The 57,671-nt window shown below is 38.6% G+C and carries 54 protein-coding genes (2 of these 54 cut by a window edge); 20 read left to right on the forward strand and 34 right to left on the reverse strand.

What is annotated here, in order from left to right; all coding sequences use genetic code 11:
* The 4 genes in view from aroB to acpP are tightly spaced (at most 53 nt apart) and all read right to left on the reverse strand, a layout consistent with a single transcriptional unit that may run on beyond the window.
* Positions 1–169: the beginning of a 3-dehydroquinate synthase gene (gene aroB / locus EHQ49_RS10310; RefSeq protein ID WP_135579085.1), read on the reverse strand. The gene continues 923 nt to the left of window position 1, outside the view; the window shows 169 of its 1,092 coding nt (coding positions 1–169); the start codon lies at positions 167–169; its stop codon lies beyond the left edge, outside the window.
* Positions 166–630 carry an NUDIX domain-containing protein gene (locus EHQ49_RS10315; protein ID WP_135579087.1) on the reverse strand — a complete coding sequence of 155 codons (465 nt, stop codon included), beginning with the start codon at positions 628–630 and terminating at the stop codon, positions 166–168. The genes aroB and EHQ49_RS10315 overlap by 4 nt, the downstream gene beginning before the upstream one ends.
* Positions 627–1,355: a ribonuclease III gene (rnc, locus tag EHQ49_RS10320; RefSeq protein WP_135579089.1), complete on the reverse strand. Its 729-nt coding sequence runs from the start codon at positions 1,353–1,355 to the stop codon at positions 627–629. Before rnc ends, EHQ49_RS10315 begins: the two co-directional genes overlap by 4 nt.
* A gap of 53 nt (positions 1,356–1,408) precedes the next feature.
* On the reverse strand, positions 1,409–1,642 hold the full coding sequence (gene acpP, locus EHQ49_RS10325; RefSeq protein ID WP_100744393.1) for an acyl carrier protein: 234 nt from the start codon (positions 1,640–1,642) through the stop codon (positions 1,409–1,411).
* Between the two features lie 375 nt (positions 1,643–2,017).
* Between acpP and EHQ49_RS10330 the strand changes: the two genes are divergently transcribed.
* From EHQ49_RS10330 to EHQ49_RS10340, 3 genes are all read left to right on the forward strand, one after another.
* Positions 2,018–3,604 carry a sulfurtransferase gene (locus EHQ49_RS10330; protein WP_135579091.1) on the forward strand — a complete coding sequence of 529 codons (1,587 nt, stop codon included), beginning with the start codon at positions 2,018–2,020 and terminating at the stop codon, positions 3,602–3,604.
* A 100-nt stretch (positions 3,605–3,704) separates the two neighbouring features.
* Positions 3,705–5,615 carry a DUF1538 domain-containing protein gene (locus tag EHQ49_RS10335; RefSeq protein WP_135579093.1) on the forward strand — a complete coding sequence of 637 codons (1,911 nt, stop codon included), beginning with the start codon at positions 3,705–3,707 and terminating at the stop codon, positions 5,613–5,615.
* The gene (locus tag EHQ49_RS10340; protein ID WP_135579095.1) at positions 5,612–6,733 is read left to right on the forward strand and encodes a P-II family nitrogen regulator; all 1,122 of its coding nucleotides are present in this window, start codon (positions 5,612–5,614) and stop codon (positions 6,731–6,733) included. The genes EHQ49_RS10335 and EHQ49_RS10340 overlap by 4 nt, the downstream gene beginning before the upstream one ends.
* Before the next feature lie 124 nt (positions 6,734–6,857).
* Here EHQ49_RS10340 and fabG read toward each other — a convergent pair whose 3' ends face one another.
* The 7 genes from fabG to cmk all read right to left on the reverse strand — a co-directional run bounded on the left by fabG (position 6,858) and on the right by cmk (position 12,834).
* Complete coding sequence (gene fabG, locus EHQ49_RS10345) at positions 6,858–7,619, reverse strand: 3-oxoacyl-ACP reductase FabG (protein WP_004787563.1); 762 nt, start codon at positions 7,617–7,619, stop codon at positions 6,858–6,860.
* Positions 7,620–7,695: 76 nt separating this feature from the next.
* On the reverse strand, positions 7,696–8,718 hold the full coding sequence (gene plsX, locus EHQ49_RS10350; protein WP_135579097.1) for a phosphate acyltransferase PlsX: 1,023 nt from the start codon (positions 8,716–8,718) through the stop codon (positions 7,696–7,698).
* A gap of 5 nt (positions 8,719–8,723) precedes the next feature.
* On the reverse strand, positions 8,724–8,924 hold the full coding sequence (gene rpmF / locus EHQ49_RS10355; protein WP_015679024.1) for a 50S ribosomal protein L32: 201 nt from the start codon (positions 8,922–8,924) through the stop codon (positions 8,724–8,726).
* A gap of 67 nt (positions 8,925–8,991) precedes the next feature.
* Positions 8,992–9,606 carry an ATP phosphoribosyltransferase gene (hisG, locus tag EHQ49_RS10360; protein ID WP_135579099.1) on the reverse strand — a complete coding sequence of 205 codons (615 nt, stop codon included), beginning with the start codon at positions 9,604–9,606 and terminating at the stop codon, positions 8,992–8,994.
* 3 nt (positions 9,607–9,609) lie between these two features.
* Entirely contained in the window at positions 9,610–10,356 is a 747-nt protein-coding gene (locus EHQ49_RS10365; RefSeq protein ID WP_135579101.1) for a tetratricopeptide repeat protein, read from the reverse strand.
* A gap of 4 nt (positions 10,357–10,360) precedes the next feature.
* Positions 10,361–12,061, reverse strand: a complete 1,701-nt coding sequence (locus tag EHQ49_RS10370; protein WP_135579103.1) for a 30S ribosomal protein S1 — start codon at positions 12,059–12,061, stop codon at positions 10,361–10,363.
* Positions 12,062–12,081: 20 nt separating this feature from the next.
* Positions 12,082–12,834 (reverse strand): (d)CMP kinase, encoded by a 753-nt coding sequence (cmk, locus tag EHQ49_RS10375; RefSeq protein WP_135579105.1) that lies wholly within the window; start codon positions 12,832–12,834, stop codon positions 12,082–12,084.
* A 145-nt stretch (positions 12,835–12,979) separates the two neighbouring features.
* On the opposite strand from cmk, the gene EHQ49_RS10380 reads away from it, so the two are divergent.
* On the forward strand, positions 12,980–14,512 hold the full coding sequence (locus EHQ49_RS10380) for a histidine kinase dimerization/phosphoacceptor domain -containing protein (RefSeq protein ID WP_135579108.1): 1,533 nt from the start codon (positions 12,980–12,982) through the stop codon (positions 14,510–14,512).
* On the opposite strand, the gene EHQ49_RS10385 is transcribed toward EHQ49_RS10380, so the two are convergent.
* From EHQ49_RS10385 to aroA, 4 genes are all read right to left on the reverse strand, one after another.
* Positions 14,493–16,091 carry a hypothetical protein gene (locus EHQ49_RS10385; protein WP_135579110.1) on the reverse strand — a complete coding sequence of 533 codons (1,599 nt, stop codon included), beginning with the start codon at positions 16,089–16,091 and terminating at the stop codon, positions 14,493–14,495. The genes EHQ49_RS10380 and EHQ49_RS10385 overlap by 20 nt on opposite strands.
* 109 nt (positions 16,092–16,200) lie before the next feature.
* Entirely contained in the window at positions 16,201–16,626 is a 426-nt protein-coding gene (locus tag EHQ49_RS10390; protein WP_135579112.1) for a hypothetical protein, read from the reverse strand.
* Between the two features lie 119 nt (positions 16,627–16,745).
* Positions 16,746–17,846: an AraC family transcriptional regulator gene (locus tag EHQ49_RS10395; protein ID WP_244241438.1), complete on the reverse strand. Its 1,101-nt coding sequence runs from the start codon at positions 17,844–17,846 to the stop codon at positions 16,746–16,748.
* A gap of 316 nt (positions 17,847–18,162) precedes the next feature.
* Positions 18,163–19,449: a 3-phosphoshikimate 1-carboxyvinyltransferase gene (gene aroA, locus EHQ49_RS10400; RefSeq protein WP_135579114.1), complete on the reverse strand. Its 1,287-nt coding sequence runs from the start codon at positions 19,447–19,449 to the stop codon at positions 18,163–18,165.
* Positions 19,450–19,536: 87 nt separating this feature from the next.
* On the opposite strand from aroA, the gene EHQ49_RS10405 reads away from it, so the two are divergent.
* Both EHQ49_RS10405 and EHQ49_RS10410 read left to right on the forward strand, forming a co-directional pair.
* Positions 19,537–22,074, forward strand: a complete 2,538-nt coding sequence (locus EHQ49_RS10405) for a cyclic nucleotide-binding domain-containing protein (protein ID WP_135579115.1) — start codon at positions 19,537–19,539, stop codon at positions 22,072–22,074.
* A 38-nt stretch (positions 22,075–22,112) separates the two neighbouring features.
* The gene (locus EHQ49_RS10410) at positions 22,113–23,015 is read left to right on the forward strand and encodes an NAD(P)/FAD-dependent oxidoreductase (RefSeq protein ID WP_135579116.1); all 903 of its coding nucleotides are present in this window, start codon (positions 22,113–22,115) and stop codon (positions 23,013–23,015) included.
* Here the strand turns inward: EHQ49_RS10410 and EHQ49_RS10415 are convergent, their stop codons facing one another.
* The gene (locus EHQ49_RS10415; protein ID WP_135579117.1) at positions 23,016–23,702 is read right to left on the reverse strand and encodes a hypothetical protein; all 687 of its coding nucleotides are present in this window, start codon (positions 23,700–23,702) and stop codon (positions 23,016–23,018) included.
* Between the two features lie 83 nt (positions 23,703–23,785).
* Between EHQ49_RS10415 and EHQ49_RS10420 the strand changes: the two genes are divergently transcribed.
* Positions 23,786–24,190, forward strand: a complete 405-nt coding sequence (locus tag EHQ49_RS10420) for a hypothetical protein (protein WP_135579118.1) — start codon at positions 23,786–23,788, stop codon at positions 24,188–24,190.
* Positions 24,191–24,196: 6 nt separating this feature from the next.
* A complete protein-coding gene (locus EHQ49_RS10425; protein ID WP_135579119.1) occupies positions 24,197–24,688 on the forward strand; it encodes a hypothetical protein in 492 nt (163 codons plus the stop codon).
* On the opposite strand, the gene EHQ49_RS10430 is transcribed toward EHQ49_RS10425, so the two are convergent.
* From EHQ49_RS10430 to EHQ49_RS10500, 15 genes are all read right to left on the reverse strand, one after another.
* On the reverse strand, positions 24,685–25,170 hold the full coding sequence (locus EHQ49_RS10430) for a tetratricopeptide repeat protein (protein WP_135579120.1): 486 nt from the start codon (positions 25,168–25,170) through the stop codon (positions 24,685–24,687). The genes EHQ49_RS10425 and EHQ49_RS10430 overlap by 4 nt on opposite strands.
* Before the next feature lie 61 nt (positions 25,171–25,231).
* Positions 25,232–27,121 carry a 1-deoxy-D-xylulose-5-phosphate synthase gene (dxs, locus tag EHQ49_RS10435; protein WP_135579121.1) on the reverse strand — a complete coding sequence of 630 codons (1,890 nt, stop codon included), beginning with the start codon at positions 27,119–27,121 and terminating at the stop codon, positions 25,232–25,234.
* Between the two features lie 7 nt (positions 27,122–27,128).
* The gene (locus tag EHQ49_RS10440; protein ID WP_135579122.1) at positions 27,129–29,456 is read right to left on the reverse strand and encodes an adenylate/guanylate cyclase domain-containing protein; all 2,328 of its coding nucleotides are present in this window, start codon (positions 29,454–29,456) and stop codon (positions 27,129–27,131) included.
* 90 nt (positions 29,457–29,546) lie between these two features.
* Positions 29,547–30,347, reverse strand: coding sequence for a tryptophan synthase subunit alpha (gene trpA / locus EHQ49_RS10445; RefSeq protein ID WP_135579123.1), 801 nt, complete (start codon positions 30,345–30,347; stop codon positions 29,547–29,549).
* Positions 30,348–31,535 (reverse strand): tryptophan synthase subunit beta, encoded by a 1,188-nt coding sequence (gene trpB / locus EHQ49_RS10450; RefSeq protein ID WP_135579124.1) that lies wholly within the window; start codon positions 31,533–31,535, stop codon positions 30,348–30,350.
* Positions 31,536–31,728: 193 nt separating this feature from the next.
* A complete protein-coding gene (locus EHQ49_RS10455; RefSeq protein ID WP_135579125.1) occupies positions 31,729–33,489 on the reverse strand; it encodes a proline--tRNA ligase in 1,761 nt (586 codons plus the stop codon).
* A gap of 44 nt (positions 33,490–33,533) precedes the next feature.
* Positions 33,534–35,240 (reverse strand): site-2 protease family protein, encoded by a 1,707-nt coding sequence (locus EHQ49_RS10460; RefSeq protein WP_135579126.1) that lies wholly within the window; start codon positions 35,238–35,240, stop codon positions 33,534–33,536.
* Positions 35,237–36,397: a 1-deoxy-D-xylulose-5-phosphate reductoisomerase gene (gene dxr / locus EHQ49_RS10465; protein ID WP_135579127.1), complete on the reverse strand. Its 1,161-nt coding sequence runs from the start codon at positions 36,395–36,397 to the stop codon at positions 35,237–35,239. Before dxr ends, EHQ49_RS10460 begins: the two co-directional genes overlap by 4 nt.
* A gap of 30 nt (positions 36,398–36,427) precedes the next feature.
* On the reverse strand, positions 36,428–37,339 hold the full coding sequence (locus tag EHQ49_RS10470; RefSeq protein ID WP_135579128.1) for a phosphatidate cytidylyltransferase: 912 nt from the start codon (positions 37,337–37,339) through the stop codon (positions 36,428–36,430).
* The gene (locus EHQ49_RS10475; RefSeq protein WP_135579129.1) at positions 37,336–38,049 is read right to left on the reverse strand and encodes an isoprenyl transferase; all 714 of its coding nucleotides are present in this window, start codon (positions 38,047–38,049) and stop codon (positions 37,336–37,338) included. Before EHQ49_RS10475 ends, EHQ49_RS10470 begins: the two co-directional genes overlap by 4 nt.
* Before the next feature lie 6 nt (positions 38,050–38,055).
* Positions 38,056–38,607 (reverse strand): ribosome recycling factor, encoded by a 552-nt coding sequence (gene frr, locus EHQ49_RS10480; RefSeq protein WP_135579131.1) that lies wholly within the window; start codon positions 38,605–38,607, stop codon positions 38,056–38,058.
* On the reverse strand, positions 38,597–39,343 hold the full coding sequence (gene pyrH, locus EHQ49_RS10485) for a UMP kinase (RefSeq protein ID WP_135579133.1): 747 nt from the start codon (positions 39,341–39,343) through the stop codon (positions 38,597–38,599). The genes frr and pyrH overlap by 11 nt, the downstream gene beginning before the upstream one ends.
* Positions 39,333–39,929 carry a translation elongation factor Ts gene (tsf, locus tag EHQ49_RS10490; RefSeq protein ID WP_135579135.1) on the reverse strand — a complete coding sequence of 199 codons (597 nt, stop codon included), beginning with the start codon at positions 39,927–39,929 and terminating at the stop codon, positions 39,333–39,335. The genes pyrH and tsf overlap by 11 nt, the downstream gene beginning before the upstream one ends.
* Positions 39,930–39,934: 5 nt before the next feature.
* Positions 39,935–40,810 carry a 30S ribosomal protein S2 gene (gene rpsB, locus EHQ49_RS10495; RefSeq protein ID WP_135579137.1) on the reverse strand — a complete coding sequence of 292 codons (876 nt, stop codon included), beginning with the start codon at positions 40,808–40,810 and terminating at the stop codon, positions 39,935–39,937.
* A gap of 2 nt (positions 40,811–40,812) precedes the next feature.
* Positions 40,813–41,046 carry a hypothetical protein gene (locus EHQ49_RS10500; RefSeq protein ID WP_020776532.1) on the reverse strand — a complete coding sequence of 78 codons (234 nt, stop codon included), beginning with the start codon at positions 41,044–41,046 and terminating at the stop codon, positions 40,813–40,815.
* A 450-nt stretch (positions 41,047–41,496) separates the two neighbouring features.
* Between EHQ49_RS10500 and EHQ49_RS10505 the strand changes: the two genes are divergently transcribed.
* From EHQ49_RS10505 to EHQ49_RS10520, 4 genes are all read left to right on the forward strand, one after another.
* Positions 41,497–42,042 carry a dihydrofolate reductase family protein gene (locus EHQ49_RS10505; protein WP_135579139.1) on the forward strand — a complete coding sequence of 182 codons (546 nt, stop codon included), beginning with the start codon at positions 41,497–41,499 and terminating at the stop codon, positions 42,040–42,042.
* A gap of 88 nt (positions 42,043–42,130) precedes the next feature.
* On the forward strand, positions 42,131–42,859 hold the full coding sequence (locus EHQ49_RS10510) for a class I SAM-dependent methyltransferase (protein WP_135579141.1): 729 nt from the start codon (positions 42,131–42,133) through the stop codon (positions 42,857–42,859).
* Positions 42,860–43,198: 339 nt separating this feature from the next.
* Positions 43,199–46,258 carry a PAS domain-containing protein gene (locus EHQ49_RS10515; RefSeq protein ID WP_135579144.1) on the forward strand — a complete coding sequence of 1,020 codons (3,060 nt, stop codon included), beginning with the start codon at positions 43,199–43,201 and terminating at the stop codon, positions 46,256–46,258.
* A 247-nt stretch (positions 46,259–46,505) separates the two neighbouring features.
* The gene (locus EHQ49_RS10520; RefSeq protein WP_425269851.1) at positions 46,506–48,014 is read left to right on the forward strand and encodes an LA_3751/LA_3752 family putative glycosyltransferase; all 1,509 of its coding nucleotides are present in this window, start codon (positions 46,506–46,508) and stop codon (positions 48,012–48,014) included.
* Between the two features lie 20 nt (positions 48,015–48,034).
* Here EHQ49_RS10520 and EHQ49_RS10525 read toward each other — a convergent pair whose 3' ends face one another.
* Positions 48,035–48,898 (reverse strand): DUF6544 family protein, encoded by an 864-nt coding sequence (locus tag EHQ49_RS10525; protein WP_135579148.1) that lies wholly within the window; start codon positions 48,896–48,898, stop codon positions 48,035–48,037.
* Positions 48,899–48,989: 91 nt separating this feature from the next.
* Here EHQ49_RS10525 and EHQ49_RS10530 point away from each other — a divergent pair, with 91 nt between their 5' ends.
* From EHQ49_RS10530 to EHQ49_RS10540, 3 genes are all read left to right on the forward strand, one after another.
* The gene (locus EHQ49_RS10530; protein WP_135579151.1) at positions 48,990–49,862 is read left to right on the forward strand and encodes a hypothetical protein; all 873 of its coding nucleotides are present in this window, start codon (positions 48,990–48,992) and stop codon (positions 49,860–49,862) included.
* 128 nt (positions 49,863–49,990) lie between these two features.
* Positions 49,991–50,383, forward strand: coding sequence for a VOC family protein (locus EHQ49_RS10535; RefSeq protein ID WP_135579153.1), 393 nt, complete (start codon positions 49,991–49,993; stop codon positions 50,381–50,383).
* Between the two features lie 106 nt (positions 50,384–50,489).
* Complete coding sequence (locus EHQ49_RS10540; RefSeq protein ID WP_135579155.1) at positions 50,490–51,311, forward strand: AraC family transcriptional regulator; 822 nt, start codon at positions 50,490–50,492, stop codon at positions 51,309–51,311.
* A gap of 67 nt (positions 51,312–51,378) precedes the next feature.
* Here EHQ49_RS10540 and EHQ49_RS10545 read toward each other — a convergent pair whose 3' ends face one another.
* Complete coding sequence (locus EHQ49_RS10545; RefSeq protein WP_135579157.1) at positions 51,379–51,849, reverse strand: nuclear transport factor 2 family protein; 471 nt, start codon at positions 51,847–51,849, stop codon at positions 51,379–51,381.
* A 100-nt stretch (positions 51,850–51,949) separates the two neighbouring features.
* Here EHQ49_RS10545 and EHQ49_RS10550 point away from each other — a divergent pair, with 100 nt between their 5' ends.
* Positions 51,950–52,552, forward strand: coding sequence for a TetR/AcrR family transcriptional regulator (locus EHQ49_RS10550; RefSeq protein WP_135579159.1), 603 nt, complete (start codon positions 51,950–51,952; stop codon positions 52,550–52,552).
* A gap of 47 nt (positions 52,553–52,599) precedes the next feature.
* On the forward strand, positions 52,600–53,439 hold the full coding sequence (locus EHQ49_RS10555) for an SGNH/GDSL hydrolase family protein (RefSeq protein ID WP_135579161.1): 840 nt from the start codon (positions 52,600–52,602) through the stop codon (positions 53,437–53,439).
* Between the two features lie 41 nt (positions 53,440–53,480).
* On the opposite strand, the gene EHQ49_RS10560 is transcribed toward EHQ49_RS10555, so the two are convergent.
* Positions 53,481–54,308 carry a metallophosphoesterase gene (locus EHQ49_RS10560; protein WP_135579164.1) on the reverse strand — a complete coding sequence of 276 codons (828 nt, stop codon included), beginning with the start codon at positions 54,306–54,308 and terminating at the stop codon, positions 53,481–53,483.
* 146 nt (positions 54,309–54,454) lie between these two features.
* On the opposite strand from EHQ49_RS10560, the gene EHQ49_RS10565 reads away from it, so the two are divergent.
* The 3 genes from EHQ49_RS10565 to EHQ49_RS10575 form a co-directional block, all read left to right on the forward strand.
* The gene (locus EHQ49_RS10565) at positions 54,455–56,035 is read left to right on the forward strand and encodes a methyl-accepting chemotaxis protein (RefSeq protein ID WP_135579166.1); all 1,581 of its coding nucleotides are present in this window, start codon (positions 54,455–54,457) and stop codon (positions 56,033–56,035) included.
* A gap of 114 nt (positions 56,036–56,149) precedes the next feature.
* Positions 56,150–57,340, forward strand: coding sequence for a diguanylate cyclase (locus EHQ49_RS10570; RefSeq protein ID WP_135579168.1), 1,191 nt, complete (start codon positions 56,150–56,152; stop codon positions 57,338–57,340).
* 252 nt (positions 57,341–57,592) lie between these two features.
* Positions 57,593–57,671, forward strand: the beginning of a protein-coding gene (locus tag EHQ49_RS10575; RefSeq protein ID WP_244241442.1) for a hypothetical protein. Its footprint extends 281 nt past the window's final position; 79 of the gene's 360 nt are visible here — the first part of the coding sequence; the start codon lies at positions 57,593–57,595; the stop codon falls past the right edge of the window.

Raw genomic sequence — 57,671 nt, forward strand, 5'->3', positions numbered from 1 at the left:
TGGTTATGTATTTTTCGTAGATCCCAGCAATTTCACGGCTCGTAAGGACATAGACTTTAGAGACTTTTGGAAGTGCATTTAGTTTTTCAGCCAGGCCTTGGAAGTCTTCGTGTAATTCAATCGGGTAACGAAAACCCTGTCCTATAATTTCACGTTCCGACAACTTCATGGTTCATTCACCCATGGGCTGGAAATATATCTAGGTTTATTTGTACTTTTAGCCCGGAAGTAATGTTTTATATCCGGACGAATGTCCATAGATAAAATTTCTTTAGTTGTAAAATATCCAAATCCAGAAATGGCCTTTTCTTTGGGATTGAGAACTGGTAACAAAGCTTTTACCTTAGTTAAAAAAACAATTTGGATGAGATGGCGTTTTTTATGTGGATCAATGGATTCATTTAAAAATAAAAATTCTACTTGGCTTACTTCCAGAGACAACTCTTCTTTTAGTTCTCGTTTGAGGGCCTCTTCTCCCGACTCCCCAAATTCAATTCCACCGCCAGGAAGTAACCAATACCCCGATTGTTTTTTTTGCTGTTGTACAAGCAAAATTTTACCTTTAGGATCTTGGATGAGGGCTGCCACACGAACCCGCATCGATTTGGATTTTAATAAAAATTCAATCATAGTATTTTTAGAAAACGGAGAGCGGCCTTTGCTGCCATCTGTTCTGCCCGACGTTTGTTTTTTCCTTCCCCATTGGTTTGGAAATGACTTTCGCAAAGAACAGAAACTAGAAACTCTTTGTCGTGGTCAGGACCCTCTTCTTTCATCACAGAATATTCAGGTAATTTTTTCCATTTCTTTTGGCAAAATTCCTGCAAAATGGTTTTGTAATCTTTTGTCTCTTCTGCATCATCAACTCCCTTTTCCATCACCTGAAAATGAGGTGTGAGGAATTTACGGCAAATCTCAAGGCCTTGGTCCAGGTAAAGAGCACCAAGGAAGGCTTCAAAGCTATCTGCTTGGAGATTGGTATTAGATTCCCCTTTTTCTCTCTCCCCTCGACCTAGAAGTAAAAATTCAGGAAATCGATACGCTCTTGCTAACTTCGCAATGGCAGGAGCAGAAACCATTTTACTTTTTAATTTGGCTAATTTTCCTTCTTTTCCTTTGGGAAGGGACTGGTATAAAAACTCGGCAGCAAGGATACCAAGAACCGAGTCTCCTAAAAACTCCAAACGTTCATTATCAGATAGATAACGATCCGAGTCTTCATTTGCAAATGACCTATGAACAAACGCTAGGTGGAGAAGCGAAATATCCTTAAACTGGGTTTTTGTAAGAGATTGAAGTTCTTTGAGAGAGGAAATTCTTTCGGGGGGAAGTTTGATACGAATCGAGTTCGGCAAGGTACAAAGATCCGGGTTCCTCTATGAAAGGAACCCGGTTTTTGGATTGGGAATTACCCCTTAAGTTTATCGATGAATTTAATTACATCGCCTACGGTTTGGATTTTTTCTGCGTCTTCGTCAGAAATTTCCACACCAAACTCTTCTTCAAGAGCCATAACTAACTCAACTGTATCAAGAGAGTCAGCACCAAGATCATTGATGAAGTGAGCCTCAGGTGTTACTTCTGACTCATCAACGCCAAGTTGTTCTACGATGATTGACTTAATTTTATCGAAATCTGCCATTTTATATCCTCCAGGCCACTGTGAACAGTGGGGCAAGTGTTAAATCGTTTTCCACTAGGTATATATGTACGCCTAGCGTTTTTTTAAAATGAAATTGTCGGAATTTTTGGCAAGTCTAAATAGATTATTTTCCTCTTGAAACCTTTGACATCGTTCTAACATCACCTAACATAAATTAAATCTTACGATTTAGAATCATTTTGCTCGGAAAATGACGAGAAATGAACGATCCCACATCCAATTCCAAAATCCTGGACGGTTTTCCAGTCGATTGCTCCATTTTAACAGATTTACTTTCCGCTATAGCGGATTACTCTTCCCCTTAAGAGCCCTTCTTACGAAATCGAGCTTAAGAATAAAACTAAGGAGAACTCCATGATTCAAAAATGGATCCGATCTATCACAACTTTCCTCCTACTTTCCTTCTCGGTATCTTGTGCAGAAAAGAAAGAAGACAGCAACACACTACTAGCAGGCCTACTTCTTTTTGCCGCGAACCAAATTAAGGTAAATACTGTTTCAGAGCTTACGAATGAATCCGCTGCAGATTACAATGAAAACAAGTGGGGTCTGATTACAGGTACTACACTGAACTCTTGGGTCAGCAATTGGCAGGCAAACAAACCACCTGGAATTACAGGGAACTTGATTATCTTACAAACAGATGCGGCAAACCGCGTCGCCGGAGATGGTCATAACGCTTATGTAAAATCAGAACCAAATTCGGGAGTGTATGTTTATCTTTTGAATGATTATACAACTCCAGACCTTCCCTCAGGTGGATTTCGATTCAACCAAACTCGAGATGCAGGTCTTTTCACAAATTCAATTCGTTATCAAGCCAATGGCACTTTCATCGACGATTGGTTGAATACCTATAATATTGATCCAACAAAAGATTTGATTGTTTTTGCTGCCGGAACAGGAAACGGAACAACCGTTGCCTCTGATCCTGCGGCAGCAACTGCCACTGCTGCTGGTGCCATTCAAGATATCACAAGAGGATTTTATTGGTTACGTTATTGGGGTGTTGATATCAAACATTTGGCCATTTTAAATGGAAACCTTCGATATAATATCACGAATAATTTGATACAATCTGCTCAAACAAGTACGACAAAATCCACTCTACCAACAACCAAAACTTCCTTTAGCATTCGCCAAATCCGTGTGGATAATACAGCAATTACACTTGGGTTAGAAGATATTTACGAAATTGCTAAGAACAATTTGGCAACAACTAGTGTTTTTGGAATTACTAGTTCTCAATTTTTAATTGATGCAAGACCAACTGCACAATTTGGAGCATCAGGTTCAAGGACTGCCGGAGTGAATGGAAATGTAACTCAGTACATCACAACTGGTTGGGATTCAGCTGGTGCTCCTGTAGTATGGGCTGCATCTGGTGATGCCAACTCAGCAAATACAGCAGGGAAAACATATGTTCCTTTTGAAGGAAATATTAAAGGTGCTATTTCTTTCCCTTGGCTTGCATTGTTCGAAGGAATTCCTGATTCAGGGAGTACGGCGGGAGTTACGGCAACTGCATTTGCCAATGGATACCGATACAAATCCAAAGCTGCACTCGCTGCAATCTTTACGAACAAAGGTTATTCTGCAGGGAAAACAGTCATTAGTCAATGTAGAACAAATTTCGAAGCACAGGTCAACGGATTTGCTGCTCTCAATGTTTTAGGTTACCCAACTGCATTTTATGACGGTTCTCTAGTAGAGTGGACCGCTCTCATAGCAGCACATACAGACTCAAGTATCAATCAAATACCTGCAGACTACAAATGGAGAACTGATTTAGCAACAGTGAGTGTGTTTGATTACAATCCACAAATTAATAATACGGGAAATGTTGGTAGTGCTCTCAACCGAGTGAAACCAGCACCAGTCAATCTTACGGCAACAACAACAAAAAAATTCATCCAAGAAGATAAGGCTTATAAGTACTAATCTCTTTCCCAGTTTACACTTCGTCTCCTGGCATCTGCCGGGAGACATTCTTTTTGAAATTCCCTTTGCAAAAATGTTTTTGCTTTAGTTCTATGTCTATATGGCAAGGAATGAAAAAGAAGAGACCATCCACATTGGATTCAAAGAAGCATTTGCACTAATCTTACCCTACTTTCGCAAAAAAATTTGGGAACAAACGAAATCAGTTGTTTGGGTTGTTTCCTATTTAATATTATTTCAACTCATTGTACTCAGAATCCCAATCAAAGAAGCAGGAATCATTTCTTTAGGAATTTTTGCAGTCATTCTCGGATTAACTTTTTTTATGGAAGGTTTGTATTTAGGCATCATGCCACTGGGTGAAACCATTGGTTTAAGACTTCCACAAAAAGTAAATTTGTTAACCATTATGGTTTTCTGTTTGTTCGTAGGAATTGTAGCAACACTGGCAGAACCTGCAATCTCCGTATTAAAACAAAGTGGATCGGCAGTGAATCCTTGGGATGCACCCTTATTATTTCATTTACTCAACGAAGGTGCTGATGTTCTTTTTCTTAGCATAGCAATTGGTGTTGGATTTTCGATTGTTTTTGGGATCATTCGCATCATCTACGGGATTTCTCTTTCAAAGTTTTTGATACCAAGTTTGATTGTTTTAATTTTAATCACCTTGTATTCCTTTGGTGATGAAAATCTAAAACTAATTTCCGGGCTTGCTTGGGATTCAGGAGTGGTTGCTACAGGTTCCCTCACAGTCCCTCTCATCGTTGCTTTGGGACTCGGGGTATCAAAAGCATCACGCACTAGCGATACAACGACAGGTTTCGGTGTAGTGACACTAGCTTCTCTTTTTCCTATCTTAAGTGTATTTGTTGTTGGCCTTTACTTTGCACCCCAATTACCCCAACCGATGCCTAAAGAAAAATTTTTTGGAAATGGAATCACTATAGAACAATCCAAACTTTTATTTGGAGAAAAAAATCCGGAAACTCTATTTGGAACCTTTGAAAAGGAACAAAACTCTCAGTTATCAATTCACAACAAACTCGTAAAAATCATCGAAGGTATTTTGGAAAGTTTTTCAGACTCCCTTCAAGCCATCATTCCTCTTGCGGGCTGTTTGGTTCTTTTTTTATATATTATTTTGAGGGAAAGTTTACCATTCACCGATGAATTGTATCTCGGAATTTTATTTGTTTTTTTAGGACTGGCTATTTTTAATTTTGGAATCTTTTTTGGACTTAGCAAACTCGGAAGCCAGGTAGGAAACAAACTCCCTTCATCCTTTCGCTCCATTGAACTGACTGATTCAACAAAAGAGATCAGAAACTTTGATCCTAAAATTGTGATCACAGCAACCGATGAACAAGGAAAAACAGAAAATTTCTTTTACTTGAAAGACAAAAAGTCTTTTTCTCAAATTCCCTTCCGGGACAAAAACTACGATTCCCATTCAGAAATTTATAGTTATATTCCCATTCATGGCCCACTTTTCGGCAAAGAAGACAATCTATTGGGATATTTTGTTGCCCTACTTTTTGCATTTGTATTAGGATATAGTGCCACACTCGCCGAACCCGCATTAAGTGCTCTTGCGACCAGCGTAGAAGAGGTAACTGTAGGAACTGTCAAAAAGATGGTTCTCATCCAAGCAGTGGGAATTGGAGTTGGACTTGGTACTTTACTTGGAATCTTAAAGATCTTTGTGGGGATTCCTCTTTTGTACATCCTTCTCCCATCTTATGTTTTTCTTGTTTTTTTAACCTTACTCAGTAAACCCGAGTTCATTGATATTGCGTGGGACAGTGCAGGTGTAACAACAGGACCCATTACAGTTCCCCTAATCATTGTTCTGGGACTTGGAATTGGAAACCAATTGAATATCGTAGATGGATTTGGAATCCTCTCCTCCGCCGCCATTTTTCCAGTGCTCACAGTACTCATCATGGGATTATGGATGGAAAGATCCCGAAGACAATCCTTATCAAACATTGAGGCAGAAGAAAAATGAACCATTCCTCAGCTATTAGAATTACAGTCGTTGTTCATAAAGATCTCTCAGATGAAGTACAGAAAGTTCTAAATCATTTAGGAGTCCCCTATTTTTCTCACGAACTAGGAAGATATCCCATTCTCAAAAGAAACCATATTTTTCTTTTGAACCTTTATTCCAGTACGCAGTTGTACAATTTACCAGTTGTAATCTTCCAAATACTTACGGATAAAAAAACAGAAGATTTTCTGTTCAACCAGATTATAGAAGCGGCAGACCTAACCGTTCCTGGCCACGGATCCATTTATACAGAAGATATATCCGTATTTTGCCCGATGGCAGAAAATTTAATCTACCGAAATCCGATCAAAACAAAACCTCTAGGTTTTACAGGACTTACTGGTATCTTTTGTATCATCCAAAGAGGTGCTGCGGACACCATGTCCCATTACATTCTAGAAAATGGAGTGGCTGTTCCTACCATCACTTACGGAGTGGGGAGAGGCCTTAGAGATCGCCTTGGACTTTTACGAATTACCATTCCCAAAGAAAAGGAAATAGTTAAATTAATTGTCCACTCTTCTGACGCAGAACATGCATTAGACTTTATCATTGAAGCCGGTAAACTCGATTTACCAGGTAAGGGTTTTATCTTCGAGTATCCAATCAAAAGAGGACTTATCAATACAAAGATCAGTTTGGATGGACCGAAACAAGCTGCGAGTATGGAACAAGTCATTTCAGCATTGGATCATTTGTATGGAAATATTGATTGGAGAAGGCAATTTACAAACTTCCGAAAGGGTGCAAGAAAACGAAGTTACTTCGAAGGGGTAAACATCCATTTGAATGCCAAAGAAGGTTTTGTGGAAAAAGTGCTCATGAAACTTTCGAAACTTGGAATTTCAGGGGCCACAATCTCCCAAGACCGTCTCGTCAACCTGGGTGCGGAAAATAGTATCTTTAACCCCGCACGCGATTCAGCAAATTTGTTAATTCCTAAAAAGATGTTGAATGAAGTGATTTTGGAATTAGAAAATCTGGAATTTTTTAAAGAGGAAACGGAAGGAATTGCCTACACAATGGAAATTCCAAGAGCCTTCTCTTATCAATCGAAACTGAATCAGAAAAAATAAAAAATCCCCTCGTCATCCGAAGGCATTCGGCGATGAGGGGATACACATAACGATTCGATTTTATCCTAACCGCTTGTAGTAACCGTCATTAGAGTTTAAATGACGGTTACTTCGTTTCTAAATCTTAATGACCGCCACCTGGTAGAAAACCACCACCATTGATATCAAGGATATGTCCTGTGATAAAAGAAGAAGCATCAGACGCAAGGAATGCGATTCCGTTTGCGATGTCTTCTGGAAGACCAGCACGTTTTAATGGAATTGCTTGCACCATACCGTGTCTGATGTTTTCAGGGATTGCTTCTGTCATTTCAGTTGCGATAAAACCTGGAGCGATTGCGTTACAACGAACCTTTCTAGAAGCCATCTCAAGAGCTACAGCTTTTGTAAAACCAATCACACCTGCTTTAGAAGCAGAGTAGTTTGTTTGTCCAATGTTTCCGTTTTCACCAGAGATTGAAGAAAGGTTGATGATAGATCCACCATTTTCTTGTTTCATCATCACTTTGATGGCTGCTTGTGTACAAAGATAAGTTCCAGTAAGGTTTACTGCGATGACAGAATCCCACTGCTCTTTTTTCATTCTCATAAGAAGGGTGTCGCGAGTGATCCCTGCGTTATTCACTAGGATGTCTACAGTTCCAAATTCTTTTTTTGCTGAATCAATTAGTTTTTGAGCATCTTCTTCTACAGAAACGTTTGCTACTACTGCGATTGCTTTGTAACCTTTGGATTTTAATTCTTCAGCTGTTGCATTCGTTGCTTCTGGGTTCATATCCGCTACAACGATGTTAGCTCCAAGAGAAGCTAGTTTCAAACAAGTTGCTTTTCCAATTCCTCTTGCTCCACCTGTTACGATGGCTGTTTTTCCTGATAAACTAATCATTTGGTTTTTTCCTCTTTTTTCTAATTCCTAAAAACATTTTCTAAACTAAATCAATTTAAATGAATCCTTATCTGATCTATGTAGAATCACCCAGTATTGTTTTGTATTCACCGAGCCTCGTTCGAATCCGATCGTTGATTCCATGTTTGGCGCACTCAGCAATGACCCGTACAGCATTTTTTACTGCCAATGCATTGGAAGACCCATGCCCAATCATACAAATCCCTTCTACACCGAGTAGAAGAGCGCCACCGTATTCCGCATAGTCTAAACGTTTTTTCACGGCGTTAAATGTTGATTTTAAAAGTAAGGCTCCCGTTTGCGCAAGGCTAGATTGTCTGATGGAATTTTTTAAAACATTGAATATAGATTTTGCAAGACCTTCTGTTGCTTTAAGAACGATGTTCCCAATGAATCCATCACAAACAACAACATCCACTTCACGACCACCACCATAAAGATCGCGACCTTCTACGTTTCCGACAAAATTAAAAGGGATTTTTTTTAATAGATCAAAGGTTTTGACAGAAACAGTATTTCCCTTTTTGTCTTCTTCTCCATTAGAAAGGATTCCCACCTTGGGATTTTGAATTCCAAAAAGTTCACGAGAATAAATTTCACCCATCACTGCGAACTGTGCTAAATACTCTGGTTTACAATCTACATTGGCACCAGCATCTAACAAAAGCACAGGTGGTCCTTCTTCTCTAGGAATATGTGCGGCAATAGGTGGCCGCAGAACGCCAGGTAGGCGACCTAGGTGTAACAATGCGGCAGCCATAGTTGCACCAGTGTTTCCCGGAGAAAACACACCGATACATTCTTTATCTGCCACTAAACGAACTGCTTTGACTACGGAAGAATCCTCCATAGCGCGGACTGCTATCGAAGGAGAATCATTCATACCGATGATTTCAGTAGAATGAATGACACGGACTTTCTCTGTGTCATAATCAAATTTTAACAGGATATCAAGTAACTCTTGTTCGTCGCCAACAAGATACACAGACAGTCCGAATTCTCGAACTGCCAGTACCGCGCCCTCGACGATACCTTCAGGGCCGTAATCTCCGCTCATCGCGTCCACGGCGACCCACATAATGGTTAGTTATCTTCGGTCGTTTTTTTAACTTTTTGAGCGACTACGAGTTTTCCCTTATAAAAACCGCAATAAGGGCAAACACGGTGGGACAGAACAAATGATCCACAATTGGAACACGGGTTTAAGTTAGGTTTGCCAATCGCGTGATGGGCTCTTTTTGTTCTAACTTTCGATTTTGATTTACGTCTCTTTGGGACTGCCATGGCTATCCTCTATGGAATTATAACTGGTTTTTACTATGTTTTGGAAAACGAATGTGAAAACAATATTTTAATTTTCTAGGCTCTCGATAAGAGACCGTAATTCGGTGTGTTTGTGATAAAAAGAGGAGCGATTGCATACCAAACGGGCTGTACTGTATAAAATCGACTCAAATTCCTTCAGACCATTGGCTTTTAAGGTCCCACCAGTAGAAACTAAGTCCACAATACAGTCGGAAAGACCAACGATGGGGGCGAGTTCAATGGAACCGTAAAGTTTGATGATTTCACAAGAGATCCCTTTGGAAAAAAAATATTCGCGAGTTAGATTCGGATATTTGGTCGCTACTCGCACTTTGGAACGTTTGGCAAACAAATCAAAGTCAGGAAAGGAGGCAAGAGAGAGCCTGCAAGCTCCTAGTTTCAAATCGACAGGGGCAATCAGATCGAATCCCCCTTCTCTTAGGATATCCCAACCCACTATGCCGGCGTCGGCTGCAGCTTCTTCCACATAAGTGCAAACATCTTGGGATCTGACAAATAAAAGGCGGAGGCGTTTGTCTTCAGAGACAAAGGTGAGTTCCTTCGAACCCTCGGATGGCAAAGTTTTTAGCCATCCTTTGGATTGCAAAAGAATTGCAGTTTCTTCGGCAAGCCTACCTTTCGGAAGAGCCAAAGTTAACATAGGTTAGTTTTTCCCGAGTTTGAGGAGTAAATAACTAGAGAGGAGTTTCACATCTTCTTGTGATTCAGCCCCATCTAATTTGACTGCTTTTTCAAGATACTGTTTTGCTGACGGTTTGTCACCGGTAAGGTAAGACAATCGACCTGCTTGGTAATAAGACCAAGCCTTAAAACCATTTAGTTCTCTTGCAGGTTCGATGACCGTAGCAGCAATTTTATAATTTTCTAAAGACTTTGTATTGTTTTTTTCACGTTCACGGTAGTTACCAGCAACGTAAAAATAAAGAGCTTTGATTTCTTTAGGAGTATCAATTTTTTTAGCAGCATCTTCTAGAAAGCCGGCAGCTTTTCCAAACTCACCTTTTTCTGCATAAAGTTTAGATAGATCTTTCCAAACTCGAAGTTCCATTTTACCGGTGCTTTGGTTTTGTAAAAAAACTTCTAAACTTTGGATCTGAGCCTCAAGTCCCACTTTTGATTTTTGGTGTGTGAGTTTTAAATCCTCAAGTGTTACCGTCTCTTTTTCAAAGAGGTAAGCTCGGTATTCGAAAAATCCAATGATGACAGCTAACACAACAATGGCGGAAGCAAGACCAATAAATACTGCCTTACGATTGCGTGATAAAAAATGTGTGAACTTTAAAAAAGCGAGTTCTGCTTTGGAACCTTCAAAATCAGCGAACTCATCCTTTTGGATGAGTTCAGCTTGTTTTTTCTGTTCGATTTGGTTTTTTTTATGAAACTTATCCATGGACCTATCGGTTTTGGTTTAAATTCATAAAAGAACCGATGGATTCACGAGAAGGTTGGTTATCTTCCTTCATGTATTTCGCCATCTCTTCACGTTCTACTGCTTTATCAAAGTCCTTGATAGAGAGAGAAATTTTCTTATTGTTAGGTTCGATTTTGACAACTACTGTGCGAACGGAATCGCCCACTTTGTAAAGATCTTCTAACTTAATGTTGCGACCATCTGGAATTTCAGAGATGTGAACTAGACCTTCGTAACCTGGTTCTACTTCTACGAAAACACCAAAACTAACAATCGACTTCACACGACCTTCAACAAGAGTACCCGGTGGGTATTTTTTGCGAAGAGCTTCGTATGGATGTTCTGAAAGTTGTTTCAGTCCACAGCTGATTCGTTGTGCATCTAAGTTCACATCAAGGATTTTGTATTGAACCGATTGGCCTTTTTTGAGGAGGTTCAGTGGGTTCTTTTCTTTTTCATCCCAAGTGATGTCAGAGATATGAATGAGTCCTTCGATTCCACTTTCTACTTCAACGAAAGCACCGTATTTTGTGATTCCAGTGATTTTACCTTCGAGTACGTTTCCGGCACGAACATTAGCAGAAAGAGCTTCCCATGGGTTAGGAAGTAATTGTTTGAGTCCAAGAGACAAACGTCTTGCTTCGAAATCAATATCCAAAATTTCAGAATCTACTTCTTGGCCTTTTTTCAAAACATCTTTTGGATGTGGTGGTTTTTTTGCCCAAGAAAGTTCGGTTGTATGAATGAGTCCTTCCAATCCTTCTTTGAGTTCTACGAAAGAACCGAAGTTAGTAAGAGAGGTTACGATTCCGCGAACCACCATTCCTTTTTCGAGTTCTTTTTTCGCCCAAATCCAAGGATCTTCATAGAGTTGTTTGATTCCAAGAGAAAGTTTGTTGTTCTCTTTATCAACTTCCAAAACAACCACTTCTACTTCGGCACCGATATTGAAATATTGTTTGAAAGGAGCAAATTTTTTGTAAGAAATATCGTTTTGACGAAGAAGTCCCACTACATCGTAAACAGAAAGGAAAACACCAAAGTTTGCAATTTTTACAACTTTACCGTTTACCTTGTCTCCGACTTTTACTTTGCCGAGGAGTTCTTCCCACTTCTCGCCGTTGATTTCGTCGAGGAGGGTTTTACGAGAGACCACACCAGTTCTCGTTTTTTCGTTAAGTTCGATGATTTTGAATGAAAATTCTTTTCCACCTTCAGTGGATTCTTTAAAACGAACTCCTACATGAGAAGCAGGTAGGAACAATTGAATTCCTTCGCTTTCTACTAGGTATCCCTTGTTTTTAACTTCACCGGCAATTTTACCAGAGAGTGGATATCCGTTTTGGCTTGCGTCTTTAATGGTTTCCCAACCAACTCTTTGGTCCGCTTCTTTTTTGGAGAGGACACAATATCCGTCGACCCGCTTCTTAATGATCGCACTGACTTTTTCACCGCGTTTTGGCGTTTCAGAAAAGTCTTCACGTGAGACACGAGCTTCCAATTTTTCTCCAATATCAAGGAAAACAGTGTCACCAATGACATCGACTACAGTCCCTTCAATGAGGGTACCTTTTCCTGCGGAGTTTTCTTGTTCTTGTGCTTGTGACTGCGATTCCCACTTCTCTAATAGTTCGCCGAAGGAAGTGGTCTCATTTTTGGGGGAGGATGGGTTGGTTGAATTCAATGGTTACCGGGATACAAAACCTAGATTTGCCCAGAGGATGAAACCTTGGACAGGATAGTATTTAGGACAGTTTCCGTGTCGAGGGTGCTCGTGTCAATCAGGATTGCGTCGGAAGCCTGTTTCAGGGGAGCCACAGTACGACTGGTGTCACTTTCGTCCCTAGCCACAATCTCGTCTTGGATGTGTTTTAGGTCGGCTTTAAAGCCTTTTGCAACTAATTCATCGTATCGGCGTTTGGCCCTCACTTCCACAGAGGCAGTCAGAAAAAATTTAAATTTGGATTTAGGAAAGACTTCTGTCCCAATATCGCGACCATCCATTACCAGTTTATGGGTTTTCGCAAATTCACGGATGTGGTGGTTGAGAATTTCGCGAAAAGCACGTCTTGGAGCAATGTAACGGATTTTTTTGGTGATCTCTGGATCGCGGATTTCATGACTTATGTCTCGTTCTCCCAGGAAGATTAAATTTTCACCGGTAGCCGAGAGTTCACAGTGTACGGGAATTTTTGCGACAGAAAATCCGAACTCCGCTTCGTCTTTTTCTAGAAGGGTGGCATCAGCCAATTTTTCAGTATAAAATGGAAACTTGGATTCATCTTCTTTAGTTTCCAAAAACCTCTCCCATATAGCAAGAGTTAGTCCCCGATAGAATGCCCCTGAATCTAAATAAAGATACCCGATTTTATGGGCAATCATTCGTGCAAGCGTACTTTTCCCAGAGCCAGCAGGCCCGTCTATGGCAATGACATTTTCGATATTCAGAGTACTCATAAGATTATAATCTAAAGCTAAAACCTGTTTTGATTTCGTCCAGACGAATTCTTATACAGGATAGAAGACTAACTGATGGTAAACGATTTTACCTTGACATGAATTTTTTCCCATTATACGAATGATGGAATTCGGCGGGGTGCTAGTGAAACTTAGAAATCGCAATCTGGATCCAGAACGAATTGCCGACTTCGAATGTTTCCGGAGTGGGATCTTAGAACGCATCGTAGAAAATTCACCTTTAAACGAAGTCTTAACCGAAATTGTCCAAGGGATTGAAACTCTCAACCCCACGATGGTTTGCACCATCGTTCTTGTAGAAAATTCAAAAATCAAAATAGGGGCCGCCCCCTCCCTTCCCCAAACTTTTACTAAGGCCATTGAAGGTGTACCCATCGGTCCTGAAGTTGGTTCTTGTGGAACGGCCGCTTATACTGGCAAACGAGTTATTGTTGAAGATATTGCATCAAGTCCATTGTGGAAAAAATACAAAGACATAGCGATCAGTGTTGGTTTATTCTCTTGTTGGTCTGAACCAATTTTTTCCCATAAAAAAGATACCATCGGCGCTTTCGCAATCTATCATCGCGAGATTATTAGTCCCAATGAATTTGATATCTTTATCATTACGGAAACAGCTGACCTTGTTAGTATTGCTATTGAAAAATCAATTGTTTCGGAAAGGCTTACTGAAAGTGAAAGAAGGTTTCGAGATTTTTTCGAAAAGAACTCCTCTGTGATGCTCATCATCGAACCAAACTCCGGTGACATTATCAACGCTAACCAAACAGCCGTTCAGTTCTATGGATACCCACATGATGTTTTAACAAAAATGAAAATTGACGAGATCAATATACTTCCGAGCGAAGAAGTAAAAATGGAAAGAATGCGTGCTCTATCAGAAGAAAGAAGTTACTTTTGTTTTCCCCACAAATTAGCAAGCGGGGTCGTCAAACAGGTAGAAGTTTATTCCACTCCCATTGAAACTAGCAACCGCCACCTACTATTCTCCATCGTTCACGATGTTACAGAAAGAAAAATTGCAGAAGAAAAAGTAAAATCCCTACTTTCCGAAAAGGAGATGATACTAAGAGAAGTTCACCATAGAATCAAAAACAATATGACGATCCTTTATAATTTATTAGATTTACAAGCAGGATCACAGGAAAACTTAGAAATTCGGAACTCACTCAAAGATGCCACAAGTCGCATCAAAACCATGTCCCTTCTGTATGATAAATTGTATTCCGGGAAAGCTTTCCATAAACTACAATTAGATGAATATTTATTACCTCTATCACAAGAAATCATTTCTCTATTTCCCTACCCGGTAAAACTAAATACAGAACTCACAAGCGACCAACTTTCCGCGGAACAACTCCAGGCGATCGGTATCATTACCAATGAACTTCTCACAAATAGTTTAAAGTATGCCCGTGACCCCAAAAAAGAACTAGAAATCCAAATCAAATTTTGGGCAGAAGGAAATGATTTTCACTTAGTGATAGGAGACAATGGAAAAGGTTTTGATTCACAAGTTACTAACCCAGAAACATTAGGATTTGGTCTTACCTTAGTTTCTATGCTTGTAAAACAAATTTCCGGCCAACTCACATTTCACGGAGATGCCGGAGCCGAATTCCATATAGTATTCCCAACTAAAAACGTATCTCGTTAGAAACGGGAAATCCGTATCTAAATCTTTTTTTGGAATTGCCAAGGTAAGCAAATTCCAAACGAATATTTTGAATTTGGTTTGTCTCCACCTTCTTATCTAAATACAAACGCACTTCTTTCTCCATAGTCCGGCGGTAAAAGTAATTTTCCTTAATGTAACTATACATTTTAAGATACAAAACTTGTTCTTCTGTAGATAGTTTTGGGTTTGGTTTTTCTGCGTTTTGGCTTGCAAACTTTAGTTTTCCACTGAGGAAACGAAGGTTGGGTTGTAATAAATAATTAATGGGATTTGACTCATCAATTTGAATTACAAGTGGGAGTTTGACTTGGTTACAATTCCAGTAGAATCGGAGTATTGGTTCTTCCTCACTCACCTCTTTCCAGAAAAACTCCAATTCATTTTTGATACCACAGAATTCAGCGGATTTCTCATCAGAGTTCGAAACACTAACAAATGTTTTTGGGAAAATAGAAAATACAGTTTGATTGTGACTGAACTTAGAATACACCCCATGTGGAACCCAAACTCCGTCTTCGACTTTCTTAACCATCTCTTGTGCTTTTTGTTCTCCATTTCGTTTTTTTAGTTCTGCATAAAGAGATGCAGAAAGAGTATTAATGAACTCTGGAAAAAAACGATCCCCCGCATTGGTCTTTGCCACTGCTTGGAAAATGGTTACATCGGCAATTTCAGTTCCTACAAGTTGCCTATATTGCCAAAGTAAGGAAGGAATGAAAACAAAGTCTTTTTTAAAGTCAGCTTCAATGGAAGCATCATAAGAACCTATCTGTTTGTCCAAACGAAACGAAGAAACGATTAGCTGGCGTTTGACTGCTTCGCAAGTTCTATGTGTGTATAAGTCTGGGTGGTTTAACAAGGAAGCCGCGTAATAATCAGAAATCCCTTCTGCAAGGGAGCGACCTATGGCATTATTTCCCAGATACCTTCCAGTAATCAAATGGGTATATTCATGATAAATTGCATCAGGGCAAGAAGCAGTATCGATAATTCTTTCAAAAGCAAACGTATTTAGGATTGGGAAATCCCATTTTGGAGCAAACCATAATTCACTGTCCCAACTTCCTTTGACTTCTGAAGGAGGAATGGTTAGAGCTGTGTTTTTAAGAGGAACTTTGGAATCAAAATAATTTGTCGGTGAATATGCGTAAGGTGCATCTACTCGAACCACTACCTTGGGATGAAATTCTGTGATTTTTTCTTTGGATCCAGAAGAAAGGGCAATGGTTCTCCATTTGGATTCAATTTTTTTCAATTGGTATCCCAAAGTCAGATACTTTAGATTCCCTTCTACTTGATTGAGCGGGATAGGTAATTCTTCTAATCCAGAATAAATCAAAAAATTTTCTAAAACATAGTGAGTTTCGGACTGAAGTCCCATTTCCTCTAGAGTAATGTTTTTGTGGAGGAAGTGTTTTTGGGTCTCATCCCAATCTAAAACTTGATTTGTTTTTTTTGATTCCGCACTGAGGCCGAAACCTGAAATCAAAGTAAAAACAAAAACCATACTAAAGATTTTTTGTATGTAATTACCTTTGTTGTCTTGTTGATTCTTCATTGATTCAATACTCTATTAATTTTATTTTTAAAAAGAGGTCTTGTTTTTCATCAACTTGATTTATGACAAAAGAACAAGACCGTAAAATTTTTCTGATAAACAGATAGGATTAGAAACCAACCCCTACTGAATCATACATTCCACCACTAACTACGTTACCAAGTCCACCTGTGTGAATGAGGATTCCCACAACGGCAACAACAGTTACAGAAGCTAATACGTTTTCGAAAACTAGGAAGTTTGTTCCATGTAAGTAGTTTCCTGTGGATTGTTTTAGTTGAATGGAAGAAACAATTTTATCCATGTCTTGGTCTAGAGTGCCAGCAAATTCGGCGTTTTTGATCTCTCTGCTGATTCTTGTAAATTCTGCAGGAGTGATATGAGCTTTTAAATACTCATTTGCTTCTTTAGTTGTCAGACCATTTTTTACTAAAACTTTGGCTGCCTCTCTTACAGTCATGGAAGAAGTGGGAGCTGCAAATACACTTTGTGTAACAAACGCTAATACTAATAGAATTGTGATTTTCTTTTTCATCGGATAGTCCTTGGAATCAAATTTGTTCGAAGTGGATTTGTTTTTCCCTCTCAAACTTGAATCCATCCTACTACGAAAAAGAATCCGAATCGTCTGCTTCGATCGGATTGGATTGAAAACTACGACCGGATGGATCGAACTGGATGTTTTTTAAGAATTTTTTCTCTAAATTCCCTGGGAGTAGCTCCTGTTTCCTTTTTAAAGGCCTCGTTGAATGTAGATTTCGACCCAAAACCAACATCATAGGCAATGGCAAGTAGAGACCTTTCCGGTTCTTTTTCGATTTTTTCCTTAGCTTCCTTCACCCGATGAAAATTTGTATATTGATAGAAACTCAGTTTGATCTCAGAATTCAAAAATTCAGAAAGTTGGTGGGAACTAAGATCCATTCTTTCGGCCAATTCACGAAGGCTTAATTTTTCCTCACGATAGATTTTTTCTTTTTCAAATAAATCCTGGAGTTTGTTCCGAACTTCCTTGTGATCTAGTTTGGATATCTGAGAGATTTTGGCTTTCTTTTCATCTTCTACAATTTTTCGAACTTCTAAAAAGAAATCGGGATAACTTTGCCTAATCACATATAAAAAACATAGAAAAAATCCAATGGCAATGCCTGACAATTGGTGTGCTGTTTGGCCACCTGTCACCAGAGTTTTTAACCCATTTAAAGATAAAGCCAAACAAAACCCAACAATAGTAATCCCTATCTTTAGTGTATAATTTTTACGGAAAGTACTCCAGCGGATCTGTTTAGATATCCTCCTAAAAATACGCAACATACACCAAATATAAATCAAAATGGTTGGCAAAACCAAAAACAAAGGTCGCTCTACAAAGGGATTCAATCCCTTGTTTTCACTTTCCCAATAATATGTTTGATTCCAAAAATTCCAGACCATAATCAAAACAAACAAGGTAACTAGTGGAACGATGCGGTAAGACAACCTACGGAAAGAACGAAATTTTCCCTCTAAAACGGTGAGAAAGTATTCATCTAACAATACCCCAAGACAGGCTACAATTGGTAAATCAGTTAGGTATAAAAGATAAAGCCATTTGATTTTTCCTGAAGAAATTAAATAAAAATTAAATAAATGATAACTAGTCCCTAAAAAGATGATCCCTAGTAAAATTTGTTTTCTGTTTTTATGATAACTGAAAAATTCTCCGACTGCATAGAGACAAGCGAGTAACGAGGAAAACAAAAGAAAAAAATTCAAAGATTCATTGTGAATTTGGAAAAAAGAAGACATCATCATACCAGCTGGTTTAGGGATTCAATTTAAAATAGCACTGTTTAGACTAATATTGATTTCTATCCATAAAATGTTACCATTCATTTTCAACTCAAAGTAAATATTTATTTCTAAACGATTTAATATAGTTTAGGGAATTTCGGATAGAATTTATGTCGAAAATTGTTTAGAGGTGACTATGCGAGTGCATATCCCTGTAGAACCTTGCGACCAGGATCCATTTAAAAACCCTAGTGCAAAATAATAACCGATACCAATGATAAATCGTTTGGTATTTTGTTTAAAACGATTTTAGAATCTCAAAAAAACCAGGGAAACTTGTATCCACCCAGCTTGTATCGTCGAACGTAAGTTCTACGTTCGATAGTTTCGATAAAATGGCAAAACTCATAGCGATCCGATGGTCCATATAAGTTTCAATAAAAGAAGATTGAATTTCCCCTACTTCCCCGAACTCATAACCATCTTTCGATTCGTTCACTTTAACACCAAGTTTTTCCAAATTGGAAACCATGGATTGGATTCGATCCGATTCTTTGGCACGTAATTCTTCTGCGTGAGAAATTTGAAAACCACCTTCAGAAAAGAGCCCTGCAATCGTCAGAATAGGAATTTCATCAATGATAGAAGGAATCAAATCTTCGGTAATGACAGACCTTTTTAATTTAGATGGATAAACCAACAGATCACCGATCTCTTCACCACATTCTTGACGTTTGGCGACAACTTCAATCCGACCACCCATATTTTTTAAAACAGTGATGATCCCCACTCGAGAAGGATTGAGGCCAATGTTACGAATCAGGAGAGGTTCTGTTCCACCGGCACAAAGTCCAAAAACAATATAGAAAGCTGCACTGGAAATATCTCCAGGAATGACAAATTTTGCACCTTCAAAATGATACGGTGGTTTTACGGTAAAATGTATGGGGGAATGGTGCTCGATATTCCCACCTAAAAACCGAATCATATTTTCTGTATGGTCACGAGAAACTTCCGATTCTTTATATTCTATCGAAATCTCAGAAGCGAGGGCCGCTAGCACGAGCGCACTTTTGATTTGAGCGGAAGCAATGGGACTTGTATAAGAATAACTCTTTAGTTGTTTTCCACTGACACGAAGAGGAGCCCGGTCATTTCCTTCTGCGGAAACAATGTCTGCACCCATTTCCCTTAGTGGGTTCATAATCCTTGCCATCGGCCGTTTGCAAAGGGAAACATCGCCCGTTAGGGTCGCTGTGAGTCCAGGAAGCCCAGCAAGTAGTCCTGCAGAAAGTCTGATTCCCGTCCCTGCATTTCCAAAATCCAAAACACCCGCAGGAGATTTTAAGTTATTTTTTCCAGGACTGAAAACAGAATAACTACCTTTGCCTATTGGTTCTACCGAAAGCCCTAAACTAACAAAACAATTTAAGGTATGAAGGGGATCTTCGCCTTCTAAAAAACCATGAATTTCCGATTTTCCTTGGGAGAGTGCACTAAAGAGTACCGACCTATGGGAGATGGACTTATCTCCGGGGACATAAATTTCTTTTTTGGCACTTAATTTGATTTGGGGCTTCAACATGTTGTATTTTTCTAAAAAGTATTTTGCAATTTGGTGCTTCTTTAGTAGGTTTTGACGGAAACCAAGGTTTCACAAACGAACAACCAAATGCCTCTAGATACCAGTAAAAATAACCAAAAGATCCCAGTCAATCCAGGTGAAGTCCTTTTCATCGGAGGCAAAGCCTCGACCTCTATGAACATCCTACACGAAGGATCGGTGCGAGTGGAGACCACATTGGGAGATACAAGCATTGTTCTCTATAGTTTAGAAGGGGCAAACCTCACACCGGGTATCTTTGCTCTTTTGGAAGGCACACCTTACCCATATACCATTCGTGCCAAAACTTCTTGTGTCATCTCTACTTATGTGATGAACCAACCCAATGCCAAAAAAACTCTTACTTCAAAAGTTTCTGTGGGTGTGATGGCGGTGCGAACTCTACTCAAAGAAATCGGAGAACTCTACAAACGAGTTCTTTCCATCAAAGGTCTCTCCGCAAAATTCGAACAGACCATGGACAACTTGGGTGCTGTTTATTATATCTTAAACCCATCCATCTTTTCTGATGTAAGTCCAGGTGGGTTGATTACTCGTGATGAAAATATCATTGATCCCGTAATGAAACTCATCCGAAACAATTTGGCCGGGTTCCAAGAACACGGAGGGATGCTTCCCGACAAACCTACTGTGAATTTTTTAGAAGAAGATCATGGTGAGTTTTTTGAACGTAATTATAGTGAGGCGGTTGAATGGAATGATGCCGAATTCCACTTCATTAGAAAAATCCTTTCTGTGAATCCAAAAATTTCGCAGGCTCTATTCGAAGCAGATCCTACTCTTCTACAAAGTGCCGCAGAAAGTTACGTAAAAACCTATCGAGAGTTATTTGAATTATTAAGTAAAGAAACCTACGAATTATCTGAAATGATGAACAGTATGTTTGCTGGCGAAAATGCTCTCATTGAAAAATTCAACCTAACTTTGGATTTATTCAATACTGGATATTCGACAATTCCCTCCACTGTATTATTACCCGTAACAGAATGGGCTTTAAAAAAATCCAAATCACTGCTCGATGAATACAAACAAATTTTTGGTTCTCCTTTTGCTGCGGTTGGGAATAGTTTAGACAAATTAGAAACCAAACAAACAGAACTTACATCTAAATACGGACACGAACTCTCTGCACAAAAAAATAAAGATGAAATGGCTGCACAAGGCAGTGAAACCATCCGCGCAGGTATCGATACCAAAGCTCTGAAAACAGAACTTTTAAATTCAGCAAGTCAAATTCTAAACTACTCACAAGCAGATCCGGAATCGGTAAAAGAATTTTCCACACTGATGGTAAAACTAAAATCCTTCAAAAACCCGTTGGATCCAGAACCAGACAATCGTAAAATCAGAAGGACAATTTCAAAAACCTATTGGGAAGTATATAAAAAATCCTTCACTAAGTGGTTACAGTCCGGCAAACAAGCTCCTAAAGCCGTGGAACTTATGTTACGTTACGGATACTTTGATGAAAGTCTCCTGGATGAAGGTCATATTGTGGAACTTGTGAGTCGGTTGTACCAAGGTGGCGGAAATCCAAGTGCTCCCATTCATTATGGTACTGATTGGCTTGAAAAGATTTACTCACGCGAAGCTCCCACATCCGTGGACGAACTAGGGCAAACATTCTTTGAAAAATTAAAAATGGATCTTAAAGATTCAGCGATTAAATCAGAAAAAGATATCCCACCAGACTATGATACTGGAGAAGCGAGGCTCGGTTCAGAAATCTCCTCTATGTATGAACCGAACGTACGTTTGACGTCAGGAAATATAGCGAGTCATTTCCCAATCTTAACGAAATACCATATCACAATCCCTCTGGAAAAATGTTTTGTTTCCAAAGATGATGTAGAAAAGGCCTTACAATACATTTTGGGTGTAGACTATACTGCTTTCAATAGAGAAGTCATTTATCGTAATGAAGAAATCGGAATCAAAAACGAATTTGTGCAAAGATCAATCATTCCAGACTTCATTTTAGTTCCGTCTATCGGACCAAAAATTATGATGTGGCAAGACCTTTCTATCTTTCGCGGGGCCGGATCTAAGGAGTCCAGAGGAAGAATTAGTATCCCTCATTTTGTCACAGGGGATCTAAAAACCTTTATGTTGGAAGCAATTGCGGCATTCCGCTGGGAACTTTGTAAAAATATCCTTGGTCCTGATTGGAACAACGTAGGAATTCCATCCATTACGGCAGATTACACGGATTATGTGCAGTTCTACAAAAAGAGTAAAGACCTTTCCCCTGAACTCAAAGAAAAAATTTCTTCTGAATTCAAACGATTCCGCACAGACCGCGATAAGTTTGCTTATGATTATTCTATGTGGATTCGGTATGAAGCTGAGGGTGTACAAAGGGTCAACCGTGTGGTGCGTTCGATATTTTATCGTCACATCCCATTCCATAAAAACATCCGAGAAAAGGTAAGTTCGCAACCCGCTTATTCCGAACTCCATAACCGATTCAAAAACGTTCGCACACGCCAACACAAAGAATTCGAAAACAAATACAAAAAGTATATGGATGCTAGCGGAAACTTGCCCAAAGAACTCTATGAGAATTTAACTTTTTACGAAGTTTAATTCTTGCCAACTTCCATAGATGCAATTATGTTGCATCTATGGAATCCATTCAAAAATTCGATATCACTATCATTGGTGGGAGTTATGCAGGACTCTCGGCGGCCTTATCACTTGTTCGTTCTCTGCGAAATGTTGTTGTGATTGATTCGGAAAGGCCTTGTAACCAAAATACACCTTTCTCACATAACTTCGTTACTCACGACGGAAAAACTCCCAACCAAATCCGCTCCATGGCATTAGCTGATTTAAAGGAATACAAAACATTTAAACTACAGTTAGGTGAAGCGACATCAATTCAAAAACAAGGGTCTGGATATTTAATCAAAGGAAATGGATTTGCAGATATCCAATCGAATCAAATCATTTTTGCAACAGGTGTTAAAGACATCTTACCAGAGATTCCCGGTTTTACCGAATCTTGGGGAAAAACTGTCATCCATTGTCCCTATTGCCACGGATATGAATTTGTGGGGAACCAAACTGGTCTTTGGATGAATGAACCGGGTGTATTCGAACATGCTAAATTTCTAAAACATTGGTCAAAAGAAATTACAATATTTACCAACGGTCCCATCCAATTCACAAAAGAAGAAGAAACCAACATAGAAAAAGAAGGGATAAGAGTAATTACTGATGTAGTAACAGAACTTTTACACAAAGAAGGTAAAATCTCAAGTTTACAATTGAACTCTGGAAAAGAAATTCCACTGCAAACATTATATTCAAAAATGCCTATCGTTCAACATTCTAAGTTACCGGAAGAATTAGGATGTAAACTTCTTCCCAGTGGTCATATAGATGTGACTCCGTTTTTTGAAACTAGTATTTCTAATGTGTATGCAGTGGGAGATATGGCTTCTATGTTTCGATCTGTGGCCCACGCCGTTCATTCAGGAAACATGGCCGGTGCCAAACTCAACCGAGCCATGATTCTGTCTTAGTTACACTTCTTCTACAAAATAAGGTCTAGTGTATTCTCGAACGATCTCCACTACAAAACGGCCCCAAGATTTGGGGTCTTCCTGGGAGATATTCACTTGTTTGATTTTAGGGAAATAGGCTGTAGGTTTAAAAACGGTATGGGTGAGTTCCAATGTTCGGAGGTAGTTATCCAATCGTTTTACTTTTACAAAATTGATGATTTCGTTTTGGATTTTTTCTTTTGGTAAGTAACCCACGATGATCATTCGGGGGAATAGGTTTTTTTTGAGGAGTCCTATAAAGTCCTCAAAACTATCGACTCGGTCAATAAACCCTTCATAAGCACCACCACCTAGGTTCATGATTTGGGTCACAATGTCCATGGAAAAGGAGACTCCTTCCATGGTTGACATGTCCGAAATGATGACTAGGCCCTCGTCCGGCTGGAACACCTTAAACATATCCGCACCCTTAAAATGGCGACGAAGGAGTTTGGCGGCCGACACATCGATTTCCTGGGCTTTCGCGAGGAGAACCTTCCCTTGGGGGTCTAGGATGGGATCTCGCGTGATGAGGTACCGTTTTTTCACGGCATTTTGGTTCATGACTCGAAAGGCCTTTACTTTTTCCTCGATTTCATCCAAGGTTGAGTAACCAATCTTAAGTACATTTTCCCGTTTGCGTTTCCCGATGTCTGTTTCTTCCATGAAAGCTTGGTGCCTAAATCTTTGTATTGCTTATCCTATGGTAATTCTACCAATGTATAGCATATTTTTGTCTAAGGAATAGAATGAGGTTTAATTTTTCCCTATTTCCCCCACTGTTACTCATAATTGGTTGTACTTCGGTAGATTTTATCCCGGAACCTGATTACAGGCCAAATGATTCCCGTTATAAGGTGAAATCTTGGGAGGAAGTAGAAATCGTCCGTGAACGTCCCAAGCGCCTATTCAAAATTGTCGGCGAAGTAGTGGTCCGAAATACCGAAGATCTCACCTGGGATGATTATGAACCTCGTGTCAAAAAGGAAATGTTCAGTAAAAAAATAGATGGGGTTTGGATGACGGAAAAAAATCAAACTTCAGTAGATTCGGTTACCGTCGAAACCATGGATCAAAAAGGGCGATCGACCAATTCCTACTTACAAAAATCAAACCTTCCTAGTTGGAAGGGTTATGCTTACAGGTACAAATAAAATTGTATGACACGAATCTTTGACTCAGAAATTTATATATCTCCGGCCGATGAATGGATATTTAGAGAAAACAAAATCGATAAAGAAGAAATCCTACAGTATTTTCGGAACAATCTGCACGGTAATGACAAGGGAGTTTATATAGAAAATAAATTTGGTGAACTCTCCGAACATGGATACATTCGTGTTGATGGATGTCCATGCCACGTCTTACATGTGGAACTAACAGACAACACTATGGTATTTTATACCGATGATGGAAGAAACTATCCATTTGGTGAGTTTGAAATTTATGAAACTGATGACGGTGGTCTCATTGGTCTTCGAACAGCAGAAGAAAGAATCAAATATAGATTCACTTGGAATGCAGCCAAAGAACTTTCGGATCATTTAGAAGAGGAAGGTGGTATCACCTATTTGGAATGGAACGGAGTGAAAATGGAAGTTCCCAAATATACTGGGGAGATTTTGGTTCCTCTCCCCGAAGACTATACTTAATTCGAAGGAGCCTCTTCGTCGGATTTTAATTCCCTCCAAAGGTCATTGGCCTCTGAAAAATCTTTTTTTAGAGTCAAAGCTTTGTGAAGGTATTGTAAGGATCTTTCTGGGCGATTCCATAACTTGTAAAGCGTTGCTAAATTAAAATAAGAAATATGTGGAGCATCGTTCCGTTCGCAACGAATGGATTTTTTAAGCCAATAAACAGCTTCTTTATCATTACCCATACGTAGTAATAACACACCAATTTCATTACAGGGGTTCCCGTATTCATGGTTTAGACTCACTGCTTTATAATAGGAAGCAAGGGCATCCGTCCATTGGCCAAGGGCATTTTGAACCAAACCTAAATAAAAGTAGGCCTCTTCTGATTCTTCCAATTCTAAACTGGAACGAAGTTGGAATTCGGCTCGGTCTAAATCACCGACCTTAAAATGATCTTTTGCTAAATCTAATGAAAGTTGGAAAGAACTAGAAGACAATGAGATACTCGCCTGTTTTCTTTCATTTTCGGAAGACTTAAAAATCTCAGTAAAACTATTTTTATTTTTTCAAAGACAAAATCAGATCTTCCGCAATTTGAGAAGCAGTCAGTCGGTAATGATCCAAAACCTGATTCCTTTCTCCATGGTGGATGGGTTCTGGTGGCAATGCAAAGGTCTTTAGAAATTTACTTAAGAAGTCAGAAGGAATTTCATTCAAAAGAAAACCAGAGGCACCGGCATGGATATAACTTTCATCCAGAATCACAAACCGTTTGTTTTTTTCAATTTGTCCATGGACAAGTTCCGTATCATAAGGCCGTAACCAAAAAAGATCTACAACCGAAACAGAGATTCCTTTTTGTTTCAAAATCCCCGCTACAGCGGTTGCGATTGGCAACATAAACCCAACAGACAAAATGAGTAAATCCTCTCCTTCAGTTACTAACTTCCCTTTCGCTTTCGTTACAGGAAGAGGAGAATCAAACTTTAACTCGCGTAAGTCACCGTTATCTTTTGGGAAACGAATCGCAATCGGATGTTCTGTATAATCCTTCATAAAATGAAGACTATCGATAATGTCTTGTGCGGAACTTGGAACAATGATATCCATATTCGGAAGGCCCGCCAAATACCCAAGATCTGATAAACCTTGGTGGGTTTCGCCGTCTGGTCCCACAATCCCTGCTCGATCAATCACAAACCGAACCGGTAAATTCATAAGAGAAACATCTTCTACAAGTTGGTCCATCGCCCTTGTCAAGAAGGTGGAATAGATACACATATAAGGAATGGCACCGCCACTTGTCATTGCACCCGCAAATGCTACCGAGTGCTGTTCGGCGATTCCCACATCAAACGTATGTGTTGGATAAGTTTCTTGGTAATCCCGAAGTCCTGATCCTTCGATCATCGCCGGAGTGATGACAGCAATTCGTTTGTCTTTGTCTGTTAAATCGGTAAGTGTTTTTCCAACAATTTTAGAAAGACTGATTTTATTGGAATCGGCAGAAGCCATTTTCCCCGACTCTTTGTTAAACGGTGTGACACCATGATATTTGATGGGATCCGCTTCTGCAGGTTTGTATCCCTTTCCTTTTTGTGTTAATACGTGTAAAAGGATAGGTCCTTGGATTTTAGAAAGGTTCTGCAACATATGAACCACACGATTCACATCGTGACCATCAATGGGTCCAAAATAAGTAAATCCCAAATCTTCAAAAAGTCCACCGGGACGCATCATAAAATGTTTAAAAGAGGTTTCCATATTATGAGCAAGCGCTTGTAATGCGGGCCCAATGAGTGGAATCCATTTTAAAAAACCGTAAAATGCCGTTTTACCTTTGTTATAGATTTGAGAAGAAATGATACGATTCAGATAATTAGAAATGGAACCCACGTTTTTGGAAATCGACATATAGTTATCATTTAAAATGACTAACATATTCGGTTTGATATGACCACCGTGGTTCATAGCTTCGAGAGCCATTCCTGTGGCGATGGAGGCATCCCCAATCACTGCAGCCACCTTATAATCTTTTCCGAGTAAGTCACGGGCGCAGGCCTCACCAAGTGCTTGAGAAATGGATGTCCCTGCATGACCTGTATTGTACAAATCGTATTCGGATTCTTCGCGTTTTGGAAAACCGGAAAGACCCAACCATTTACGAACGGTAGGGAGTTCTTTTTTTCGGCCTGTTAGGATTTTATGAGGATAGGTTTGGTGACCTACGTCCCAGATGATTTTGTCAGTCGGAGTTTGGAACACATAGTGAAGGGCAACGGTAAGTTCCACAACACCTAAGTTACTAGCAAAATGCCCTCCCACGTCGGAGAGGGTGTCGATGATGTATTCCCGAAGGTCATGGCAGACCTCGGGGAGTTCTGCTTCTGTTATCTTTCTAAGGTCTTCCGGAAATTGGATTTTGTCGAGATAAGGATAAGATGGCATGTAAACTTCATGTTGCCGCCTTTTGGAGTGGCCGCTTCATTTTCTCCATATCTTCTGGGTTTGTGATTCCAAGCAATTCGTAAATCCGAACAGGTTGGGTTTTTCCTTTTACTCGCACTAAATCCAGTTCCCGAGCAACCACTCGGTCTTTCACTTTTTCGTAAGTATACTCAGAGATGATCACATTTGTGGTGTACATTTTATTGGACCCTTCCAATCGGGATCCTAGGTTGATTGTGTCTCCCATACAAGTGTATTCCATCCTGTGTGAAGATCCCATATTCCCCACAACGGCTGGGCCAGAATTCAGACCACATCCAATATCGATCACAGGAACATTTCGTTCTGCCCATTTTTGTTGGAGGACTTTTAAATAATCCAATTGTACGAGAGATGCAACACAAGCATAGTACGCATGGTCTTCTAATGGAACTGGTGCTCCCCAGAATGCCATAATCGCATCACCCATATATTTATCTATGGTTCCCTTGTATTCAATGATGATGTCCGTCATTGCCGATAGGTATTCGTTCAGTAACTTTACCAAATCTTCCGGACCCAACTGTTCAGAAATCGTTGTGAATCCTCGAACGTCGGAGAAGAAAATAGTAATCTCCCTTTTGGATCCACCAAGAGCCAAATTGTCTGGGTGTTTGAGGAGTTCATCCACAACGTCTTTAGATACGAATTTAGAGAAGGTTTGACGAATGTATTTTACGTTCTCTTCTTCTGTTAAGATTCTAAATCCAATGATGGCCACAAAAACCACAATCTGTTCGATCGTTACCGAAGGAAGGACAGTGATGAGGTTGAAGGTTTGGAATATATACAACGCAGCCACAACATAAAGTAAAAGTTGGGTCAACATAATCGCAAAACCAATATGTGTTTTTACTCGTGGTTGTAAAAAACCAATCATCACACCAAGAGCCACATAAATCAAAAAGATTCCCCAGTTTGGAACTGTGGAAAGGAAATCTTGGTTTAAGATGGTGTTTACTGCGTGAGCGTGGTGTTCAATTCCTGACATATCACCAAACGGAGATAAGTGGGAGTCTTTAGAAGCTCCACGCCCCGTTGCATAATACATCGCCACAAGAAAGATTTTGTTGCTGATTTGGTTTGCTTCGAGTAACTCAGCGTCCCAATCATTCGTAACTTCAAAAATTTCGTTTTGTTTGAAGGAATAACGTCCGCCGACAAAGTTGATTTCCATTTGACCTTCCCAGTCAATAGGAATCACAACTTCTCTTTTTTCATTCGGAACTTGCATCACATCTCTTTCTTCAAACTTTCGTTCTTTGATGTTGAACTCACGAATGATCTTTTTCGGGATATTGGACAATTTAATATAATGTCCCATGTTGACTTCTACATCTCTTTGAACGTCGATACCGTAGTATTTGCAAACAATGAGTAAGTCGATGGATGGGAAGTATTCAGTTTCTCTTTCTCTGCCTGAATTATAAACCTTTACCACAAGTGGCATTTTACGATTCAAACCGGACTCATCTTTTTTTACGTTCGCAAAACCAAGACCAGCGGACAACTCAGCAATGGGTTCAATCGGAGGTTGAGGAAACTTAACCCAAGAAATCCCTGCATCGTTTTCATCGATGACATTTTTCAATTGAAACTTACGGAGGATATCAATTCGTTTTTCTAAATTGAGAACCGCTTCTTTCGATTCTGCACTGACTTCCATTGGAAAGTCGAAGAGGACATTCCGGTTCTTTTGAAGAGCAGCTGCCATCTCTTCCGTTTGACCGGGTTTGTAATCTACGAAGAAAATATCGAACATCAGTATGTTGTTTGATTCTTTAAATGTTTCTATGATGTCTGCGTAATAACTCCAAGGTAAAGGCCAAGTACCTTGTAATTTTTCGAGTGATTCTGTTGTGATACCAATGATATTGATATCCTTACGGGCCTTAGCTGGTGGTTGGAACTGAATGTATTCAATACGACCCGTGTCCCCTTCACTTTCTGTTTTTGTATTGGAGCCACGTAAAAATTGGAATCTTGTGGAAACGGAATTTTCTTCCAAATCTTTGAGTGGTTGGAAGGTATTTACCATTGCATACATAAAAATGGCAATTACATAAGACAACCAAATGGCACCTGACTTTTGTTTGTCCTTGGATACCTTTGCAATGGTTTTATAAACAAAGTAAGAGGAAACAAGTAAGGCGAGTAAACCACCGATAAGGAAGGAAAATTCATATTCCCATCCTGTCATGATGACAGAAATGATCACACCGAGTGTTCCTAGGGTGGCAACAGTAACACTGAGATAGTCCAAAATCGAAAGTGATTTTGATTCTTTGTCGGACATAGAGCCTCTTTATTCGTTTGGGAATTTCCGACCATTTTCCCGGAATTTTTAAAGAGACTCAAATGTTTTTGAAAGATTCAGGAAAAAAATTTAGGAAATTGATGCCCTGATCTTTGAAATGTAATCCGCCAGTGCCGTAACTGTTTTGGTTTTGTCCGATCCGTTTTCTTCGATGACCCTTTGGATGGCAGAACCAATGATGATTCCGTCCGCATACTGAGAAATTTGGTTGGCTTGGTCGGGAGTGGAGATTCCAAACCCAGCACAAATCGGCAATTGGATGGTATCTTTTAAGAATTTGATTCTTTCTTTCAAATCGACCGAAAACTCTCGTCTTTCCCCTGTCACCCCAAACGAAGTCACATAGTAAATGAAACCGGAAGATGTTTTGCTAAGAGCTTGGATCCTCTTTTTTTCGGAAGCCGGAGTGACCAAATGGATGAGATCCATATCCCGTACTTTTAGTTCTCGAAACAAAGTTTCACTTTCTTCTGTATCAAAAGGTAAGTCAGGAATCACAAGTCCAACAATTCCTGATTCCTTGGCTCGGTCTAAAAATTTCGTAATCCCACAATGATAAATGGGATTGAAATAAGTTAGGTAAACAAGAGGAGTCTCAGGTTTGTGATCATGAATGGCTTTTGTAACCCGAAAGATTTCATCAAAAGAAAAACGATTTTTTAAAGAACGAGCTGCTGCCCTTTGGATGACGGGACCATCGGCAACAGGGTCAGAAAAAGGAATTCCGAGTTCCAAAATATCAGCCCCATTGTCTAAAATGGTTTTTCCAAATTCGATAGAATCATTATAGTTTGGATCCCCTAAGGTAAAATAAGGGATAAACGCGGATTTAAAACGCCCACTCTCAAATAAAGATTTTATTTTACTCATTTATTTTCTTTCACCTAAAAGTCGCAAAACTTCCGTTACGTCCTTATCACCCCGACCAGAAAGACAAATGACTAAATCTTTTTTCTTTCCTAAATCTTTGGCAACGTCCCGTGCCACATGAAAAGCATGAGCTGTCTCCAGTGCTGGAATGATTCCTTCCACACGAGTGACCTCCAGAAAAGAATCTAACGCTTGTTCATCTGTTACCATTCGGTAATCCACTCTACCCGTTTGGGAAAGATAAGCATGTTCTGGTCCCACACCCGGATAATCGAGTCCTGCGGAAACAGAATGTGCTGGAACAATTTGACCAAATTCATCTTGAATGATGAGAGTTTTTGTTCCATGTAAAAATCCTGTTTTTCCATAGGTTAAGGTCGCAGAATGTTCTCCTGGTTTTGGACCAAGTCCACCTGCTTCCGCTCCATAGATTGCGACTTGTTTGTCTTTTAAAAATGCATGGAACATTCCAATGGAATTGGATCCCCCACCCACACAAGCCACGATCGCATTGGGAAGTTTTTTGTTTCGTTTTTTAAACTCCGATCTTGCTTCTGATCCTATAAAAGATTGGAAGTCACGAACAATCATCGGGAAAGGGTGTGGCCCAATGGCAGACCCAACAATGTAATGAGTTGTAGATACATTGAGTGCCCAGTCTCTCATAGCTTCGCTTGTGGCTTCTTTGAGAGTGGCTTCTCCTGCAGTGACTGGAAGAATTTTAGCACCTAACATTTCAATTTTTTTAGCATTGAGGTTTTGTCTTTCAACGTCAACAGCACCCATGTAAACAACAGTTTCCATTCCAAACATGGCACCAACAGTTGCAGTTGCGAGACCATGTTGGCCCGCTCCTGTTTCTGCGATGATCCGTTTTTTTCCCATGAAACGTGCGATAAGCGCCTGCCCAATGGCATTATTAATTTTATGTGCGCCGGTATGATTTAAATCTTCGCGTTTGAGCCAGATACGAGCACCTCCCCATAGTTTGGTGAGACGTTCAGCATAAGTCAGAGGACTAGGTCTTCCGACGTAGTTCTTTAAATAGTATTCGAGTTCTTTTTTGAACTTTTTACTTTTCTTTAACTTGTGATAGGTGGATTCAAGTTCTTCTAATGCTTCCGTTAAAATCTCAGGAGAGTAACGGCCACCGAATTCACCAAAATATCCAGGTAGGTTTTTGCCCATATATCCCAAGATGAGAGGATGGGCGAATATGAAAACTGCTTCTTTTGTGGGGGATGGGGGTTTTTGGGTACAGTCTCCCCGCCCTGATTTAAGGGTGGGGAACTAGACCCGCCACCCAATGGCTTCCTTCTATCACAAAGCCCTAATTCTTGCGACCCCTTCTCCCGATTTTAAAGAAAAAATCCGAAGAAGTTCATGTTCCTACTTGCTCGACAGCTTTCTCAAGGGTCTCGTGAAGGGCCCGAATTTGTTTTTGTAGTTTTCCTACCAAATCTTCATTCGTTGTAAAAGCTACGGTCTCTTCTGACATCGATTTTCGATCAAGGATCGTGATTTCCCCTTTTTCCAAAAATCCTTTTCCAAGAGTGAGTCTGATGGGAAAACCAATTAGTTCTGAATCCTTGAATTTAAAACCAGGCCCTAAGTCACGGTCATCCCAGAGAACTTCAATTCCTGCTGCCATTAAGGCATTGTAGATGGATTCAATTTTTGCAATATCCTCTGGATTTTTAGCGATACTCACCAAACAGACAGTAAATGGTGCAATGGATACTGGCCAAAAAATCCCTTTATCATCGTTACATTGTTCAATGACAGTGGCCATACATCGGTTCACACCAATTCCATAACAACCCATAGTCGTTGTAGTAGCTTTCCCTTTATCATTCAAAACAGTGATATCAAAGGCTTTGGAATATTTTTGACCTAACTTAAAAATATGACCTACTTCAATTCCTTTTTCTGCGGTAAGACCATTCCCACAATTTGGGCAAGGATCCCCTACTTTGGCTTGGGATACATCAATTTTTGTGACTTCCTCTTCCTTGAAAAAGTTAGAAATTTGAATCCCTGCAATATGATGATCCACTTCGTTTGCACCAGATATATACCCAAAACTCCAATCAACTAACGAATCAATGACGACCTTTAGTTTTTCTGATTTTGGAAATCCTGGCCCAATGAATCCGGGAACTAACCCCAGTTTTTCCATTTCAGCCGGGCCCATAGGTCTTAGTTCATTACAACCCAAATGGTTTTTTAGTTTGTTCTCGTTGAGTTCACGGTCACCCTCTAAAAAAACAAGAACATAGGTTCCGTCTGCCCATAGAGCAACTGCTTTTAATAAATTTTCTTCTTTGGTTTTGATAAACTCCGCAACTTCCGAAATTGTTTTTTTAGAAGGTGTGTGAATTTTATCACTACCAGCAAACGTTTGTTTTGCTGTATTTGATTTTTGAATCACAGGAGTTTTTTCAATATTTCCAGAATATTGACAAGAAGGACAAATCGTAAGTGTTTCTTCACCAATCGGAGACACTACCATAAATTCTTCTGAGGCAGACCCACCCATGTTCCCTGAATCCGCTTGCACAGGGATCGTGGAAAGTCCCATCCCCGCAAAAATCCTACGATAGGTTTTACGCATTGTTTGATACGTTTTATCTAAAGACTCATCATCCAAATGAAAGGAATAAGCATCCTTCATTGTAAATTCACGAGAACGAATCACTCCAAACCGTGGACGAATTTCATCTCTAAATTTTGTATGGATTTGATACACATTGATGGGTAAGTCTTTGTAAGAACGAACCATTGGTTTTACAAGAACACAAAAGGATTCTTCATGCGTAGGTCCCAGGCAACTTTCATTGTCATGGCGATCTTTCAAACGAAACATCTCTTTCCCCATTTTATCCCAACGACCCGACTCTTTCCAAATTTCACTTGGAGTTAAAATGGGAAGTTGGAATTCCAAGGCACCAGCACGGTCCATTTCAGAACGAACGATACCTTCAATTTTTTTTAAAATTCTAAGTCCAAGTGGCAAATATGAATACAAACCCGCAGCAGATTTACGAACGAGTCCTGCTCTTGTCATCAGTTTATGAGATGCAACCACTGCATCTTGCGGATCTTCTTTTGCCGTAGGAATCAAATAGGAACTAGCTTTCATCGACCTTTTCTCTTTTATTTATATACAATTAGAATTATCAAAAATTAAAAAATACGCATCACATCATTAAACGAAACATAAAGTCCAAGACCAATGAGAAAGAAAAATCCCAATCGAAAAATAGCTTCGATCGCTTTTCTCGGAAGTGGCCTACCCGTAATGGCCTCATAAGCATACAGTACAATATGTCCGCCGTCAGCCATAGGAATCGGAAGTAAATTCATCACCATAAGTGCTAAAGAAATTTTTGCAACAAAGTCAAGGTAGGTAACCCAACCATATTCCAAACTAATTCCCGCAATTTGCACAATCCCAATAGGGCCAGATAGATTTTCTTTGGGAGAAAGAAGCCCAGAAAACAACATCCCAATTCCTTTTAAAGTAGTGGATACGTTTTCGTAAACTTTTGTGGATGCACCCACTAACGAGGAGTATACGGTAGATTCTTTTTGTAGTTTTTCTGCTTCAAATTTCATCGAAGCACGAAATCCAAGTAAACCAATCGGTTTCAAATTGACATCAGCGGAATATTTCATATTCCCAATCCAGATGTCTCTTCTGCCTGAAGATTGTTTTAGATATTCTGAAAAGGCATCCGCTTTTTCAAAGGTTTTGTTTTCAATTTTTAAGTTAGAAAGACGGTTTTCAATTTCTGCATCATAACTGTCCAAACGGAAATATGGAATTCCTAGTTCGGAAAATTTAGGATGTCTAATGTCCCAAAACTCAAATACATTGGCACCTAACACGGGGATTTGGATTGTTACCGTTTCCGTCGCCCAAGGAGTGAGGAGTGGATAGGTTTTTCTTTCCACAACAACGGGGATTGTTTTTCCCTGATGTTTCCCAAGCTCAGTTTGTAATTCAGGAACAGTGTGAACATCCACACCTGCCACTTGCAAAATCATATCCCCATCTTTTAGGAAGGAGAGAGCTCGCCTGCGAAGAGATTTTTCTCGTTCTTGGATTTCTCTTTGTTTTAAAAGTTCTTCCGGAATTTCATCCTTTCTCTCTTCAATTTTTTCTTGGAAGTAAACAGATGACTTATCTTCACGATCGAGTAGATTTGCGATAAAATGACTGACTTGTTCCCCATAAGTAAAAGTAGCCACCACTCTTCTTTCTCCAAATGGCATCACTCCAATCGTTGGATGTCCACCGGCAGAATATAAATTCGGTACAACTTGTACGGTTTTTACTTCCTCTTCTCGTTTGTAAGAAACAGAAACTGGATCTCCCGTGGTCAAACTGACATTGGTAAAAATATCTTCGAAACTTTCTGTTTTTTTCCCATTGATGGAAACAATTTGGTCCCCTGTGCGAAGCCCTGCCGTATATGCCGGACTCGAAACTTTGTTTGCATCTTCGATAAAAATTCGATTGGAAGAAGGACTATCGCCAGAAAGTTCCAATATAAACAATAAAATAAAACCTAACACTAAATTGGCGAATGGACCACCCAGAACCGGAATCATTCGGCGAAGTGGTGGTGTGGAAAGTAAATCCCCTTGCCTTGGTTTTTTATTTTTAGAATAATCATCACCACGGAAAAGAACATATCCTCCAATGGGGATGGCCGTGATCTGGTAAATGGTTTTCCCAATTCTTTTTTTCCAAATTCCTTTTCCATACCCAAGAGAAAAAATCCGAGCTTCCACTCCGACCAACTTTCCACATACGAGGTGCCCCAATTCATGGATAAAAATAGAAACCGCTAACATAAATACGGCGCCGAGTACCATGATGATCATATAGTCACTCCCCCTCTCCGAAATTCTTTTTGGATAAATTCACGTGTTTCCTGATCTTTTTCTAGATACCCTTCTAAATCATCGGGGAAGGCATTTGCAATTTTATTTAGTGCCGATTCGATTAACTTAGGAATGGCGATAAAAGAAATTTTTTCTTCTAAAAACAAAGCAACGGCTTCTTCATTGGCGGCATTGAATACAGAAGGGGCAGTCCCACCAACCCTTCCCGCTTGGAAGGCAAGTTTAAGTCCAGGATAACGACCTAAATCAGGAGGGAAAAATTCCAAAGTTTTCCAAGTCGAAGGTTTTCTTTCGATAAGCATCTTCGGTGTTGGCGTTGGATAAAATAAAGAATGGGCAATGGGATAAATCATATCGGGATGGCTTGTGTATTGCAAACAAGCACCGTCCAGAGTTTCAATGATTCCATGTGTGAGTGATTGCGGGTGGATCACCACTTCAATCTCGTCATAAGAAAATCCAAATAAAAAATGAGCTTCAATCACTTCGAGACCTTTGTTGATCAGTCCCGCTGAATCCACTGTGATTTTTGGGCCCATCGACCATGTGGGATGGTTTAATGCTTGTTTTACGGACACATGTTCTAATTCTTCAATGGGCAGAGTTCGGAAACTTCCCCCCGATGCCGTAAGTGTGATGGCACGAATATTAGATCTTTTTTCTCTTTCAATCAACTGAAAGAGTGCATTGTGTTCCGAGTCAACAGGAACCATTAAAGTATTGTATTTTGCCACCAAACGGTTGATCAGTGGTCCAAAGGTCACGAGTGTTTCTTTATTGGCGATTGCGATTTTTTTACCAGCCTCAATGGCGGCAATGGTAGGTCTGACTCCTCTTGCCCCAACAACGGCAGTCACAACCACAGAAACAGAAGATAACCGAACCAAATCCGATAAAGAATCTTCTCCATAAAGAATGGTAGTGGATTTGTACTTAGAACCCAAAGCCCCTTCTAACTTAGAATCGGTGATAGAAATCACTTCCGGAGAAAATTCACCCATCAGTGATTTTGCAAGATCTAAGTTCGAATGAACCGAAAAACTACGTAAAGAAAAGGAGTCTTTGAACTGGCGGAGTACCTTCACAGTCGAAGAGCCAACAGAACCAGAAATTCCTAATACGGATACTCCAACCATGTAACTCTTAGACCGTTCCGAAAGTGGGAATCAGACCGCGTAACCGAGAATTCCCTTAAATAGGAAGTAATAGTAAATCACAGGAACGGTAAAAAGGAGTGCATCTGCCAAATCAAGAACCCCACCATGGCCCGGGATCAAACTTCCGGAATCTTTGATTTTCGCATCTCGTTTCATCGCAGACTCAGCCAAATCTCCCATCACAGAAATGACAGAAACCACAAAGGCAACAATCACGGATTCAATCACTCCAATTGGCAATTTCACACCGCTAAAATGTTCCCAAGTGAAATTTAGAATTTGGACACCGACAACAGCTGTGATGTTTCCCGTCACATATCCTTCCCAAGTTTTTTTAGGAGAGATTTTCAAACCGGCAGGATGTTTTCCAAACCAACGACCACCAAAATAGGCTCCTGCATCACTCATAAAAGTAATTACGGAAACTAAAAAGATATAATAAGCACCAAAAGGGAATGCGAGTAGGAGTAAAAAATGTCCGATGGGAATCGCTAAATAAATAGGACCAAGGATGGTGGCACTCGCAGAAAATAAAGCACCATCTAACGGACGTTTTAGAATTTGCAAAATCCAAACAGTTAAGGAAAGTGCGATGAGTAAAAAAGGAATCGGATGGAATCCTTCGCGAAGAATCTTAGACAATTCCAAAACAAAAGCGGGAGGAGTCACTTCGAACTGAAGGCCTAAAAACTGAATGTAATAGACTGTAAAAATTAAAATCGAAAAGAATAATCCCGTTCCAAAAAAAGGTTTGGAGTCTTCTCGTCTGCAGAATGCATACAGTTCTTTTAAACCCAAGTAGATGGTAATACAACCAAAGGCATAGAACTCCAAATAGTAAAAAGAACTATGGAAGATCATGAACACATATACAAATGTTAATACAATTGCAGAAAGGATACGGAGTGTTGTCTCACTCATAACAAACCACCAAATTTACGTTTTCGGGAATCAAAAAAAAGAAGGGCTTCTTCCAAAGAAGTTCTTCCAAAGTCCGGCCAAAGAGTATTTGTAAAATACATTTCAGCATAGGCACTCTGCCACAAAAGAAAATTGGAAATCCTTTGTTCTCCCGCAGTTCTGATCAATAAATCTACCGGCGGCAAAGGGGATGTATACAAATATTTTTCAAATTCTTTGGTACTAATGGGTTTGTCCAAAGTTTCTTTTTTGGACTTCCGTGCAGCCATCACACGGGAAAAATTACTGAGGATCTCTTCATGACCGCCATAGTTCAAACAAAAGTTGGCAGTCAGTTTTTTGTTCTTTTTTGTGACCGCCATGGCATGGTCAATTTTTGAGAGAACCGTTTTAGAAAGTTTATTCCGTGCTCCACTATGATGGATACGAATGCCTTTTTGATGGATGGTATCGAGTCTTGTTTCGATAAACTCAACTAACAAACCAAAGATGGCTTGGATTTCTGTAATAGGGCGTTTCCAATTTTCTGTGGAAAAAGCATAAAGAGAGATGTTGGGGATTTTGTATTCCAAGGCCACATCCAAAAGGCGATCAATTGCGTTCGCCCCTTCTCTATGGCCTTCGGTTCTTTTTTTCCCCTGGCTTTCGGCCCACCTTCCATTTCCGTCCATGATGACAGCAATGTGTGCGGGGATTGAGTTCAACTTCATAGAAAATTAAAGAGTAGTGATCTCTTTTTCTTTTTCCTTTTCTAAGTCTCCCAATTTGGCAATATAAGAATCCGTAATTTTTTGGATTTTGTCTTGGTGGCCTTTTAATTCATCTTGGGACATTTCTGCCTGGTGTTTTTTTAATTCATCATTGGCATCACGACGGATATTACGAATGGCAACTTTTTTTTCTTCGGCCTTTTGTTTGACCACTTTTGCAAGTTCTTTCCGTCTTTCCCCTGTTAGTTCAGGGATATTGATTCGGATGCTAGACCCATCGTTGTTTGGAGTGAGTCCAAGACTTGCTGCAAAAATTGCTTTTTCAATGTCTTTCAACATTCCTTTTTCAAAAGGAGTGATGAGGATGACCCGAGGTTCTGGGCAAGCAATTTTACCAAGTTGGTTTAAAGGAGTGAGTGTTCCGTAATAGTCAACTCGAACATCTTCCACCATCATTGGGTTTGCTTTCCCCGTACGAATCGTACCGAAATCTTTTTTCAAAGCATCTACGGTTTTGTCCATTTTGGACTGCATGGATTTTATAATTTCATCTACCATCTAGAATCACTTCCTCTGAATTGGAGATCAATGTACCAATTGGTTCTCCATCGATTAATTTTCTTAAATTTCCTGCCTTAAAGATATCAAAAACGATGATGGGCATATTATTGTCCATACAGAGACTAAGAGCAGTTGAATCCATCACCTTTAACCGGTGTTTGATGGACTCCATAAAAGAAACTTCTAAGTAACGTTTTGCCGTTGGGTCCTTTTTAGGATCCGCAGTGTACACCCCGTCTACTTTTGTGGCTTTAAGAATGACTTCACATCCTACTTCCACAGCTCGTAGAGATGCAGTTGTATCCGTTGTAAAATAAGGATTTCCTGTTCCACCAGCGAATATAATCACACGATTTTTTTCTAAATGGCGAACGGCACGTCTACGAATATAAGGTTCTGCAACAGATTTCATTTCGATGGCGGAAAGAACTCGGGTAAACATCCCTTGTTTTTCACATGCATCTTGTAAGGCGAGACCATTCATAATGGTGCCAAGCATTCCCATGTAGTCTGCAGTAGCTCGTTCCATTCCGGACTTTGCTAAAGTTTCGCCACGGATCATATTTCCACCACCCACAACCACAGCAACTTCTAGACCTAAGTCATGAACTTCTTTGATTTGTCCGGCAAGTGAAAATGTTTTATTGGTATCAATACCTAGTTCACCCTCACCGGCAAGAGCCTCGCCGGAGAGTTTGATAAGAATTCTTTTGAAACGCGGACTAGTTCCCACCTACTTGGAACCTCGAGAACCTACCAACAGTAATGTTCTCTCCAAATTTCGCAATGGCTTCTTGGAGAAGGTCATTGATGGTTTTGGAGTTGTCACGAATCGATTTTTGATGGATCAGACAAATCTCTTCAAAGTATTTTTTCATTTTACCAGGAAGGATCTTTTCGATTTGGTCTGCTTTTTTGCCTTCTTTTTCAAGAAGAGCTTTTTGTACACCCATCTCATTGTCAATTTCTGACTGAGGAATTGATTCTTCGTTTACGTAAAGTGGGTTCATCGCAGTGATTTGAAGAGCGATCTCTTTTCCAAGAGCTTCAAACGCTTCATTGTTTGCAACGAAGTCAGTTTCACAGTTCAGTTCTACAAGAACTCCTGTTTTTCCTGTTCCGTGAATGTAAGCGATGACTTTTCCTTCACCAGTTTCACGACCAGCACGTTTCGCTGCTTTCGCTAAACCTTTTTCTCTTAAATAAGTAACTGCTTTTTCAATATCACCACCCTTTTCTTCGAGGGCTTTTTTGCAGTCCATCATCCCCGCGCCTGTACGTTCGCGAAGATCTTTAATTTGTTCGGAGCTAACTGCCATTAGTATTATCCTTCTGTAGTAGGTTTTACTTCTGCCGCTTTTTTTGCAGCTTCTACATCCACAGGGATGTCTTTTGCAACTGGAGGAAGTTCATCGTCCATAATGAATTTTCCGGACTCATCATACTCACCTTGGTATTCAAGAGCAAGTTGTTCTGCGTCCATATCTTCAGCAAAATTAGTTTGGATCACTTCTCCACCTGTTCCTTCTAACACAGCATTTGCCATAGTATCAAGGAAAAGAGAAATAGCGCGGATTGCATCATCATTACCTGGAATTGGGTAATCAATTGGCTCTGGATCACAGTTTGTATCAATCACTGCAAACACTTTCAAACCAAGTTTTTTTGCTTCTTTCACAGCGATTTCTTCTTTTTTAGGATCGATCACAAAAAGAATTTCAGGCACAACAGCCATATCTTTAATTCCACCAAGTGTTTGGCGAAGTTTTTCTAACTCACGTTTGAGAGACAGTGCTTCTTTTTTAGTTCTAGCTTCTTGTTCGAAAGAGTTGTTCTCTTCCATTTGCTCAAGTCTTTTCAAACGAGCAATTGACTTCTTCACTGTGTTCCAGTTAGTAAGAAGACCACCTAACCAACGGTTAGATACATAGTACATACTGCACGCTTGTGCGGCTCTTTCAATAGCACCACGAGCTTGTTTTTTAGTTCCTACAAAAAGAACTTTCTTACCTTGACCGGTAAGTTTTTTCAAAGCATCGTAAGCTTCTTTTGTTTTTTGAACAGTCTTTTGAAGGTCGATGATGTGAATTCCGTTACGAGCAGTATAAACATACGGGCTCATTTTTGGATTCCAACGACGTGTTTGGTGACCGAAGTGTACGCCTGCTTCTAGCAGACTTTTCATGGAAATTACTGACATAGTTACCCCTTTTTTAATGCGAGATATCCAGACGCTACAAGACCAACGATACTTGCAGGGGTTAGCTGGAACTCGACTTTAATTATGTAAAGCTCTAATGATACTGGTGAATCGAACAAAAACCGAGAGAGGTATGTTGTGCCAAGAAGTCGGTCAAGGACCACTCCAGCCACAGCTCCCGCCATCAGTCCCAAAAAAAGCACGAGAAGTAGGTTCCCGATTTGGGTTTTGTTCATCCAAAAGCACCTTTGTCAAGCTTCCCTGTCAGGATTTGGAATTTAGGCAGATTGTCAAGGGGAAAGGTATCTGAAGGTTTCCGAATTCAAAACAAGAGGCAAAGAAGAAAGAATGAATCTTCGGAAAAACCCTTTTGATGGTTTGGGGCGCCTCCCCTCTTTTCGAAAAGTTCACTCAAATCGAAAAGGACCGGGCTCCTTCGGGGTGCGCTCTCGCTCCCGTCCGAAGAGGCTCAAAAACGCCCCTTCGGACCAAGCCCTTCAGATCCCTGGCGCAAAACGGTCTGGTTTTTCCTGGACCAAGAAAGAAAACCATTCACCCTACGGAGTTTTAGTCTTTTGGTTCATTGACAAATACTCAATTGACACAACGTTTAGATACCGTTGAATCACTACTCGAATCAGCCACTTCCCTATAAAAAAACAAACGATAACAGAAAAAGGATCCAAATGAGAAAGTTAATTGCTGCGATCAATATGACCATTGACGGATTTTGTGACCATACTTCCGGAATCCCAGACGAAGAAATTCACCAACATTACGCCGATCTTTTAAGAACTGCTGATACCGCATTCTATGGCAGAACCACTTACCAACTCATGGAATATTGGCGCACAGTCCTAAACCATCCTACGGGAGATAAAACAAAAGATGATTTTGCAAAGGCGATTGATCAGATCCAAAAAATTGTTTTTTCGCGAACTTTAAAAAATGTAGATTGGAAATCCGCTAAATTAGCCAATCAAAATCTCGAAAAAGAAGTATCCGACAAAAAACTGCAACCAGGAAAAGATATACTAGCCTGCAGTCCAAGTTTGATCGTTTCGTTAACAAAACTTAATTTAATAGACGAATACCAACTCTGCGTTCATCCCATCATTGCGGGTAGCGGTTTGACTTTATTCAAAGATATAAATGAACACATTAGACTAAAACTCACTCAAACCAAACCCTTTCGCTGTGGTGCAGTCCTTCTATATTATCAACCCACATAGAATGGGGCAAAGAAAAAGATAACTTTGAAAAAATGATTTTTGAAACAAAAAGATTACAGGTCTTAGAAGGGTTAAAGGAATCCAACGGATGAATACAAAAAAACACTACGAAAACCATCTGGGTCATTTTTATACCTGGATGCTCGGCGATTGGAAAACAAAACAAACCGAATTCCTAGAATTTCTCAAATCAAAATCACTGGCTGCTAAGGGCAAGGAAGTGGCGATTGATTTAGGTGCAGGTAATGGAATCCAATCAATCGCCTTATCTAAATTAAATTACGAAGTGATAGCAGTTGATTTTAATCAACAACTGCTATCTGAATTAGAAAAAAATGCAAAAGAGCAAAAACAACCCATTCAAATTGTAGATGCGGATATTCTGTCCGTATCACAATTCCAATCGAAACGACCTTCATTGCTTATCTGCTGCGGAGACACCCTTACCCATCTATCTTCTAAAGAAGAAATCAAAGAATTTTTAAAATCTTGTTATGAATGTTTAAAACCAGAAGGGAAACTACTTCTTTCCTTTCGTGACTATTCGATACCTCTCGAAGGAAATTCTCGTTTCATCCCAGTAATGTCAGATAATTCCAAAATTCATACCTGCATATTAGAATATGAGGAAAATCGAATTCGAGTCACAGACCAACTCTATGAAAAAAAGAAGGATGTGTGGGAAATGTCAATAGGTTCTTATTTCAAAACTCGCCTAAGAAAAGAAGAATGCCTTCATTATTTAGAAGAATTAGGATTTCAGATTGAATGGACAGAGATGTTCCAAAGAATGATCACCATTCTTGCCAAAAAATAAATCCAAAAGACCTAAACCAACAAACCAATCAGAATGATAAAAAAAGCCCCTTGTTAAAAATGCGGATATATCCCATGCCTTTCCTGAACGAGAGGTTTTTCCTTGGGACTCAGTTTCGCGCAAGGACCTATAGAGTTGCCCACCGCGACTAAGTGCCAGAAAAGACGCACCCTAAAAATCTTGGGAATAAAGTGAAGGAGATACACAAAAATCTGGACTTTCTTAGAGTCTAAGTAAACAAAACAATACAAATTCTTTACCTCAGGGAAATCCCATAATTTACTGTATATATTTCCTTGAATTTTTCTAATTCTAATTTTGCCCTATGGGATTGTTACCATGAAAGCCGAAGACACAATGAGCCTAGAGGACGCCAAAAAGAGAATCGCTGAATTGGAAAAAATCCTCCAGGAGAAGGAAGAAAATACCTATAAAACTTTTTTTGAGCAAGATGAAGAAGCCATTGTTGTTTTTGATATCGAAAGTCGATTGTTTACCGACTGTAATACAAAACTGACAGAAACACTTGGGTTTACTAAGGAAGAATTTACCAAACTATCCGTAATGGATATCAGCCCAAAACACCAACCTAATGGACAATTATCAGAATCTCTCGCCAAACATTATATTAGTGAAGGATTCAAATATGGGAACATACGATTTGATTGGGTTCACCTAAACGACAAGGCAGAGGAAGTTTTTTGCGAAGTCCGTTTATACAATTATACAACCGCCAATGGTGGAGCATTCGCAAGAGCAGTGATCCAAAAAAAAGACCAAGTGGTGCAACTTCAAAAAAAACTAGAACAAAAAGAAAAACTTTTATCTAAGGTTACACAAACACTTCCTGGAATCATTTATATCCAATCAATGGCTACCGATGAATTTCTGTATTTAAACAATACTTTAGAAACACAGTTAGGTTATGATTTTGATTCCATTTTAACATATGATTTTCTAATTAAAAATATTTTACATCCAGACGATGTCCCTCGTATCGACGAACATGCTAAACGGATGTTGTTAGAAAAAAATACGGATATTTACGAAATAGATTTTAGAGTATTTCATAAAAACGGAAACATTCATTGGCTTCGTGTTTGGGAAACTAACTTTTCTTTTAATGCAGAAGGAGTCCCAACAGAAGTATTAGGTATTGCTCAAGATATCACTAGCATCAAAAACATTGAATTTAACTTAAAAAAACAAAACGAACTCGGGGAAGAAATTCGTAGGACTTCTAAATCAGGGGTTTGGGAATGGACAGTGGCCACCGATACCATGTTTTGGACTCCAGATCTTTATTTTTTATTAGGTACCGATCCAAAAGACCTTACACCCACCAAGCAGAAGTTAATCGATTTTTTCACACCAGAATCTCGGGAAATTTTAATTTTTGCACTTAAAGACGCGGAGTTTCAAAAAGAATCGTTCGATTTAGAGTTAGAGATGATGGCTAAATCCAGATTTTGGGTTCGTGTCCAAGGAAAAACACTAGAAGATCCAAATCATCAAATCAAAATCATTGGAAGTATTGAAAACATAGATGACTCAAGGAAAAAAAGAATTGCACTTTTGGAAAATGAACTTCGATTCCACAAAGTGGCTGATCAGACAGGCCTTATCATTTATGATTATGATGTAGATTCTGGAAAAATTGTTTGGGACGGTGCCATCAAATCTGTATTAGGTTACGAAAAAGATGAATTTAATTTATTCGATATAGATGGTTGGGAAAACCTCCTTCACGAAGAAGACCGTTTACATACTGTCCAAGCACTCAAAGAATCCATTGCAACAAGAACTCCTTACAGAGCCTATTACCGAATCAAAAAAAAAGATGGTTCTTACACACCGATTGAAGAAAGAGGAGCCTTTTTATCCAAAGATTTTTCAGGGCCAGGGCGGCTTGTCGGTGTATTAGAAAATGTTTCTGCAAGAGTAGAGTTTCTCAAAACTATCGAAACCAAAGAAAAACGATTTCGAAATTTTTACAATTTTGCAAGTGAAGCCATTGTCATCACCGAAGAAGATAAAATCGTCGATGCTAATTTTGCCTTCCAGAAATTATTTGGATATGATTCCTTCCATGAAATCACAATTTCTAGTTTGATTGGCGACCCTTTATGGATGGGATTATCTTTTAAGGATAAAAGTTTTTCCACGGAAGGCCACACCAAATACGGAGTTTCAATCCCTTTACAAATTAACAAAAAAGCTTTAGGTGATGGAAGATACCTTCTTTCGTTTATAGATCTAACTTCAATTAATGAAGCGGAATCAATCAAACGAGCACTAGATGATATTCAAGAAAGAAATGATCGCATTGTTTCGCAAAAACTAGAACTCGAAAGAGCTTTAGAAGAATTAAGACTCACCCAATCTCAACTGATCCTAAACGAAAAAATGGCTTCGTTGGGCCAATTGATCGCTGGTATTGCTCACGAAGTTAACAATCCATTAGGTGCAATCAAAGCCTCGAGTGAATTGATTTTGAATAAAATAAAAGGTCAAATTCCTCGACAAAATGAAATCATTCATTTTTTAAATCAGAAACCAACAGAAGTAAGAGAAATTTATTTTGCTTGGCTCTTAAAATCTTTTAATACCAAAAACCATTTCCACGGCTCCGTTTCCAGAAAACAAAAAAGAATTTTAGCGGCTCATCTAAATGAACTAGGTTGCAAATATTCGGAAGAAATAGCTGAAGAAGTCATTGATCTCGGAATTCAAGATTCTTTTCCAATGATTGAACACCTCTCCAAGGAAGATGATTTTATAGAATTATTCAATTATGGAATTGATTATATCCAATCAGCTCAATATCTAAACTCAACACTCGAATCCATCCAACGTGTTTCAAAAATCTTATATGCGTTAAAAAACTTTGCTCACTTCGACAAACTCGGAGTAAAAGTAAAAGCTGACTTAATTTCCAATATAGAAACAGTTTTGACTCTCTACAACAACCAAATCAAAACGGGTATCACTGTAGTGAGGCATTACCCGGAAAATCTTTCACCAATTCTTTGTTATCCGGATGACCTTATACAGGTTTGGACAAATTTAATTTTTAATGCCATCCAAGCAATGAGTTACAAAGGGAAACTCACGATTTCTGTAAAAGAAAAACATTCGAACTCAAACCGAACACCCTTCCTAGAAGTGACTATCGAAGACAATGGATCTGGGATTCCGGAAAGTATAAAGGATAGGATCTTTGAACCTTTTTTCACAACAAAAGAATTGGGAGAAGGAAGTGGTCTCGGGCTTGATATCGTACGGAGAGTCATTCTCAAACACAACGGTCATATTGAAGTGGAGTCCGTCCCAGGAAAAACCTGTTTTACCGTGCTTTTGCCGATAGAAAGGGAAAACAAAGATCAGACAAAGGTCTAATCTTTTTTGGAAAATAATTTCCAAATAGAAAAAGATACGAAGAATTCCCATCGCAAGCATTCATGTCCTTGTGACTTGAGTGTTGTCATTGTTTTTTATTTCAAAAAGACATACTTTCAATATGAAATTCCCTAAATTGAGGAATCTTACGTATATTCTGTACGCAAAACAAAGAAACTCTTCATTTTCAAAAATTCAGTCAATTTATATTTGCTAATTTTAATCCTTCGATTAAATCGTATGCATTGTGACAAAGTATCGAAACACTGCCATCACCCTTTTTTGCCTCTCGTTTTCGTTACTTTTAATCCAATTTTTAATACGAGTAGATACATACTATTTATCCGATCCCCTTGTGAAGATGATTCAAGTAATCTCTCTTTGGAACCAAAATTGGTCCACGGAGGGAATTTTATATCCATCAACGGATTTGGATCCTCTCTTTTTAATGAGCCCGTTAAACGAATCTTTTGTTTTTTTACATGAGGGAAAACTGATTGGCCCGTTTCCGATTGGATTTACCTTTCTTTATTCCATTTTTGGGTTGATACCGTTTCGGTTTCTTCCCTATTTGAATGTTGTATTTCTAATCTTATTCATAAGGTTATTATACAAAAATGGGATACAACCTTCCGTCCTCATTCTAACAATTCTTGGAACCGTCGCATTTCCTCTGCTCATCGATTTTTCTGAGAATGGTTTATTTCTGATTTTTGCCGGTTATGGGTATACTTTTCTGTACCAGGCTTTTTTAAATGATAAAAAAGAAAACTGGATCTTAGGGAATATTTTTTTAGGATTGTCTCTTTGGTTTCGTCTCGAAGGAATTCTATTATTCTTAACTATCCAACTTACGATTTGGTTGATTCACTTTTATATAAAAAAACAATCTCTTTCACAAACTCTACATCCCTTACGTTATATTATTTTTTTTACTCTTCTATTTTTTTTCCTGATTTGGAATACGATTAATTATTCACACCCACTAGGCACAAGATACCTAACCAATTTTGGTAAAATAGAAAAACAAATCCATGAACAAATTCAAATTTTTTTGGCAATTGTATTCACATATCCAAGATCCAATGCCTGGGCCTTAGGTTTTTTTATACATACCCCTGTATTTTTATATACCCTCATCCAATTACGAAAAAAACAAATTTTTCAAAACCCAACCCTACTCTTTCATTTTTCGATAGTTATCATTTTTACATTGCTAGTTGGTATCACCGCACCTAATGATGGAGTGACTTTAACTGGAAGGTATTTATCAGTTTTGATTTTACCACTGTCTTTCCTTCTGAACGATCAAATTGCAGAATTAAAAAAAACTAAAATACGTTTTTATTTATTTTTTGTATGGTCTTATCTCTGCACCTTACTCATTTTAGTCGTTTTTTATTTATCTAGCCAAGAGCTAAAAAAACTACGTAAAGAATTGGCTCAGTTTGAATCTCCGTTAATAGTCACCACCAACGAACTCCTTTCCGGAAGTTACGGTTTAGATCTACTGAACAAAAAAGTAATTTCTGTTCGGAAGGAATACTTTGTAAAATATCTATTTTACAACATTCAAAATGCAAAACAAAATGAATTTATGGTTTTGACAGTTGCAAAAGTGACCAAATATAATAAAGAAGAAAAGGATGTCTTTGCAGAAATATTATCGGAAGCCAAATATTCAGGTTATGATTGTTCCAAAGAAGAACGTTCTGCAAGGGTGATTGGTCGGAGATGTATCAAAATAGAAAAGTAACCACCTTTATAGATAATTTTTTATTTTAGGTTCTGTTCCTTCAAATTGTATTCCACAGATTTTAAGAAAAATTTTCCATAAATAAAATCTCCTGCAGGATCATTCCAAATGGCCTCTCCATAAGTAGGAACTTTAATCCCGTTAAATTCTTTATAATCGCGAACAGGAGTTGTCCAACGTAACTTCCGTAAACTTCCATCATCCTGTAGGGCAGAACGATCCTCCGAAACAAATTTAACAAGTTCCCCTTTTTCATTAAAATAAAGGAAGGCTGAAACCTTATATTTACCGTTTTGATAAATTACCTTAGCAGACAAACGATCCACTGGATCCCAAGTAATTTTTTGATCAATGAGTGCCGATGGTATAAATAAACATAAATCGTTTAGTACTGTTACCGTTTCTGCGATCGACAGCTCTTCACCAGATAAATTGACAACGTCGAACAGAGATGCTACACGAACAACCATCGTTGCTTTTTCTTCGGAATAAGAATGTAAAACACGAAATGGGATTCCCATCTTATTTGCTTTCATAAAAAAATAACGAGCAGGATGTTTCAAAAAATTATACTGATCCGAAGAAGAAACCATCGGTTTCGAGTTGGAATTTTGATACATCAATTCATCAAAGGTAATCCGAATATTTTGTACTTTTGGTTTTCCTATGACACCCGTGTATCTTAAATACTTTTGAACGGGTGTAGGCATATGTCGAATGTCAGATTCCGTAACTATTGTTAAGCCAAACAATGGTTGTTTTTTAAATTCGGATTCTACTTTCGATTCAAAAGAAGACTGGATAGTCTGACATCCCAAACAAAGAAAACAAAGACTAATTCTCCAAATTTCAGTCATTCGATGATTAATATTCGCTTGTTTCATCTTTAGAATCCTCCTAAAAAATATCCGCATCGACTCTAATCCTTTTTTTGATACTAAGTGATCTAAATAGAAAGCAAAAAATTGAATTGAAATGATTAGATTGATTCTATATTCTCATCACACCATGAAGAATTTTTTACTTAGTTTACTTCCTTGGACAACAAGGGAATGGTCTGATTTTTTTGCTGATTTAACTCCTCTTCTTGGTTTGTTTATTTTTGCGGCAGAACCAAGAAACGTTATGTTAGCTCTTTATCCAGAATTGTACTTTGTATTTGGATATGGAATGCTTCGCCTAATCTCTACTGGTATTTATACAGCCATCCAACAAAGTAAAGAAATGGGTTTACAAGATTTAGAAATTCCAGAACCCATCATTGGTAAAATTTTCTATTTTATCTTTGTTCCTTTTTTCGGACTAATACTTTTCATTGCGCTCTTATGCATTGTGTCTTTATTAATTGGTTTTAATTTTTTCTTTTATATGCTGATCGAATTGTTCCTAAGTGTTGCGAGTACAGGAGGTTTAGAAATTAATTTCAATTTTCTGACCCTCTACCAATCATTAGAACCCAAAGAACAGTATTTTATTTGGGGAGTTTTTATATTTACTCTTTATCGTTATCTTCCAAAGATTTTTGAATTTTTCAAAAAAGAAACATACAAACACCAAAAAGATTCTTGGGTATGGATAGCCATGGGTACACCCAAAATTCAGAAAAACAATCAATTCCAAATGATGGTGAAAACATTTCAAAATATGATAGGAACAAAGGGCAAACCATCCGATATCTGGGAATACACTCCCCTTATCTACATTGGATTTTTATTCTTATATTTTACTTCGATCATACTGATGATTAAATTTCCATTGATGGGACCAGTTTTAACTCTGGTAATCAAAGCATTTGCTGAAATGTATTTTTTTCGACTCTACAAAGAAGCGCAAGGGATCGTAGCGTAAATCCTTTGCGCAGCAAAGATTGAAGCGTAGAGCGCGGTCGCACTCGTGCGATGCGCCCCAAAAATAGCAAAAACGATCCAATCTGTTTTTTTATCTTTGGTAAACTATGATTTACAAGAGGAAAAATTATGGCATTCCAACAAATCCAAACAGGGATCATCACTGAAAAATTAACAGAAACAAAAACTTTTTACGAAAAATGGTTAGGGTTAGAAACCAAATTCGAATCGGATTGGTTTGTATTACTTTGTTTACCAAACCGTCCCGAAGTAGAGTTAGCGATTATGAAACCTAACCAAACACAGGTGAGAAAACCTTATTTTCAAATCCCGTATCAAGGAAAAGGAATTTGGTTTATCTTCGAATCCAAAAATGTGGAAAAAGAATTTGAAAAGCTGAAAGAAAAAAAAGCACCCATAGACCTTCCTTTAACGAAAGAGGAATGGGGAGATTTACATTTCACTTTAATTGATCCAAACGGAATCGGAATCGATATTGTTCAAGAACGAAATCCAAACTAAAAATTAGAAAGACAAATAGGGATGTTCTTTCTTAACTTTGTTTTAGAAAGTAAGAAAGGATTATCCCTTGTCACAAAACCCGAATCTTTATCCAATCTGGAACAAAATGGAAGGACAATTAGATGAAACGATTGGCCTAAACCAAATTGCTTTTTTTACAGGATATAGTGATTGGCATTTTCATCGTTTGTTTAAAAAGGTCCAAGGAGAAAATGTAAAAGAATACATTCGAAGGTTACGTTTAGAAAAAGCAGCTTACGAGTTAAAAATCACAAACTTTCCTATTTTAGAAATTGCCATCGAAGCCGGTTTTTTATCACATGAAGCTTTTTCAAAAGCATTCAAACGTGTGATAGGTGTTACTCCCTCTGAATTTCGAAAAAAATACCAAAAGAAAAAATCATTATCAAATACAAATCACCAAACATTGCCAAACGGTATTTCAAAATTCGGATTTCAAAAAAAAACAATTCAATCCTTTTCAATCGCCTTCATTCGTCATATCGGATCTTATGAAGAATTACCTGGTCCTATCCCCGAAAGCCAGGAAGTAAAACAAATCCAATCTTTGATTCAAAACTGGAACTTATCACAAACAAATCATAAATGGATTGGGATCAGCCAAGATGATCCAGAGATTTCGCCAAAAGGGAAAATTCGATTTGATTTAGGAATTACAATCGGGAGTTTGCAGAAAAAAATAGACCAAGGTTTCGGGATTCAGTCCATTCCTGGCGGGCAGTATTTACAGATTCGATACCAAGGAAATTATCAAGGCCTACCAAAAATTTACGATTGGATATTGAATGAATATATAAAAACAACTACAATCAAATTAAAAAACCAACCACCTTGGGAGTGTTATTTGAATCCATTTGAAAACAATGTAAATAAACGAATTACGGACATCTACATTCCTATTCGCTAATGAATTCTTGTTAGTTACTCCCAAGTTGGTCAAAACTTCTTATAGTTTTTAAGAGCTTATCAAATTTTTATTTATCCAAGGCTTCAAGATAGGAGGCACTGTCTTCATAAAAATGATAAGAGAATATCTTTCCATCTTTGATTTGAACTTTCAAAGCCCAGTCACTTTCAAAGGGTTTGTTAGTTTGTTTTATAATATGCAAAAAACTCCCACTGGCAAACACCCAATCTTTTTTGCCAACAATTTGATCTACTTGGAATCGTTTGGTATCAAACTGTGATCCCATATTTTTTAAGAATTCTTCTGCTCCTGAAATACCAGTATAAGTTCCATACAATTGGTTTTCGATGCGATTTTGGTTGCGAACCGCTGTAATCGTTGTTTGCGGATGAAAACAATTCAACACACCCTTCGCATTCCCTTTTCCAAACTCACTAAAAAATGTCTCCAGAACCTTTTCCCCAGAGGGAGAAGCCGATTTGGCCAACAATCCAACACTTCCAAACAACAATGTAGCTAAAACTACGATTGATTTCATTTATATCTCCTTAAATAACGATACCGACAGTATCGTTATTCGATACCATACGTATCGAAATATGATTGACAGTCAATATTTTTTTATGGAATTTTGATTTATGGCAGTAAAAAAGAAAATAACACCAAAAACTGCGGGCCGACCTAGATCTGATGATTTAGAACCTTTAATACTCAAAACAACTTATGAGATGTTAGCAAAAAAAGGTTATCATGGGTTTTCCATTGATGATATTGTATCGGAAACGGGGATCGCAAAAACAACTATCTACAGACGATGGCCAAACAAAGCAAATCTTGCTATGAACACAGTCACTCATATGATTTCACCTTATTTGGAATTTCCGAAAGAAGTTCCCTTTAAGAAGGCAGTACTCGACCAAATGGAAGCATTATCCGTTGTATTTTCTGGAAAATTTGGACGTGTTATTTCCACTTTAATAGGGGCCGGGCAACAAGATTTAGAATTGTCCGAATCAATTTTGGAAAACTATCTTTTACCCAGAAGAAAAGCAGCCAAAGATTTTTTCCAACATGCCGTCGAATCCAAACAGATTCAACTTCTTTCTGACTCAGAAATTGATGTTTGTATGGATATTCTTTATGGTTCTCTTTACTTTCGTTTACTACTCAAACATGAAAAACCACAGTTCCAGGATTTACGATCTTGGTTAGAAAGATTTTTAAAAACATTAGAAAAATAACCAAATTTTGCTTTTTCCTTTTTTAATTTTTATTAGGATCGACGGACATGACACACTTAACAAAACTCTGGATCCTTTCATTTTTTATATTTGAGTCCTGTGTTATTTTTCAAGCAACGAAAGTGCCGACAAATAATCTAAAGGCGGCAATCGAAACAAAATCAAACAAAACCCCTACAGTTGTTTTTCTTGGGGATAGTATCACTCATGGTCGAGTGAGTTATGATTATGTAGGTTCTATAGCAAAACATCCTGCTTTAGCCGATTACCAAGTGATTAATGAAGGAATTAACAGTCGCCTAACCGTTCAAATCTTAGAACAACTCGAAAACTTAAAAGAACTAAAACCCGATTATGTTTTTCTTTTGATTGGAACCAATGACTTAAAGGCCACACTATCAGAAGAGGAATACAAACGTTATGAGAAAATTTGGAAATTAAAAGATCCTGTTTCCGAAACAAGTTTTGTGAACAATCTAACTAAGATCATCCAAACCATCCAAAAAGAAACAAAAGCCAAACTCATTGTGTTTTCACCACCTATTTTAGGTGAGGATTCAAACTCCATTCCTTTCCAAAGATCAAAACGATTTGCTGAACTGACCAAACAAGTATCAACAAAAGAAAACACAATCTACAAACCTCTACATGAGGCCCTATCGAAAGGTCTGGAAGAATCCAATCTGAGTCCTCGAAAATCTTATACCCAAAACACTTGGAGTATGTATTGGACCATTCTGAAATATTATTCCACTACCTATAGTTGGAATGATCTAGGAGAAACAAATGGTTACTATTATTTAACAGATGCAATCCATTTGAATGAACGAGGTGGTAAGATTTTGGAAACCATGGCCTTACAGGAAATTTTACCCAAAAAGGAATAATAGATATAGTATCAGTCGATTGATCCTATCCCGATTTGATATTAATTTTTAGACCTAAGTACAATGATGGGAATTTCTGCGGGGCAATAAAAACGAACAGGAATGATCGACCAACCTATTCCACTTGAGATAAAAACATCCTCTCCAAAACGATTCTTTTTAAAACCTTTATCCAGTAATTTATCAGTTACTGGCAAAACAGGAGAGTATTCAAAAAATGGAATCCGAATCTGGCCACCATGAGTGTGACCTGTGAGAAATAAATCCACTTTTGTATTATGGTTTGTATTTGAGGAATCAGGGTTATGAGCGAGAATAATTCTAAAAATATTATCGGCCTTAGATAAATTCACTGAGTCTATTTCAAAGTGATCCTCCCAAAAATCACCTAACCCAACAAATGCGATTTCCTTATTTTTTCTACGGATCAAAATTTCTTTGTTCCTTGCTGATTTTCCACTCTCTTCTAATAACTTAAGTGAGAGTTTATGATTGGCCCAATGGTCGTGATTTCCATTCACAAAAAGAACCTGTTCTTTAGCCGAAAACTGATTTAGAAAAGGCCAAACTGCTAATAATTCAATATCTCGATTTCTTTTTTTTACATAATCACCGAGTCCAACAATCACGTCAGGGTTCAAATCATTTGTTTTTAAGACCAAACGTTGAATCCAAAACTCAGGATTTAGAAAACCATAATGTAGGTCGGTAACAACAGCAATTTTAAAACCGTCGAACTCCTTGGGAATCCGTTCGGAATAGAATTCGTACTCAGGAAATCGGACCACATACCTTTCTATAAAAAATGAATTGATACATAAAAATAAAAACAGTAAGGATATAAATTTAATTTTTTTTCCGAATTTCATTTGGATAACACTATTTTAAGAAATGAACTAAACTTACCAGATTTTTTATCGTCATAGAGAACATAAATCGTGTTATAGTATGATTGATTAAAAGCCGATTTAATTGTAAGAACGACCGAAAGACCGTCCACTTTGGAGACTAGGGAATGTCCGCAGAAACAAACGAAATCAGCCGCTTTGAAAGAACTTTATTCCGCAAAGGAATCTCCCTAATTGTTTACACAAAGTACGGACTCAGTGCTGTTTTTTTGCTGGGGGTTGCTTCTAACTTTGCCACAAAAAGTTTTGTACCTAACTTCATCGGATCTCTGATTTTTTTACTCAATGGTCTCATCCCTGGTCATTTTCTGCGCAAAGGAAAAGAAATTTCAAGAACTTGGGCATTTACTATTATCTTCATCGACCTACTAATATTAGTTAGCTTTTTCTACCTAGATGTTTATAATAACTATACAAAAGGTGATGCAAGTAACACGATTAACGCTGGCATTTTTTATATTATATTTGTTTTCATTGCAATTTATTCTAGTTTTCTTTTTGAATCTAAACTAGTAATGATAGTAGGAATCTTTTCCACCTGTCTTTATTTAGGTGGGATTTACTTATCCAAAATTCTTGGTTCTGCACTTGTCGCCAAACCTTATCCTGATATGTTACGGGCAAACCATATCATCGTTGCGACGGAAGTTCAAAAAGTCATTTTTTTCTTTGGCGTTATTTTTAGTTTACGTTTTGTAGTCAGTTTGATGCGAGAGATGCAATCCGATTTAAAAATAAAACTGAAAGATACATTAGAAAAACAAACATTTATTACAAACAAATCGAATCAAATGGAAAAGTCGGCAACCACCCTAGCCACTTCCGTAGACACACTTCAATCTATGTCTGATGAACTACATAACCAATCTCAAAATCAAGCTGCCTCCGTGGAAGAAATCTCAGCTTCCGTGGAGGAACTTTCCTCTTCTGCCGTAAGTTCTGCAAACTTAGTGGAAGATCAAGTGGCAAGAGTCAAAATTGTGGACCAAGACTTTATCTCTCTTCAAAATATCAGTGAAAGTGTAAAATCCAAAACCACACAAATTGCAAAAGACGTAAGTCTTTCTGCCGATTTTAGCAAAAAAGTAAAAACATCCTCAGAAGAACTCAATAGCATTTATTCGGAACTCAATAAAGCTTTCTCCAAAGTAGAAGAAATCAATCAAATGATGTCAGAAATCGCAGACCAAACCAACTTATTAGCGTTAAATGCATCAATTGAAGCAGCCCGTGCTGGAGAACATGGACGAGGATTTGCTGTAGTGGCACAAGAAGTGGCAAAACTTGCTGACCGTTCACAGTCCAATGCAGGAACCATTGCAAAAATCGTAAAAGAAGCCGGTCTCAAAATCAATGAAGGAACCCGATTTTCAAAAGAAGTAAAAACCCAAGTGGAAAGCCAAAACCAAGAATTACTTCGAATCGAAAGTGAAATTCTAAGTTTAGAAGGCCACGTCACCGAACAAGAAAATTTAAACGCCAAACTCAGAGTTACTTTCTCAGAACTCCATGTATTGTCTGAACAAATTGGAGTGATTGCACAGGAACAAATGACTGGCAGTAAAGAAATTAACCATGCGATCACAGTGATTGATGAAACCACACAAAAGCTGGCAGACTCTGTCCAACTCCTCTCTGAGGAGATCAATGAGATCCATTCGCAATCGAAACAGCTAACGGCAGGCTAAGGGATTTCCCTTTACACTGAACAAAGTTTTAGGAACAAAACCTGTCTTTACAACAGGTAGCTTTCCTAAAATCTTGGGAAATTGTAGGAAATAAATTGATTAGCTTAGTATGCCATGTTGAAATCTAAACAAACCAGTCGGCCCGGCCAACGAATCGAAGATACCATTATGGCAATTTTGGAAGAGGATCCTTGTAATGAGGAAAGTCTGTTCCAAAAAATCAAACAAGGGCAAACCCATACTTTAGAAGACTCACAAATTTATTCTGCTTTGTTAAAGGTTCTTACTTCCTTAGACATCTCTGAAAATGAATCAGAGGCCATTTGGAAAAATATCATCGATAACAAAAACAAACTCACCCATTGTTTGGGTCGAGAAGTTGGAATTCGGGTTGCTGCCTTAGATTATTTCACCAACATCAATCCAAAAATCAAAAACCCAAAAATCATTGAAATGAAGCTTTTCGCTGAGACCGAAAAACTAATATTAGTTGATGAGCTCACAAGACTGTATAATAGAAGACATTTTGAAACGGCTCTCGTTCGCGAATTCAAACAATCAACCAGATACAACCAAAACCTATCCCTACTTATTATTGATATTGATGATTTTAAAAAGATCAACGATACTTATGGGCATACGACAGGTGATGAAATCCTTAGTAAAGTAGCCAAAAAAATTACATCTTGTTTGCGTACAGAAGATACGGCTTGCCGTATTGGTGGTGAAGAGTTTGCTGTGATTTTTCCACAAACAAACGAAGAACAAGCCCTGATCGCATCGGAAAAATTATTAGAAGCCTGCCGCACCATCCAACTGAGTGGAAAGTCTGTTACCTTAAGTGGAGGGATCGTATCTTATCCAGAAAAAGTCAAAACTTGTGGAGAAATGTATGATCTAGCAGACCGTGCATTGTATACGGCAAAATATTCTGGGAAAAACCAAATTGTTGCTTATTCGAATGAAAAAAGAAGCAGTTTGCGTTTTGATGCCAACCTAGAACTACTTTTTATTTTACCAGATAAAACTTTAAAAACCATTTCAAAGAACATCTCAGTTACGGGTATAGCCTTCGATACGGAAGACGATATCACTCTAAATGAATCTTTTGACGTCAAACTCCGTGAGTCAGATTCACAGAATGAAATTAATGCCAAAATCAAAGTGATTCGAAAAGAAGAAGTTGGAATTCAAAAATTCCATATGGGTGCCGAGTTTTTAGAACTCTCTTCCGAGGACCAAACAAAATTATCAGAACTCTATACTCTACACAGGTACAAATCTAAAATTCCAACCGGTGTTTGAATCAGGTCAAAAGCCAATCACAGCATTCTGATCAAAATGAAATAAATTTTCCTTGCCGGAAGTATCGATTTCAGGTTCCATTCAATCGTGTTCGGTTTTTATCTCTGTTTCTTCTGGATCCTCATTCGTTTTTTTTCCCCTGAGTTTTCATGGCCTTCTGGCCTAGTCCCCCCACTTCAGTTTCTTTTTTGGTGGAATCTCATTTTTTCTGCCTTTTGGTTACTCCTGATTTTGGTAGTGGTCTTTGGACTTTTGGGATTTTTACTACGAATTCCCGTTTTAGGAATTTTATTACAAGGAATCCGAAACCAAGTGACGGAAATTGGTTGGT

It is taken from the genome of Leptospira perdikensis, assembly GCF_004769575.1.
GTDB classification, from domain to species: domain Bacteria; phylum Spirochaetota; class Leptospiria; order Leptospirales; family Leptospiraceae; genus Leptospira_A; species Leptospira_A perdikensis.

What these genes read in the sequence shown, in the direction of transcription:
- EHQ49_RS10315 (WP_135579087.1), bottom strand. Translation starts at nt 630, where the DNA reads ATGATTGAATTTTTATTAAAATCCAAATCGATGCGGGTTCGTGTGGCA.
- acpP (WP_100744393.1), bottom strand. Translation starts at nt 1,642, where the DNA reads ATGGCAGATTTCGATAAAATTAAGTCAATCATCGTAGAACAACTTGGC.
- EHQ49_RS10330 (WP_135579091.1), top strand. Translation starts at nt 2,018, where the DNA reads ATGATTCAAAAATGGATCCGATCTATCACAACTTTCCTCCTACTTTCC.
- EHQ49_RS10335 (WP_135579093.1), top strand. Translation starts at nt 3,705, where the DNA reads ATGGCAAGGAATGAAAAAGAAGAGACCATCCACATTGGATTCAAAGAA.
- EHQ49_RS10340 (WP_135579095.1), top strand. Translation starts at nt 5,612, where the DNA reads ATGAACCATTCCTCAGCTATTAGAATTACAGTCGTTGTTCATAAAGAT.
- fabG (WP_004787563.1), bottom strand. Translation starts at nt 7,619, where the DNA reads ATGATTAGTTTATCAGGAAAAACAGCCATCGTAACAGGTGGAGCAAGA.
- plsX (WP_135579097.1), bottom strand. Translation starts at nt 8,718, where the DNA reads ATGTGGGTCGCCGTGGACGCGATGAGCGGAGATTACGGCCCTGAAGGT.
- rpmF (WP_015679024.1), bottom strand. Translation starts at nt 8,924, where the DNA reads ATGGCAGTCCCAAAGAGACGTAAATCAAAATCGAAAGTTAGAACAAAA.
- hisG (WP_135579099.1), bottom strand. Translation starts at nt 9,606, where the DNA reads ATGTTAACTTTGGCTCTTCCGAAAGGTAGGCTTGCCGAAGAAACTGCA.
- EHQ49_RS10365 (WP_135579101.1), bottom strand. Translation starts at nt 10,356, where the DNA reads ATGGATAAGTTTCATAAAAAAAACCAAATCGAACAGAAAAAACAAGCT.
- cmk (WP_135579105.1), bottom strand. Translation starts at nt 12,834, where the DNA reads ATGAGTACTCTGAATATCGAAAATGTCATTGCCATAGACGGGCCTGCT.
- EHQ49_RS10385 (WP_135579110.1), bottom strand. Translation starts at nt 16,091, where the DNA reads ATGAAGAATCAACAAGACAACAAAGGTAATTACATACAAAAAATCTTT.
- EHQ49_RS10390 (WP_135579112.1), bottom strand. Translation starts at nt 16,626, where the DNA reads ATGAAAAAGAAAATCACAATTCTATTAGTATTAGCGTTTGTTACACAA.
- aroA (WP_135579114.1), bottom strand. Translation starts at nt 19,449, where the DNA reads ATGTTGAAGCCCCAAATCAAATTAAGTGCCAAAAAAGAAATTTATGTC.
- EHQ49_RS10405 (WP_135579115.1), top strand. Translation starts at nt 19,537, where the DNA reads ATGCCTCTAGATACCAGTAAAAATAACCAAAAGATCCCAGTCAATCCA.
- EHQ49_RS10410 (WP_135579116.1), top strand. Translation starts at nt 22,113, where the DNA reads ATGGAATCCATTCAAAAATTCGATATCACTATCATTGGTGGGAGTTAT.
- EHQ49_RS10415 (WP_135579117.1), bottom strand. Translation starts at nt 23,702, where the DNA reads ATGGAAGAAACAGACATCGGGAAACGCAAACGGGAAAATGTACTTAAG.
- EHQ49_RS10420 (WP_135579118.1), top strand. Translation starts at nt 23,786, where the DNA reads ATGAGGTTTAATTTTTCCCTATTTCCCCCACTGTTACTCATAATTGGT.
- EHQ49_RS10425 (WP_135579119.1), top strand. Translation starts at nt 24,197, where the DNA reads ATGACACGAATCTTTGACTCAGAAATTTATATATCTCCGGCCGATGAA.
- dxs (WP_135579121.1), bottom strand. Translation starts at nt 27,121, where the DNA reads ATGCCATCTTATCCTTATCTCGACAAAATCCAATTTCCGGAAGACCTT.
- EHQ49_RS10440 (WP_135579122.1), bottom strand. Translation starts at nt 29,456, where the DNA reads ATGTCCGACAAAGAATCAAAATCACTTTCGATTTTGGACTATCTCAGT.
- trpA (WP_135579123.1), bottom strand. Translation starts at nt 30,347, where the DNA reads ATGAGTAAAATAAAATCTTTATTTGAGAGTGGGCGTTTTAAATCCGCG.
- trpB (WP_135579124.1), bottom strand. Translation starts at nt 31,535, where the DNA reads ATGGGCAAAAACCTACCTGGATATTTTGGTGAATTCGGTGGCCGTTAC.
- EHQ49_RS10455 (WP_135579125.1), bottom strand. Translation starts at nt 33,489, where the DNA reads ATGAAAGCTAGTTCCTATTTGATTCCTACGGCAAAAGAAGATCCGCAA.
- EHQ49_RS10460 (WP_135579126.1), bottom strand. Translation starts at nt 35,240, where the DNA reads ATGATCATCATGGTACTCGGCGCCGTATTTATGTTAGCGGTTTCTATT.
- dxr (WP_135579127.1), bottom strand. Translation starts at nt 36,397, where the DNA reads ATGGTTGGAGTATCCGTATTAGGAATTTCTGGTTCTGTTGGCTCTTCG.
- EHQ49_RS10470 (WP_135579128.1), bottom strand. Translation starts at nt 37,339, where the DNA reads ATGAGTGAGACAACACTCCGTATCCTTTCTGCAATTGTATTAACATTT.
- EHQ49_RS10475 (WP_135579129.1), bottom strand. Translation starts at nt 38,049, where the DNA reads ATGAAGTTGAACTCAATCCCCGCACACATTGCTGTCATCATGGACGGA.
- frr (WP_135579131.1), bottom strand. Translation starts at nt 38,607, where the DNA reads ATGGTAGATGAAATTATAAAATCCATGCAGTCCAAAATGGACAAAACC.
- tsf (WP_135579135.1), bottom strand. Translation starts at nt 39,929, where the DNA reads ATGGCAGTTAGCTCCGAACAAATTAAAGATCTTCGCGAACGTACAGGC.
- rpsB (WP_135579137.1), bottom strand. Translation starts at nt 40,810, where the DNA reads ATGTCAGTAATTTCCATGAAAAGTCTGCTAGAAGCAGGCGTACACTTC.
- EHQ49_RS10500 (WP_020776532.1), bottom strand. Translation starts at nt 41,046, where the DNA reads ATGAACAAAACCCAAATCGGGAACCTACTTCTCGTGCTTTTTTTGGGA.
- EHQ49_RS10505 (WP_135579139.1), top strand. Translation starts at nt 41,497, where the DNA reads ATGAGAAAGTTAATTGCTGCGATCAATATGACCATTGACGGATTTTGT.
- EHQ49_RS10510 (WP_135579141.1), top strand. Translation starts at nt 42,131, where the DNA reads ATGAATACAAAAAAACACTACGAAAACCATCTGGGTCATTTTTATACC.
- EHQ49_RS10515 (WP_135579144.1), top strand. Translation starts at nt 43,199, where the DNA reads ATGAAAGCCGAAGACACAATGAGCCTAGAGGACGCCAAAAAGAGAATC.
- EHQ49_RS10525 (WP_135579148.1), bottom strand. Translation starts at nt 48,898, where the DNA reads ATGAAACAAGCGAATATTAATCATCGAATGACTGAAATTTGGAGAATT.
- EHQ49_RS10530 (WP_135579151.1), top strand. Translation starts at nt 48,990, where the DNA reads ATGATTAGATTGATTCTATATTCTCATCACACCATGAAGAATTTTTTA.
- EHQ49_RS10535 (WP_135579153.1), top strand. Translation starts at nt 49,991, where the DNA reads ATGGCATTCCAACAAATCCAAACAGGGATCATCACTGAAAAATTAACA.
- EHQ49_RS10540 (WP_135579155.1), top strand. Translation starts at nt 50,490, where the DNA reads ATGGAAGGACAATTAGATGAAACGATTGGCCTAAACCAAATTGCTTTT.
- EHQ49_RS10545 (WP_135579157.1), bottom strand. Translation starts at nt 51,849, where the DNA reads ATGAAATCAATCGTAGTTTTAGCTACATTGTTGTTTGGAAGTGTTGGA.
- EHQ49_RS10550 (WP_135579159.1), top strand. Translation starts at nt 51,950, where the DNA reads ATGGCAGTAAAAAAGAAAATAACACCAAAAACTGCGGGCCGACCTAGA.
- EHQ49_RS10555 (WP_135579161.1), top strand. Translation starts at nt 52,600, where the DNA reads ATGACACACTTAACAAAACTCTGGATCCTTTCATTTTTTATATTTGAG.
- EHQ49_RS10560 (WP_135579164.1), bottom strand. Translation starts at nt 54,308, where the DNA reads ATGAAATTCGGAAAAAAAATTAAATTTATATCCTTACTGTTTTTATTT.
- EHQ49_RS10565 (WP_135579166.1), top strand. Translation starts at nt 54,455, where the DNA reads ATGTCCGCAGAAACAAACGAAATCAGCCGCTTTGAAAGAACTTTATTC.
- EHQ49_RS10570 (WP_135579168.1), top strand. Translation starts at nt 56,150, where the DNA reads ATGTTGAAATCTAAACAAACCAGTCGGCCCGGCCAACGAATCGAAGAT.